The organism is Amycolatopsis silviterrae (assembly GCF_042684085.1).
GTDB lineage: Bacteria > Actinomycetota > Actinomycetes > Mycobacteriales > Pseudonocardiaceae > Amycolatopsis > Amycolatopsis silviterrae.
Map to the genome: position 1 here is coordinate 417568 of NZ_JBHUKS010000026.1, position 55492 is coordinate 473059.

At 70.2% G+C, this 55492-nt stretch carries 57 protein-coding genes and 1 pseudogene (2 of these 58 running past the window's edge); 29 read left to right on the forward strand and 29 right to left on the reverse strand.

What is annotated here, in order from left to right:
- On the reverse strand, positions 1-375 hold the 5' end (the start) of the coding sequence (locus ACFSVL_RS33335; protein ID WP_449224395.1) for a TetR/AcrR family transcriptional regulator. Its footprint begins 384 nt before the window's first position; only the first 375 of its 759 coding nucleotides appear in the window; the start codon lies at positions 373-375; its stop codon lies beyond the left edge, outside the window.
- Between the two features lie 86 nt (positions 376-461).
- Between ACFSVL_RS33335 and ACFSVL_RS33340 the strand changes: the two genes are divergently transcribed.
- Positions 462-2963 (forward strand): DEAD/DEAH box helicase, encoded by a 2502-nt coding sequence (locus ACFSVL_RS33340; protein ID WP_378309910.1) that lies wholly within the window; start codon positions 462-464, stop codon positions 2961-2963.
- The gene (locus ACFSVL_RS33345) at positions 2960-3607 is read left to right on the forward strand and encodes an SWIM zinc finger family protein (protein WP_378309912.1); all 648 of its coding nucleotides are present in this window, start codon (positions 2960-2962) and stop codon (positions 3605-3607) included. Before ACFSVL_RS33340 ends, ACFSVL_RS33345 begins: the two co-directional genes overlap by 4 nt.
- A 112-nt stretch (positions 3608-3719) precedes the next feature.
- Here the strand turns inward: ACFSVL_RS33345 and ACFSVL_RS33350 are convergent, their stop codons facing one another.
- A complete protein-coding gene (locus tag ACFSVL_RS33350) occupies positions 3720-4376 on the reverse strand; it encodes a TetR/AcrR family transcriptional regulator (protein ID WP_378309915.1) in 657 nt (218 codons plus the stop codon).
- 108 nt (positions 4377-4484) lie between these two features.
- Between ACFSVL_RS33350 and ACFSVL_RS33355 the strand changes: the two genes are divergently transcribed.
- From ACFSVL_RS33355 to ACFSVL_RS33370, 4 genes are all read left to right on the forward strand, one after another.
- Entirely contained in the window at positions 4485-5999 is a 1515-nt protein-coding gene (locus tag ACFSVL_RS33355) for a CocE/NonD family hydrolase (protein ID WP_378309917.1), read from the forward strand.
- Between the two features lie 11 nt (positions 6000-6010).
- Entirely contained in the window at positions 6011-6793 is a 783-nt protein-coding gene (locus ACFSVL_RS33360) for a cyclase family protein (RefSeq protein ID WP_378309919.1), read from the forward strand.
- Positions 6790-7719, forward strand: a complete 930-nt coding sequence (locus tag ACFSVL_RS33365; RefSeq protein ID WP_378309921.1) for a fumarylacetoacetate hydrolase family protein — start codon at positions 6790-6792, stop codon at positions 7717-7719. The genes ACFSVL_RS33360 and ACFSVL_RS33365 overlap by 4 nt, the downstream gene beginning before the upstream one ends.
- A 179-nt stretch (positions 7720-7898) precedes the next feature.
- On the forward strand, positions 7899-8672 hold the full coding sequence (locus ACFSVL_RS33370; protein WP_378309923.1) for a PE-PPE domain-containing protein: 774 nt from the start codon (positions 7899-7901) through the stop codon (positions 8670-8672).
- Between the two features lie 212 nt (positions 8673-8884).
- Here ACFSVL_RS33370 and rox read toward each other — a convergent pair whose 3' ends face one another.
- The 4 genes from rox to ACFSVL_RS33390 form a co-directional block, all read right to left on the reverse strand.
- Positions 8885-10312, reverse strand: coding sequence for a rifampin monooxygenase (gene rox / locus ACFSVL_RS33375; RefSeq protein ID WP_378309925.1), 1428 nt, complete (start codon positions 10310-10312; stop codon positions 8885-8887).
- A 165-nt stretch (positions 10313-10477) separates the two neighbouring features.
- A complete protein-coding gene (locus ACFSVL_RS33380; protein WP_378309927.1) occupies positions 10478-11122 on the reverse strand; it encodes a class I SAM-dependent DNA methyltransferase in 645 nt (214 codons plus the stop codon).
- 52 nt (positions 11123-11174) lie between these two features.
- Positions 11175-12791 (reverse strand): acyl-CoA dehydrogenase family protein, encoded by a 1617-nt coding sequence (locus ACFSVL_RS33385; protein ID WP_378309929.1) that lies wholly within the window; start codon positions 12789-12791, stop codon positions 11175-11177.
- Positions 12775-13380, reverse strand: coding sequence for a TetR/AcrR family transcriptional regulator (locus tag ACFSVL_RS33390; protein ID WP_378309931.1), 606 nt, complete (start codon positions 13378-13380; stop codon positions 12775-12777). Before ACFSVL_RS33390 ends, ACFSVL_RS33385 begins: the two co-directional genes overlap by 17 nt.
- Positions 13381-13833: 453 nt before the next feature.
- On the opposite strand from ACFSVL_RS33390, the gene ACFSVL_RS33395 reads away from it, so the two are divergent.
- The 8 genes from ACFSVL_RS33395 (at position 13834) to ACFSVL_RS33430 (ending at position 19882) form a co-directional block, all read left to right on the forward strand.
- Complete coding sequence (locus ACFSVL_RS33395) at positions 13834-14202, forward strand: ArsR/SmtB family transcription factor (protein ID WP_378310110.1); 369 nt, start codon at positions 13834-13836, stop codon at positions 14200-14202.
- Between the two features lies 1 nt (position 14203).
- Positions 14204-14854, forward strand: a complete 651-nt coding sequence (locus tag ACFSVL_RS33400) for an SRPBCC family protein (RefSeq protein ID WP_378309933.1) — start codon at positions 14204-14206, stop codon at positions 14852-14854.
- The gene (locus ACFSVL_RS33405) at positions 14851-15342 is read left to right on the forward strand and encodes an SRPBCC family protein (protein ID WP_378309935.1); all 492 of its coding nucleotides are present in this window, start codon (positions 14851-14853) and stop codon (positions 15340-15342) included. Before ACFSVL_RS33400 ends, ACFSVL_RS33405 begins: the two co-directional genes overlap by 4 nt.
- A gap of 266 nt (positions 15343-15608) precedes the next feature.
- The gene (locus ACFSVL_RS33410; RefSeq protein WP_378309937.1) at positions 15609-16475 is read left to right on the forward strand and encodes an LLM class flavin-dependent oxidoreductase; all 867 of its coding nucleotides are present in this window, start codon (positions 15609-15611) and stop codon (positions 16473-16475) included.
- A 329-nt stretch (positions 16476-16804) separates the two neighbouring features.
- The gene (locus ACFSVL_RS33415) at positions 16805-17515 is read left to right on the forward strand and encodes an SDR family NAD(P)-dependent oxidoreductase (protein WP_378309939.1); all 711 of its coding nucleotides are present in this window, start codon (positions 16805-16807) and stop codon (positions 17513-17515) included.
- Between the two features lie 12 nt (positions 17516-17527).
- A complete protein-coding gene (locus ACFSVL_RS33420) occupies positions 17528-17830 on the forward strand; it encodes a hypothetical protein (protein WP_378309941.1) in 303 nt (100 codons plus the stop codon).
- A 572-nt stretch (positions 17831-18402) separates the two neighbouring features.
- Positions 18403-19413, forward strand: coding sequence for a tyrosine-type recombinase/integrase (locus ACFSVL_RS33425; RefSeq protein WP_378309943.1), 1011 nt, complete (start codon positions 18403-18405; stop codon positions 19411-19413).
- A gap of 4 nt (positions 19414-19417) precedes the next feature.
- On the forward strand, positions 19418-19882 hold the full coding sequence (locus ACFSVL_RS33430; RefSeq protein ID WP_378309945.1) for an SRPBCC family protein: 465 nt from the start codon (positions 19418-19420) through the stop codon (positions 19880-19882).
- A gap of 474 nt (positions 19883-20356) precedes the next feature.
- Here ACFSVL_RS33430 and ACFSVL_RS33435 read toward each other — a convergent pair whose 3' ends face one another.
- Entirely contained in the window at positions 20357-20737 is a 381-nt protein-coding gene (locus ACFSVL_RS33435) for a hypothetical protein (protein WP_378309947.1), read from the reverse strand.
- 66 nt (positions 20738-20803) lie between these two features.
- Between ACFSVL_RS33435 and ACFSVL_RS33440 the strand changes: the two genes are divergently transcribed.
- The gene (locus tag ACFSVL_RS33440; protein ID WP_378309949.1) at positions 20804-21589 is read left to right on the forward strand and encodes a glycerophosphodiester phosphodiesterase; all 786 of its coding nucleotides are present in this window, start codon (positions 20804-20806) and stop codon (positions 21587-21589) included.
- A gap of 330 nt (positions 21590-21919) precedes the next feature.
- On the opposite strand, the gene ACFSVL_RS33445 is transcribed toward ACFSVL_RS33440, so the two are convergent.
- On the reverse strand, positions 21920-22624 hold the full coding sequence (locus ACFSVL_RS33445) for a transglycosylase family protein (protein ID WP_378309951.1): 705 nt from the start codon (positions 22622-22624) through the stop codon (positions 21920-21922).
- Positions 22625-22874: 250 nt separating this feature from the next.
- Between ACFSVL_RS33445 and ACFSVL_RS33450 the strand changes: the two genes are divergently transcribed.
- From ACFSVL_RS33450 to ACFSVL_RS33460, 3 genes are all read left to right on the forward strand, one after another.
- Positions 22875-24275, forward strand: a complete 1401-nt coding sequence (locus ACFSVL_RS33450) for an MFS transporter (protein ID WP_378309953.1) — start codon at positions 22875-22877, stop codon at positions 24273-24275.
- A 22-nt stretch (positions 24276-24297) separates the two neighbouring features.
- A complete protein-coding gene (locus ACFSVL_RS33455) occupies positions 24298-25059 on the forward strand; it encodes a thymidine kinase (RefSeq protein WP_378309954.1) in 762 nt (253 codons plus the stop codon).
- 226 nt (positions 25060-25285) lie between these two features.
- Positions 25286-25633 carry an RNA polymerase-binding protein RbpA gene (locus ACFSVL_RS33460; RefSeq protein ID WP_009078445.1) on the forward strand — a complete coding sequence of 116 codons (348 nt, stop codon included), beginning with the start codon at positions 25286-25288 and terminating at the stop codon, positions 25631-25633.
- A gap of 85 nt (positions 25634-25718) precedes the next feature.
- Here the strand turns inward: ACFSVL_RS33460 and ACFSVL_RS33465 are convergent, their stop codons facing one another.
- From ACFSVL_RS33465 to ACFSVL_RS33475, 3 genes are read right to left on the reverse strand one after another with little or no spacing between them, the layout of a single operon-like run.
- Entirely contained in the window at positions 25719-26285 is a 567-nt protein-coding gene (locus tag ACFSVL_RS33465; RefSeq protein WP_378309957.1) for a TIGR03086 family metal-binding protein, read from the reverse strand.
- A 29-nt stretch (positions 26286-26314) separates the two neighbouring features.
- Positions 26315-27196: an NAD(P)-dependent oxidoreductase gene (locus ACFSVL_RS33470; RefSeq protein WP_378309959.1), complete on the reverse strand. Its 882-nt coding sequence runs from the start codon at positions 27194-27196 to the stop codon at positions 26315-26317.
- 22 nt (positions 27197-27218) lie between these two features.
- The gene (locus tag ACFSVL_RS33475; RefSeq protein WP_378309961.1) at positions 27219-27779 is read right to left on the reverse strand and encodes an NADPH-dependent FMN reductase; all 561 of its coding nucleotides are present in this window, start codon (positions 27777-27779) and stop codon (positions 27219-27221) included.
- An 88-nt stretch (positions 27780-27867) separates the two neighbouring features.
- Between ACFSVL_RS33475 and ACFSVL_RS33480 the strand changes: the two genes are divergently transcribed.
- Entirely contained in the window at positions 27868-28320 is a 453-nt protein-coding gene (locus tag ACFSVL_RS33480; protein ID WP_378309962.1) for a MarR family winged helix-turn-helix transcriptional regulator, read from the forward strand.
- Here the strand turns inward: ACFSVL_RS33480 and ACFSVL_RS33485 are convergent.
- A complete protein-coding gene (locus tag ACFSVL_RS33485) occupies positions 28235-29434 on the reverse strand; it encodes an MFS transporter (protein WP_378309964.1) in 1200 nt (399 codons plus the stop codon). The genes ACFSVL_RS33480 and ACFSVL_RS33485 overlap by 86 nt on opposite strands.
- A 49-nt stretch (positions 29435-29483) precedes the next feature.
- Between ACFSVL_RS33485 and ACFSVL_RS33490 the strand changes: the two genes are divergently transcribed.
- From ACFSVL_RS33490 to ACFSVL_RS33500, 3 genes are all read left to right on the forward strand, one after another.
- Entirely contained in the window at positions 29484-29963 is a 480-nt protein-coding gene (locus ACFSVL_RS33490; protein WP_378309965.1) for a winged helix-turn-helix transcriptional regulator, read from the forward strand.
- Between the two features lie 79 nt (positions 29964-30042).
- Complete coding sequence (locus tag ACFSVL_RS33495; RefSeq protein ID WP_378309967.1) at positions 30043-30387, forward strand: ArsR/SmtB family transcription factor; 345 nt, start codon at positions 30043-30045, stop codon at positions 30385-30387.
- Positions 30384-31466, forward strand: coding sequence for an SRPBCC domain-containing protein (locus ACFSVL_RS33500; protein WP_378309969.1), 1083 nt, complete (start codon positions 30384-30386; stop codon positions 31464-31466). Before ACFSVL_RS33495 ends, ACFSVL_RS33500 begins: the two co-directional genes overlap by 4 nt.
- Before the next feature lie 4 nt (positions 31467-31470).
- Here ACFSVL_RS33500 and ACFSVL_RS33505 read toward each other — a convergent pair whose 3' ends face one another.
- The 3 genes from ACFSVL_RS33505 to ACFSVL_RS33515 are packed head-to-tail and all read right to left on the reverse strand — an operon-like array spanning position 31471 to position 35502.
- On the reverse strand, positions 31471-32238 hold the full coding sequence (locus ACFSVL_RS33505) for a polyprenol monophosphomannose synthase (RefSeq protein ID WP_378309971.1): 768 nt from the start codon (positions 32236-32238) through the stop codon (positions 31471-31473).
- A 23-nt stretch (positions 32239-32261) separates the two neighbouring features.
- Positions 32262-33890, reverse strand: a complete 1629-nt coding sequence (gene lnt, locus ACFSVL_RS33510) for an apolipoprotein N-acyltransferase (protein WP_378309973.1) — start codon at positions 33888-33890, stop codon at positions 32262-32264.
- Positions 33891-33900: 10 nt separating this feature from the next.
- Complete coding sequence (locus tag ACFSVL_RS33515) at positions 33901-35502, reverse strand: amidohydrolase (RefSeq protein ID WP_378309975.1); 1602 nt, start codon at positions 35500-35502, stop codon at positions 33901-33903.
- A 121-nt stretch (positions 35503-35623) separates the two neighbouring features.
- Between ACFSVL_RS33515 and ACFSVL_RS33520 the strand changes: the two genes are divergently transcribed.
- The 3 genes from ACFSVL_RS33520 (at position 35624) to ACFSVL_RS33530 (ending at position 38349) form a co-directional block, all read left to right on the forward strand.
- Complete coding sequence (locus ACFSVL_RS33520; RefSeq protein WP_378309977.1) at positions 35624-37024, forward strand: KamA family radical SAM protein; 1401 nt, start codon at positions 35624-35626, stop codon at positions 37022-37024.
- Positions 37025-37366: 342 nt separating this feature from the next.
- Complete coding sequence (locus ACFSVL_RS33525) at positions 37367-37588, forward strand: hypothetical protein (RefSeq protein WP_378309979.1); 222 nt, start codon at positions 37367-37369, stop codon at positions 37586-37588.
- Between the two features lie 338 nt (positions 37589-37926).
- A complete protein-coding gene (locus ACFSVL_RS33530) occupies positions 37927-38349 on the forward strand; it encodes a hypothetical protein (RefSeq protein WP_378309981.1) in 423 nt (140 codons plus the stop codon).
- 316 nt (positions 38350-38665) lie between these two features.
- Here ACFSVL_RS33530 and ACFSVL_RS33535 read toward each other — a convergent pair whose 3' ends face one another.
- The 3 genes from ACFSVL_RS33535 to ACFSVL_RS33545 all read right to left on the reverse strand — a co-directional run bounded on the left by ACFSVL_RS33535 (position 38666) and on the right by ACFSVL_RS33545 (position 41354).
- Entirely contained in the window at positions 38666-39607 is a 942-nt protein-coding gene (locus ACFSVL_RS33535) for an RICIN domain-containing protein (RefSeq protein WP_378309983.1), read from the reverse strand.
- 1159 nt (positions 39608-40766) lie between these two features.
- Positions 40767-41120 (reverse strand): hypothetical protein, encoded by a 354-nt coding sequence (locus ACFSVL_RS33540; protein ID WP_378309984.1) that lies wholly within the window; start codon positions 41118-41120, stop codon positions 40767-40769.
- A gap of 36 nt (positions 41121-41156) precedes the next feature.
- Entirely contained in the window at positions 41157-41354 is a 198-nt protein-coding gene (locus tag ACFSVL_RS33545) for a hypothetical protein (protein ID WP_378309985.1), read from the reverse strand.
- A 110-nt stretch (positions 41355-41464) separates the two neighbouring features.
- Between ACFSVL_RS33545 and mhpA the strand changes: the two genes are divergently transcribed.
- Positions 41465-43084: a bifunctional 3-(3-hydroxy-phenyl)propionate/3-hydroxycinnamic acid hydroxylase MhpA gene (mhpA, locus tag ACFSVL_RS33550; protein WP_378310112.1), complete on the forward strand. Its 1620-nt coding sequence runs from the start codon at positions 41465-41467 to the stop codon at positions 43082-43084.
- A 106-nt stretch (positions 43085-43190) separates the two neighbouring features.
- Here the strand turns inward: mhpA and ACFSVL_RS33555 are convergent.
- A pseudogene (locus tag ACFSVL_RS33555) lies at positions 43191-43390 on the reverse strand (ferredoxin).
- A gap of 520 nt (positions 43391-43910) precedes the next feature.
- Between ACFSVL_RS33555 and ACFSVL_RS33560 the strand changes: the two are divergent.
- Complete coding sequence (locus ACFSVL_RS33560) at positions 43911-44285, forward strand: hypothetical protein (protein ID WP_378309986.1); 375 nt, start codon at positions 43911-43913, stop codon at positions 44283-44285.
- Positions 44286-44474: 189 nt separating this feature from the next.
- Positions 44475-44771, forward strand: coding sequence for a DUF1905 domain-containing protein (locus ACFSVL_RS33565; RefSeq protein WP_378309987.1), 297 nt, complete (start codon positions 44475-44477; stop codon positions 44769-44771).
- 191 nt (positions 44772-44962) lie between these two features.
- On the opposite strand, the gene ACFSVL_RS33570 is transcribed toward ACFSVL_RS33565, so the two are convergent.
- The 10 genes from ACFSVL_RS33570 to ACFSVL_RS33615 all read right to left on the reverse strand — a co-directional run bounded on the left by ACFSVL_RS33570 (position 44963) and on the right by ACFSVL_RS33615 (position 54639).
- Entirely contained in the window at positions 44963-45505 is a 543-nt protein-coding gene (locus ACFSVL_RS33570) for an EF-hand domain-containing protein (RefSeq protein WP_378309988.1), read from the reverse strand.
- Between the two features lie 52 nt (positions 45506-45557).
- Positions 45558-46115: an EF-hand domain-containing protein gene (locus tag ACFSVL_RS33575; protein WP_378309990.1), complete on the reverse strand. Its 558-nt coding sequence runs from the start codon at positions 46113-46115 to the stop codon at positions 45558-45560.
- A 106-nt stretch (positions 46116-46221) separates the two neighbouring features.
- Positions 46222-46935, reverse strand: a complete 714-nt coding sequence (locus ACFSVL_RS33580) for a FadR/GntR family transcriptional regulator (protein WP_378309992.1) — start codon at positions 46933-46935, stop codon at positions 46222-46224.
- Positions 46936-46958: 23 nt separating this feature from the next.
- Positions 46959-47651, reverse strand: a complete 693-nt coding sequence (locus ACFSVL_RS33585) for a type 1 glutamine amidotransferase (protein WP_378309994.1) — start codon at positions 47649-47651, stop codon at positions 46959-46961.
- Positions 47644-48690 (reverse strand): carbon-nitrogen hydrolase family protein, encoded by a 1047-nt coding sequence (locus tag ACFSVL_RS33590; protein ID WP_378309996.1) that lies wholly within the window; start codon positions 48688-48690, stop codon positions 47644-47646. The genes ACFSVL_RS33585 and ACFSVL_RS33590 overlap by 8 nt, the downstream gene beginning before the upstream one ends.
- Positions 48668-50101, reverse strand: coding sequence for a glutamine synthetase family protein (locus tag ACFSVL_RS33595; RefSeq protein WP_378309998.1), 1434 nt, complete (start codon positions 50099-50101; stop codon positions 48668-48670). The genes ACFSVL_RS33590 and ACFSVL_RS33595 overlap by 23 nt, the downstream gene beginning before the upstream one ends.
- Positions 50102-50157: 56 nt before the next feature.
- Positions 50158-50625: a DUF1097 domain-containing protein gene (locus ACFSVL_RS33600; RefSeq protein WP_378310000.1), complete on the reverse strand. Its 468-nt coding sequence runs from the start codon at positions 50623-50625 to the stop codon at positions 50158-50160.
- Positions 50626-50950: 325 nt separating this feature from the next.
- Positions 50951-52252: an MFS transporter gene (locus ACFSVL_RS33605; RefSeq protein WP_378310002.1), complete on the reverse strand. Its 1302-nt coding sequence runs from the start codon at positions 52250-52252 to the stop codon at positions 50951-50953.
- Between the two features lie 54 nt (positions 52253-52306).
- The gene (locus ACFSVL_RS33610) at positions 52307-53860 is read right to left on the reverse strand and encodes an acyl-CoA synthetase (RefSeq protein WP_378310004.1); all 1554 of its coding nucleotides are present in this window, start codon (positions 53858-53860) and stop codon (positions 52307-52309) included.
- A gap of 11 nt (positions 53861-53871) precedes the next feature.
- Positions 53872-54639, reverse strand: coding sequence for an enoyl-CoA hydratase/isomerase family protein (locus ACFSVL_RS33615; RefSeq protein WP_378310005.1), 768 nt, complete (start codon positions 54637-54639; stop codon positions 53872-53874).
- Between ACFSVL_RS33615 and ACFSVL_RS33620 the strand changes: the two genes are divergently transcribed.
- Positions 54638-55492, forward strand: partial view of a LysR family transcriptional regulator gene (locus ACFSVL_RS33620; RefSeq protein WP_378310007.1) — the 5' portion only. Its footprint extends 165 nt past the window's final position; only the first 855 of its 1020 coding nucleotides appear in the window; the start codon lies at positions 54638-54640; the stop codon falls past the right edge of the window. The genes ACFSVL_RS33615 and ACFSVL_RS33620 overlap by 2 nt on opposite strands.

Sequence of the window (55492 nt, forward strand, 5' to 3'; positions counted from 1 at the left end):
GATCTCCAGCAGCCACGGATGCCGGTGGTAGAGCCGCCACAGGTCTTCGGCGACCGCGGCGAGCCCGGCCCGCCAGCCTTCCGGCAGCTCGCCGGGGAGTTCGCCGTGCGCGTGGTCGAGCATCAGCTCCAGCAGCTCCTCGCGGCCGGGCACGTAGGTGTAGAGCGACATCGTCGCGACGCCCAGCTCGTCGGCGATCCGGCGCATGGTGACCGCGTCGAGCCCGTCCGCGTCCGCGATCCGGATCCCGGCCCGCACGACGTGCTCGACCGACAGCTTCGGCTTCGGGCCGCGGCGCGGGGGGCCGGGCACGCCCCACAGCAGTTCGATGGTGCGCCGCGGATCGCCGGGTTCGCCGGTGTCCAAGGTGTCCAATTTCTCTCCTCGTACAAAGTACAGAGTTTTCCGGTAGACTATCCCGGAGAGTCCAGCCAGGGGAGGGCGGAACGCTGAATTCAGTCGTGGTGGAACCGGGCCGGGTCGTGTTCTGGAGACCGGACGGCGCGGAGCCGGACGGTCCCGGGGCGCCCGGCACGGTCGAGGTCGTGCTGCCGGACGGGGTGCGCACAGTGCCCGCGCTGCGGGTGCCGGCCGCGGAGGCGGTGCCGGTGCTGCGGTCGCTGACCGAACCGTCAGCCGATCCGTCGGCGCGGTTCTGGGCGCTGGCGGCCGAGGCCGCGCACCGGCTCGCCGACGCGGGATGGACCGGGCCGCTCGACCCGGACGAGGAGGCGTGGCTGCGCCGGCTCGCCGACGCGATGCCGCCCCGCGCCCACGCGACGCCGATCCCGGGCGACCCGGCGCGGTTGCCGGAGCCGTATCCGCTGCTGCTGCGGTTCCTCGGCGACGTCGCGGGAGTGGAGCCCGCGCTGCGGGTGTCGCTGCGGATCGAGTCCGACGACCTGGCGGGCGGCCGGTTCCGCGCGGTCGTCCAGGTGCACGGCGGGACCGAGCCGCTGGTCGACGCCGAGGAGCTGTGGCGCACCGGCGCGCAGGAAGCGCGGCACGAGGTCCTGCTGGCGTTGCGGCGCGGGGCGGAGGTGTGGCCCGCGCTGGCTCCGCTGCTGTCGGCGGCGGTTCCGTCGTCGGTCGCGCTGGGGGACCGGGAGATCGCCGAACTGCTCGCCGGCGCGCTGGACGCGGCGGAGCTGTCGGTGCATTGGCCCGCCGAACTGTCCGGGCTGGCCGCGCGAGCCGTGGTCCGGCCCGGGGACGCCCCGTCCGACGCGCGGTCGTTCTTCGGCGGCGACCGGGTGCTGCAGTTCGACTGGCAGCTCGCGCTCGGCGGCGCCGAACTGACGGTCGCGGAACTCGACGCGCTCGCCGAGGCCCAGCGTCCGGTCGTGCGCCTGCGGGACCGGTGGGTGCTGCTCGACCGCAAGACCGCGGACCGGGCAAGGGACCGCACGCTCAAACCGCTCACCGCGATCGAGGCGCTCGGCGTCGCGCTCACCGGCCGCACCGAGGTCGACGGCGACGAGGTGGAGGTCCGCACCGACGGCTGGCTCGAAGACCTCCGCGCGCGGCTGTCCGCCGATCCCGAACCGGTGCCGCAGCCGGCCGGGCTGGCCGCGACCCTGCGCGACTATCAGCTGCGCGGACTGCAGTGGCTCGACACCGTCACCGGGCTGGGTCTCGGCGGCTGTCTCGCCGACGACATGGGGCTCGGCAAGACCGTCACGCTCATCGCGCTGCACCTGCACCGCGGCGCCGGCCCGACGCTGGTCGTGTGCCCGGCTTCGCTGCTGGGCACGTGGGAAACGGAGATCCGCCGGTTCGCGCCCGGCGTTCCGGTGCGGAGGTTCCACGGCACCGCGCGGTCGCTGGACGATCTCGGCGGCGGTTTCGTCCTCACCACCTACGGCACCCTGCGGACCGACCCCGCGCCGCTGGCCGACGTGAGCTGGGACCTGCTGGTCGCGGACGAGGCGCAGCACGTGAAGAACCACCGCTCCGACACGGCGAAAGCGTTGCGGCTGCTGCCTTCCGCCGCGAAGGTGGCGCTCACCGGCACGCCGGTGGAGAACACGCTCACCGAACTGTGGGCGATCCTCGACTGGACCACGCCCGGCCTGCTCGGCCCGCTCGCCGATTTCCGCACCCGCTGGGGCAAGCCGGTCGAATCCGGGGCGGATCCGGCGGCCGCGGAGCAGCTGTCCCGGCTGCTGCGGCCGTTCCTGTTGCGCCGCCGCAAATCCGACCCGGGCATCGCGCCCGAGCTGCCCGCCAAGACCGAGACCGACCGGCCGGTGTCGCTCACCGCCGAGCAGGCGGCGCTGTACGAGGCGACCGTGCGCGAGCTGATGGCCGACATCTCGGCGAGCGACGGCATGGCCCGCCGTGGCCGCGTGGTCAAGCTCCTCACCGCGCTGAAGCAAATCTGCAACCACCCCGCGCACTACCTCGGCGAGCCCGCCGACAGCCCGCTCGCCGGCCGGTCCGGGAAGCTCGAACTGCTCGACGAGTTGCTCGGCACGATCCTCGCCGAGGACGGCGCGGTGCTCGTGTTCACCCAGTACGTGGCGATGGCGCGGCTGCTCGAACGGCACCTCGCCGCGCGCGGCATCCCGGCGCAGCTGCTGCACGGCGGCACCCCGGTCGCCCGGCGCGAGGAGCTGGTCCGCGGCTTCCAGAACGGTGACGTGCCAGTGTTCCTGCTGTCTCTCAAGGCCGCGGGCACCGGGCTCACCCTCACCCGCGCCGACCACGTCGTGCACTACGACCGGTGGTGGAACCCGGCGGTCGAGGACCAGGCCACCGACCGGGCCTACCGGATCGGGCAGACGCGGCCGGTGCAGGTGCACCGGCTGGTCGCGGAAGGCACGGTGGAGGACCGGATCGCGGTGATGCTGCGCGAAAAACGGGCGCTGGCCGACGCGGTGCTCGCCTCGGGCGAGGCCGCGCTCACCGAACTCACCGACGCCGAGCTGGCCGAACTCGTCACCCTCCGGAGGCAGCGATGACCGACCGGGTCCGCGGATTCCCCGCGTTCCCCGCCCGCACCGGCCGCGGCCCGTTCGCCCGCACCTGGTGGGGCCGCGCCTGGCTGCAGGCGATGGAGGACACCGCGCTCGACCTGCGGCAGCTGAAGAAGGGCCGGAGCTACGCCGCGGCGGGACTGGTCGGGCCGATCACGGTCAGCCCCGGCCGGATCACCGCGACCACCGAGGACGCCGACGACGGCCCGTACCGCACCGGCGTGCACCTGGCCGAACTGTCCACATCGGACTGGGAGCTGCTGCTCGACCGCGCCGCCGACCACTCCGGGCACCTCGCCGCGCTGCTCGACCGGCATCTGCCGCCGGAGCTGGCCGAGGTCGTCCCGCTGCTGCCCGGCATCGGCGACCTCGACCCGGACTGCGACTGCCCCGGCTGGGAACTCCCGTGCCGGCACGCCGCCGCGCTGTCGTTCCAGGTCGCGTGGCTGCTCGACGCCGACCCGTTCCTGCTGCTGCTCGCCCGGGGCCGGACCGAGCAGGAAATCCTCGACGAACTCGGCCGCCGCACGGCCACCCGGGTCACCACGGGAGTGCTGGCCGCGGACGCGTACGCGAGGGAGGTGCCGCCGCTGCCGGATCTCGCGGAGTTCACGCCGCGCGTCCGCTGACCAACGCTCGCGCATGATCGGAGTCGCCGCAGTACTCGGAAAGGCCGTGCTGCATGGCTTTGCTGGCCAGCCGTGCGAGGTGACGGTGCACTGTCGGTCGTCGCGGTCTTGTTCAGCCGTGGCGACCGGCGGTGCCCGGCTCTTCGACGTTGCCGACCGCCCTTCTCCCCGGCCGCGCCTGCTCCAGGACGCCGAGCCCGTGGAGAAGGGTGTCGACGATACGGGCGGGCAGGTCCGGTTCGAGCGGCTCGCGGGTGAGCACGATCCGGAAATGCAGCGGCGCGACGAGCATCTCCAGCACGAAGCGGGGATCGGTGGCTTCGGGCAACTCTCCGCGCTCGACCGCCCGCGCGGCGATCTGGCCGGACTGGGCGTAGCGGGCGTTCCAGTACTGGTCGCGCAGTTGCCGGGTGGTCGGGTCGTCGCCTGCCGAGGCCAGTGTTCGCTCGAGGGCGTTGCCGGCGGGGGAGGTCAGGTACTTCGCGAGCGAGGTGGCGTAGGCGAGCAGATCGTCCCGCAAAGTCCCGTTGTCGGGCACCGGGAGCTGTTCGGCGGCGTCGGCGAGCAGGGCGTCGATGATGAGGTTTTCGCGGGTGCCCCAGCGGCGGAAGACCGTCGTCTCGTTCACCTGCGCGCGCTGCGCCACCTCGGACACCTTCAGGCCCGTCAGGCCTTCCTCCCGCAAGAGCTGGTTCGTGGCATCGAGGACCGCGGCGCGCACCCGGGCCGCGCGTCCGCCAGGCCGTCGCCGGACCTCCGCATCGCTCACGGGGCACCACTCTAATACAAGTCTGCTTGCTTTAGCGCGCGCCAGGAGCCATACTCCAGACGCAAGTCGACTTGCTTTAACAGTGACCCCCGCCCCAGGAGTACTGAGATGCGCATCGAACGGGACATCGAGGTCCCCACCCGCACCGGCTCGCCGATCCTGGCCGACGTGTTCCTGCCTGAAGACACCGGCGGCGCGTTTCCCGTGCTGGCGTCGATCAGCCCGTACGGCAAGGGCGTGCACTGGCCGGACCGCTACCCGCTCTACGAGCTGGTGCCGCACCACGAGCACATGGTCTGGGAGACCCCGGATCCGGAGTGGTGGACGGCGCGGGGCTATGCGGTGCTGCGCGCCGACACCCGGGGCACCGGCAAGTCGCCCGGCCGGATGGACCTGATGAGCCCGGGCGATTCCGAGGATTTCTACGACGTCGTCGAGTGGGCGGCCGAGCAGCCGTGGTCCACCGGCAAGGTGGCGTCCAGCGGCATTTCGTGGCTCGCGATGATGGGCTGGCGGGTGGCCGAGCTTCAGCCGCCGCACCTCGCCGCGATCGTGGCCTGGGAAGGCGCGACCGACTTCTACCGCGACTTCGTCTACCAGGGCGGCCTGTACGCCCACGGGTTCGTCGAGTTCTGGTGGGACCGCCAGATCACGCCCCAGCGCAACAGCGACGACGGCGACGACTGGCGCGAGGTGCTCCCGCGGCATCCTGTGCTCGACGACTACCACCGGGCGCACATGGTCGATCTCGACCGGGTCACCGTCCCGGTGCTGTCGGCCGGCAACTGGGGCGCCCTCCACGTCCACCTGCGCGGCAACCTCGAAGGCTGGGCCCGCGCGGCGTCGCCGGACAAGTGGCTCGTGGTGCACACCGGCACCCACATCGATCCCTACTACGCCGACTGGGCACTGGATCTGCAGCTGCGCTTCCTCGACCGTTTCCTCAAAGACCAGCCCGACCGGATGGACGGCGTGGCCCCGGTGCGGCTGGCGATCCGGCACGGGCGCGAGGTCGAATGGCGTGACACCACGGACTTCCCGCTCCCGCAGACGCAGTGGCGCGAGCTTCACCTCGGCGACGGCGTCCTCGACTGGAACCCGCCCGCGGACGCCGCGACGGTGCCCTATCCCGCCAGCTTCGACACCGCCCCGGTGTCCGAGCCGCTGGAGCTGACCGGTCCGGTCGCGCTGTGCCTGTGGCTCAGCGCCGAGCAGGACGACCTCGACGTTTTCGCGCGGGTGCAGCACATCGGCGCCGACGGCGAGCCGATCCCGGCGGTCGGCCCCCAGGGCGGCCCGGTCCCGATGACCATGGGCTGGCTCCGGGCTTCGCACCGCGAGACCGATCCCGAGCGGTCGCTGCCGCACCGGCCGTGGCACTCCCACGCCCGCGAGATCCCGCTCGTGCACGGCGAGCCGACCCTGCTCGAGGTCGAGATCTGGCCCACCAGCATCACCCTCGCCCCGGGCGAACGGCTGCGCCTGGAACTGGTCGCCGGGGACAGCGACCTCGGCTTCATGACCCACGACCACCCCGGTCTCCGCCGCCCGGCGACGACCGCCGTCGTCCATCTCGGCGGCGATCACGCCTCCCACCTGCTCGTCCCCGTCATCCCGCGATAAGAGGAAAACCCATGCGACAGCTCGTGGACATCTCGGTCCCGCTGCGGGCCGGGATCGCCTCCGACCCGCCCGGCCACCGGCCCTCGATCACCTACGTCGACCATCAGCAGTCGGTCCCGGATCTGCTCCGCTTCTTCCCGGGCGCGACGGCCGCGGACCTGCCCGACGGCGAAGGCTGGGCGATCGAGCGGATCGAGGCCACCACCCACACCGGCACGCACCTCGACGCCCCGTACCACTACGCGTCCACTATGGACGGAGGCCGCCGGGCCATCACGATCGACGAGGTACCCCTGGACTGGTGCTTCCAGCAGGGAGTCAAGCTGGACTTCCGCCACCTGCCCGACGGCCACGTCGTCACGCCAGCCGAGATCGACGCCGAACTCGACCGGATCGGCCACCGGCTGCGCCCGCTCGACATCGTGGTGGTCAACACCCGCGCCGGCACCCGCTACGGCGAGGACGACTACGTCAGCTCCGGCTGCGGGGTCGGCCGCGCCGCCACCCTGCACCTGCTCGAGCAAGGGGTGCGGGTGACCGGGACCGACGCCTGGAGCTGGGACGCCCCGTTCCTCTACACCGCCGAGCGCTACGCCCGCGACCGCGACGCCTCCGTCATCTGGGAGGGCCACCGGGCCGGCCGCGAGATCGGCTACTGCCACCTGGAGAAGCTGCACAACCTGGAGAACCTCCCGGCCACCGGGTTCCAGATCGCCTGCTTCCCGGTCAAGATCCACGCGGCCTCGGCCGGATGGACCCGCGCGGTGGCGATCTTCGACGAGGAGACGGCATGAGAATCGGCTCCCTGCCCGTCGACGGGGTGCCGCGCTACGGCCTCGTCGACGGCGATCGCATCGACCTGCTCCCCGAGACCGCGGACGTCTTCGAGGTGCTCGCCGCCGGAGATGCCACAGCGGCGAGCCAGCAGTCGGACTGGGACGAAACCGCGCCGGTCGCCGTCCCGGTGCCGGTCGCCAGCATCCGCGACTTCATCACCTTCGAACAGCACACCGCCGGCTCGCTCCGCGCGATCACCGGAAACAGCGAGGTCCCGGACGCCTGGTACGAGGCACCCGCCTTCTATTTCACCAACCCGCACGCGGCGATCGGCTCCGGCGCCCCGGTCCCGATGCCGCCCGGGTGCGAGGTGCTGGACTTCGAACTCGAGGTCGCGGCCGTGATCGGCACCGCGGGCTTCAACCTGTCCGCGGCCGAGGCCGTCGACCACATCGCCGGGTTCACCATCCTCAACGACTGGTCGGCCCGGGACCTGCAGAGCCGCGAAATGCGCGTCGGGCTCGGACCGGCGAAGGGCAAGGACACCGCCACCACGCTCGGCCCGGTGCTGGTCACCCCGGACGAACTGGCCGGCTTCGAGAGCGGCGGCCGGTACGACCTCGCCATGGAGGTCTTCGTCAACGACACCCGCGTCGGCGGCGACACGCTCGCGAACATGGCCTGGACCTTCGCCGAGCTGATCGCCTACGCGAGCCGCGGCACCTGGGTCCGGCCCGGCGACGTGCTCGGCTCCGGAACCTGCGGCAGCGGCTGCCTCGCCGAACTATGGGGCTGGCGCGGCGACCGGCAGCCGCCGCCGCTGCGCATCGGCGACACCGTCCGCATGACCGTGCAAGGGATCGGCACCGTGCACAACACCGTGGTCGCCGGTCCGCCCCTGCACGACGTTCCCCCTGCCCGCCGGGGGAGACGTCTGGCTTGACCGGCAAGGTCACCTGATCCGGTGGACTCGGATCGGGCGCCGGTGCCGCCTGACCAGCGGCATCGGCGAACGCCACGGTCCGGCGGCGATCATGCTTTCAGCAGGATTTCATCGATTCTCCGTAGCTTTCCGAACGCGTTCAGTAACGTGCTGACCATTCGACGCGGAGGGGACCCATTGTGAAGAAAGCCAGGAGGCTCGCGCTGATCGGCGCGGTCGTCGCCACGCTCGGCGCCGGATTCGTCAGCGCGGCACCGGCGTTCGCCGACGACGCGCACTACTACATCCTGATCGGCGGCACCTGCGACGGGAAAGCGTCGGTCTACCGCCCGGAGTGGCTGCAGGGCGGCATCGCGCGGGTCGTGGACTATCCCGCCGGAGCGGCCGGCGCGCCCAACTGCGACCAGACCCCGATGGACCAGAGCGTCGCGATCGGACACGACCGGGGCCGCCAGGTCGTCCAGGACGCCTTCCGCGAGAACCCCAACGCCGAGTTCACCGTCGTCGGCTACTCCCAGGGCGCGATCGTGGCGAACATGGTGCTGAACGACATCGCCGACGACCAGCTCGGCGTCGACAAGGCGAAGTTCAGCGCGAAACTCTTCGCCGACCCGATGCAGCCGCCCGGCCCGGCCGGAACCGGGATCAGCGCGACGCTCCCGCCGGGCACCGGCCTGCCGTCGCCGTTCGGCGGCTACGTGTCGTTCGGCGCGGGACGGCCGGACTTCGCCGGGGTGCGCTCCATCCGCTACTGCATCCAGACCGACGGCATCTGCGACTTCGACCCGATCCAGGCGGCCGGCGGCTACTTCGCCCAGCACTGGTGCTACCAGTGGCCGCGCCCGACCGACCAGCGGTCGATCATGGGGGACACCATCGCCGACGGCGTGTACACCAACACGTCCGTGCGGCTGGGCAAACAGGACTGCTGGGGCGGCCCCGTGCACCCCTGACCGCCAACGCCTTTCTTCAAGTCCGTGAGGGGCACCCTGGGGGAATCTGATTCCCCCAGGGTGCCCCTCACGGACGACACGCACTGGGCGGACACGCCTCAGCCACGCCCATAACGCCGCCTCAAGTCCCTGGCATTGCCCCTGACCGCGGTTGGGCGGGTTTCCCGGCACCCCCAGCGAAGCCGGGAAACCCGCCCAACCCGGCTACGTCCTCATCGCGCGGCGCCGAACCAGTGCAACAACTGCCCGTCCAGCTCCCGCTGATCCTCCCCGGCCCAGACCACGTGCCCGTCCGGCCGCAGCAGCACCGCCGGGACATCGAGGTCCTCGCTCACGTCCACGACGCGGTCGACCCGGTCCGCCCAGCCTTCCGCGGACAGCCGCCCGTTCTGGTCCAGCAGCAGCCCGCGGCCCTGGTGCATCAGCTCGTACAGCCGCCCGCTCTTGAGCGCCAGGTCCCGCATCCGGCGGCCGAGCAGCGGATGCCCGTCGCCGAAGTCGTAGCGGACGTCCAGCGCCAGCACCTTCTCCAGCAGCAGCTTGTTGACCTCCTCGAACGCCATCAGCTCGGTCATCAGCCGCCGCATCGCGCGCCCGTCCGGATCGGGCGACATCACCACGGCCTGCGCGCGCACGTTGTCCAGCACGGCGTCCGCGACCGGATGCCGCTCAGTCTCGTAGGTGTCCAGCAGCCCTTCCGGGGCCCAGCCGTTGACCTCGGCGGCGAGCTTCCAGCCGAGGTTGAACGCGTCCTGGATCCCGAGGTTGAGCCCCTGCCCGCCCAGCGGCGGATGGACGTGCGCCGCGTCGCCGGCCAGCAGCACCCGGCCGACCCGGTAGTGCTCGGCCTGCCGCGTCGCGTCCCCGAACCGCGAGAGCCACACAGGGGAGTGGACGCCGAAGTCCGTCCCGGCGTACTCGCGCAGCTGGTGCTTGACCTCGTCCAGCGTCGGCGTCCGCGCCGCCCGGTCCTCGACGACCCCGGCGGCAGGCACAACGACGCGGAACTTCCCGTTGCCGACCGGACCGACCCCGAACCACAGCTGCGTCTTGCGGATTTCCATCACCAGCGCGGCCACTTCGGCGGGATCCGCCGTCGCTTCCATCTCGCCCAGCAGCACCTCGCGCCGCGCGGGCTCGCCCGGGAACGCCACGCCCAGCGCCTTGCGCACCGTGCTCCGCCCGCCGTCGCAGCCGACCAGATAGCGCGCCCGCAGCTCGCTCCCGTCGGCGAGCGACACCGTCACCCCGTCGTCGTCCTGGCTCAGCCCGACGACCTCGCACCCGCGCCGGATCTCCGCGCCCGCTTTCACCGCATGCTCGGCCAGCAGCCGGTCGGTGCTCGGCTGCGGAAGCCCCAGCACGTACGGATGCGACGTGTCCAGCCGCTCCGGCGCGGGCCGCGCGATCCCCGCGAAGAAACCCCCGACCGGATGCGTCGACCCCTCGGCGAGGAACGGCTCCAGCATCCCCCGCTGGTCCAGCACCTCCATGCTGCGCGAGTGCATCCCCAGCGCGCGCACGAACTTCGGCGGTTCCGCCTCCTTCTCCAGCACGACCACGCGCACCCCGTGCAGCCGCAGCTCCGCCGCCAGCATCATGCCCGCCGGCCCGGCCCCCACCACGATCACGTCCGCCATGTACTTCTCGTCCCCGGTCCCGGAGCCCGCCCCGCCCGCGGCCTTTCCGCAGGCAGCGGCTCCGGCGGACGATTGTGGAGCACCACCCGGGCCTTGCCGCAAGCCCCGGGGTCCGCTATATGTTGAAGGGGGCAGGGAAAAGTCCCCGCCCCCTTCGGGCCTTCCTCAGCCTTCCTTGCGGGCCATCAAGTACGCCTGATCCGTCGAATCGAACGGCGGTTCCGGAGCCCGCACCAGCCGCGCCTCCACGACGAAACCGGCGTCGGTCAGCAACTGCGCCACGAAGTCCGGGTCCAGCCGGTACGCGTCGGCCCCGATGTCGTGGCCGTAGGCATTCTCGATGCGCTTGCGCTGGTTCTCGCCCACCTGGAACGCGGTCAGCAGCCAGCCGTCCGGACGCACCACGCGGGCGAGTTCCTTGGCCAGCACCGGAAGCTGCTCCGGCGGCGTGTGGATCAGCGAATACCAGGCGAGCGCACCGGCGAGCGAGGCGTCAGCCAAGTCGAGCGCGGCCAGCGTCCCGACCTCGAAGCGCAGGTGCGGGTGCGTCCGGCGGGCGATCTCGACCATCGCGGGGGACAGGTCGACGCCGAACACGTCCAGCCCCAGCGACGCCACGTACCCGGTCAGCCGCCCCGGCCCGCAGCCGAGGTCGCCCACCGGCCCCTCTCCGGTCCGCTCGGCGAAGGCGCCCAGCACCGCCCGGTCCCACGTGCTCGCTTTGAGCGCGTCCTTCAACAGCTCGGCGTAATTCTCGGCAACGGTGTCGTACGCGGTCCGCGTCTCCGTCACGTAAACAGGTTCGGTCACGGGCAGGGACAGTAGCCCGCTCCGCCGCGCCCTGTCCGGGGAAACACGCGGACTAGACGCGAGCGCGGGCGATGATCGCGGAAGTGTCGGTTCCAGCGGGCAAAGTGCCGAAAGCCAGGCCCCAGTCGCCGCCGAACCGCGTGCCGCAGAACGCGTCCGCCACCGCGCGCGGCGCGTGCCGCACGAGCAGCGAACCCTGCAGCACCAACGCCATCGACTCGACCACCCGGCGCGCCCTGAACTCCAGATCGTCCACATCGGACAGATCCTTCTTGAGCCGGTCGACCGCGTCGTCCAGCCGCGCGTCCCCGCCCGCCGCCTGTTCCACCTCGGCGAAAAACGCCGCCACCGACTCCGGCTGCCGTCCCATCGCGCGCAACGCGTCGAGCGCCGCGACGTTGCCCGAACCCTCCCAGATCGACATCAGCGGCGCTTCCCGGTACAGCCGCGGCATGCCCGACTCCTCGACATACCCGTTGCCGCCGAAGCATTCCAGCGCCTCGGCCGCGTGCATCGGAGCGCGCTTGCACACCCAGTACTTCGTCACGGCGAGCCCGAGCCGACGGAACGCCTGCTCCTGCTCGTCGTCGCGCCGGTCGCCCGCCGCGGCGAGCCGCATCGACGCCGCCACCGCCGCTTCCGCCTCGATCACCAGGTCTGCCAGCACATTCGCCATCAGCGGCTGATCCACGAGCGCCTTGCCGAACGCGTACCGGTGCGTCGCGTGATGCACCGCCCGGACCGCGCCCAGCCGCATGCCCGACGAACTCCCGAGCGCGCAGTCGAGCCGGGTGTTGTTGACCATCTCGATGATCGTGCGGACCCCGCGGCCTTCCTCGCCGACGAGCCAGCCCACCGCGTCGTCGTACTCGATCTCCGACGACGCGTTCGACCGGTTGCCGAGCTTGTCCTTCAAGCGCTGCAACCGGATCGGGTTCCGGCTGCCGTCCGGGAGCACGCGGGGGAGCAGGAAGCACGACAGCCCGCCGGGAGCCTGCGCGAGCGTGAGGAACAGGTCCGACATCGGCGCGCTGGTGAACCACTTGTGCCCGACCAGCCGGTACGTCCCGTCGCCCGCGGGCCGCGCCGCGGTGGTGTTGGCACGGACGTCCGACCCGCCCTGCTTCTCGGTCATCGACATGCCCGCGATCAAGCCGCGCTTCGTGCCCGGCTCGCGCAACCCGAAGTCGTACTCGGTCGACGCCAGCAGCGGCTCGTACTTCCCGGTCAGCTCCGGATTCGCGCGCAACGCCGGAACCGCCGCGTAGGTCATGGAAATCGGGCAGGTGTGCCCCGCCTCGGACTGGCTCCAGACGTAGAACTTCGCCGCCCGCGCCGCGTGCGCGCCCGGCCGCTCGTCCCGCCACGGCGCGGCCTGCAACCCGTGCGACACCGCGACATCCATCAGATCGTGCCAATGCGGATGGAACTCGACCTCGTCGATCCGGTGCCCGTAGCGGTCGTGCGTGCGCAGCACCGGCTCGTTCTCGTTGACCAGCCGGCTCCACTCCTGCACCCGCTCGCTCCCGGCCAGCCGACCCAGCTCGTGCAGCTCGTCGACGACCCACGACGCATCCGTCCGCCCGACCGCCTCCGCCAAAGCCGGATCGGCGGCGACATCGTGCTCCAGCGGCGGAACCTGATTGACGACCTCATGCGTTGCGGGCATCCGAACCTCCCAGTGACCGCACGACGAACGTGCTCAACTCGCTGACCTCCGCCGACCCGCCGCTGGTCAGCGGGCCGATCAACACCTCCGCGGCTGCCCCGACGAGCGCCGCGGCACTCACCCCCGCGTCCTGCGCGGGCAACCGGCCCGTCCGCACCCCTTCGGCGACATGCTCGGCCACGACGTCCCGGAACACCCGCCGGAACTCCAGCCGCTCCGCGTCGATCACCGCGTCCACCGGCTCGGCCAGCAGTGCATACGCCAGCCGAGGCGCCTTCAACGCCCGCACCGCGAACGTCTCGAACACCGCCACCACCCGCGCCACCGGATCAGCCGGCCCGGCCGCCGCCGACCGCACCGCCTCGACCTCGCGCGACACGACCTGCCGGAACACCCGCACGACCAGATCGGCCTTGGTGGGGAAGTGCCGGTACACCGTGCCCACCGCGACGCCCGCCCGCTCGGCGACCGCGGCTACCGAACAGCCGGAGTACCCGTGCTCGGCCAGCTGACGCACGGTGGCGTCGAGGATCGTGTCCCGGAGCGCGTCGAGCCGCTCCTGGACTTTCGGCGTTCTGCGGTAAGCCACGGCAAGAAGTGAACCACTGATTCACAACTTGCGTCAACGGATGGCGGCGTCCCGGCAGAATCGGCTGCCCTCGATCCGCCCCAGCTACAACACCAGGGGGCCGATCGTTGCCGGGCACCCGCAAGGGCACCTCGACATCCTCCGCTCCTCAACGAGGCATGGCGACTCTACGAGCCGCGCCGCACAGCGCCGTAAGTGCTCAGTGAGTCGGCCCGAAGTTCAACCTGAATCCGTACGGCGACTGCTTGTCGGGCCCGATCTTGAACAGAACTCGAGGTCGACCGCTGCTCGCTCTTGCTAGGCAACGGACCGCACAGCGAGATGGCTGGGTGACAAGGCGGTCTAGGTCAACACCAGCATCGGTGAGACGTATCGGATGTCGATGGGCGTCGATACCGCAGGCTAGAGTGCCAGCACTGGCTTATATAAGGCATACCTGGCATGATCCTGGCCGTGCACGCGTTCGACATCCTCGGTGACCCGGTGCGCCGGCGCATTCTCGAGCTGCTCGCCGACGGTGAGCAGACCTCGGGCGCGATCACGGAGGTGGTTCGGGCCGAGTTCGCACTGTCCCAGCCAGCTGTCTCTCAGCATCTGCGCGTTCTGCGTGAGAGCGGATTAGCGTCAGTCCGGGCTGAGGGGGCTCGCCGGTTCTACGCCGTCGACCCCTCGCCGCTCAGCGAGGTTGACGTGTGGCTGGACAGGTTTCGCGGGTTCTGGGACCAGCGGCTCGATGCCCTGGGAACCGAGCTGGCCCGCGGCAGACGCACATCCCGAACCTCAGGTGCTGGCAAGGCCGATCCGCCAGACAAAGGAACATGACATGAAGGACGTACTGAACGAACTGGCCGCTGCGCGCCGGACGATGGGCAAAGCGACTCTGCTCGCCGGCGACGCCTACACGATGGAGCTACGGCGTCGCTACGACGCACCGGTCGACGACGTGTGGGACGCCATCACCGACCCCGAGCGACTGGGCCGCTGGTTGAAGTCGGTCACCGGGGACCTGCGGCTCGGCGGGTCGTTCGAGCTGGACGGCGGTGAGCACGGCGAGATCCTCCGGTGCGAACCGCCGCGGCTGCTTCGGGTGTCCTGGCTCTTCGGACCGGACGCCGACGAGTGGCCGGGCACGAGCGAAGTGGAGGTGCGTCTGTCCCCGGGCCCTGCCGGGGACACCGAGTTCGAACTGGTCCACGCAGCGGCCGTCGGGGAGCCCATGTTCCCGACCTACGGCCCAGGTGCCGGCGGTGTGGGCTGGGACCTGCATCTCCTCGCCCTGACCCGGTTCCTGGCCGACGGCGAGACCCTCGACCACGAGGAGTTCCAGACCTCGTCCACGGGGCGCGAGTTCGTGCGGCGCAGCGCCGCGGCATGGGGCGAAGCTCACCTGGCCGCCGGCGGCGACCCGGATCACGTGGCGGCCGCGGTCGAGGCCACCACCGCGTTCTACGCACCCGAAGGGAACGCGCGATGAAGTACACCATCTCGATCGAAATCGCCCTGCCCCGCCAGAAGGTGGTCCACCTGGTCGCCGACCCGGCGCACATGCAGAAGTGGCTGCGCGGCCTGGTACTGCACGAGCCGATAAACGGAGCGCATGGCGAGGTCGGCACCACCTCGCGAGTCGTGTTTCAAATGGGGAAGCAGAGGATGGAGGCCACCGAGACCATCACGCGCCGGGAACCCGCAGACCTGCGCGCGATTCCCAGGGCGGTCGTCGTGCACTACGACCGCGAGATCGTCGGTGCCGGAATGTGGCAGGCGCAGCGCGACCGGATCATCGACGCCGGTCCGGACACGACGCTGTGGGAGAGCGAGAGCGAGTTCCGGTTCGACGGGTTGCCGATGCGACTGGTTGGGCGTCTGATGCCAGGCACCTTCCGCAAGCAGTCGCGGCAGCATATGCAGGACTTCAAGGCGTTCGCCGAACAGGGGACGGACGTCCGACAAGGAACGAACTGATCTGTCGCGGTCAGCGACGGCAATCCCTGCGATGACCCGATTCTCGGAGCGCCCCGTCACGGGATCTTGGGGCGTGACCATCATGAAGCACTGGCGTTCTCACGGCCCGGTTCTCAGCGAACGCTCCCATCCGGAGACTTCCCGGCACCACTCGACCCGCGAACGATCACTAAGAGACTGTCCATCGACCCAACCTGTTCGCAGCCCACCCCGCACGTCCTTAAATCGCTTGCCGCACCACGCCTTCCGCCGGGACCATGCCCGTCATGCGCTTCTCGATCAACATCCCGAACTTCGGCGACTTCGCCGACGCCAGGACCGTGGCGAGAGTGGCAGCAGCGGCCGAACAAGACGGCTGGGACGCGCTGTTCATCTGGGACCACGTCGTCCACGACAAAGACATCCGCCGAGACCAGCCGTTCGGCGACCCCTGGATGCTGCTGACCGCGGCCGCACTCGCGACCTCCCAGCTCAAACTCGGCACGTTGGTCACCGCGGTGCCCCGCCGCCGCCCCGAACACCTCGCCCGCCAGGTCGCCACCCTCGACGCCCTCAGCAACGGACGAGTCATCTTCGGCGCCGGCCTAGGCGGCCCGATCCAGGACGAATTCGGCAGCTTCGGCGAACCCACCGACCCCGTCGTCCTCGCCGAACACCTCGACGAAAGCCTCAACCTGCTCGACCGATACTGGTCCGGAAACCCCGTCAACCACGACGGCAAGCACTACCAAGTCCGCGACGTCACCCTCCGGCCCGCCACCGTCCAGCAACCACGCCCGCCCGTCTGGCTCGCCGCCGTCTGGCCCAACCGCAGGCCAGTCCGCCGCGCCGCCCGCTGGGACGGCCTGGCCCCACTGTTCAAAAACGCCACCCACGGCGTCGTCCCGCCCGTGGAAGACGTCCGCGACGTCGTGTCCTACGCCCGAAAACACGGCGCGGGGGAGAAGTTCGAATTCGTCGTCGGCGGCCGCACCCCCGGCGACCCGGCCCGCGCCCACGACCTCATCGCCCCACTAGCCGAAGCCGGCGCGACCTGGTGGGACGAACGACAGCTCATCACCACCGACGACATCGACCGCCTCGAACCCACCCTGCGCCGCATCAGCCAAGGCCCGCCAAGGGGAGTGGGCTAAACCGCTCCGCCAACGGCCGCACCGACTCCGCGGACACGTCGCCGCGCAGCCCCTACACCGGAAGGAACCAAACCGTCGTCCTGGTAGCCCCGTCCGACGGCACCGCAGCCAGTTCGTCAGCCGGGACACCGCGATGGGTGTGCACCAACCACTCGCTCGATGCTGCGACCACCGACATCCCGTACCGCGGATGCCCGTTGGGGAGGGGAGTGGCGGGCGGAAAATCGAAGTACCGCAAGTCCTTCGTCGCCACCACCGGCTTCCGCGACCGCCCGGCCCGCCCACCGAAATTTGACCTGGTCCACGCTCCAGCACCTAGCGTCGCGGCCATGACCACAACACTCATCACCGGTGCCACCAAAGGACTCGGCTACGAAACCGCCCGCCGCCTGATCGCCGCCGGGCACACTGTCTACATCGGCGCCCGCGACGCCACCCGAGGCCAACGAGCCGCGGCGGAACTCGGCGCACGAACCGTCCAGCTCGACGTCACGGACGAGGCATCAGTGCGCGCCGCAGCGAAAACCATCGAGGCCGACGGGGGACTGGACGTCCTCGTCAACAACGCAGGCATCGCCGTCGAACTGCAGAGCAACGGGGAATCGACCGGCGCGGCCGACACCACTGCGGACCTGATGCGGGAAACGTTCGAGACCAACGTCTTCGGCGTCGTGCGAGTGCTGCATGCATTCCTGCCGCTCCTGGAACGTTCGTCCGCGCCGGTGGTCGTGAACGTCAGCAGCGCACTGGGATCGCTGGGCAGGATGACGGACCCGGCAACGCATCAGCACGCGTACCCCGGCGTGGCGTACCCAGCGTCGAAGGCCGCGGTGAACATGGTGACGGTGCAGTACGCGAAGGCGTTCCCGGCCATCCGGATCAACGCGGTCGAGCCCGGGTACACCCGAACGGACATCAACGGACAACGCGGCGGCCAGCCGGTCGAACAGGGCGCGGAGATCATCGTCCGGATGGCGCAGATCGAAACGGACGGACCAACCGGCACCTACTCGGACATCGACGGCCCGCTGGCGTGGTGAGATCCATCGGTGATGGAGGATTACGACAGCCTCGCGGATCGGGCCCGCCAGGCGTGGACATCAACGACCGAGGCATTGCCTCCCGGAAAGTCGATCACCGGCACGGTGATCGGGCGGCAGCCGTTCGGAGTATTCGTGCGGATCGATGGCGCGCCCGACGCGCTCGGACTCGTCGAGGTGACGACCTTGCCGGGCGATGCGTGGCTGCCAACGGTCGGAGACCTGGTCGCCGCTGAGGTCATCGGGCATGCCAGCCACAACCATCAGATCAGGCTCCGGATGTCTCAGGAGAGAGGCCGTCAGCCGGTTACTTGACATAATGTACATTATCGGCGTTTTGGCGACCTGCTGATCAGCGGGCTGAGGAGGGGTTTTCCAGGGGTTTCGACGGTGTCGTGACTGTCTCTGCTCACGGTCAGCACAGACGCACGGGCAGCCCTCGGACTCATTTGACGCCAGACCGCGCGTCCGTACGTCGATGGACTGGAGCCAAGCTCCCGGCCGGATCCCGAGGCGCCGGCCCGGGATCCCCGACGGGAACCCTCGGTCCAGTCGTGCTTAATTCGTCACCGTGACGAATCAAGCACGACTGGCTGGACGTTGAGGTTGGAGCACAACAACTTTCTCTCGCGCGCTGAAGCCAGCCCGGGCAGCCCGAAGATCCACTCGACCAGATGAACGTGCCGCAGATCCGACCTGGTCTGCCGCGACGAAGCGGGTCGGAGTACTGATTTCCATTCCTCGCAGGGCGGTTTGAGGCTCGGGCGGAATGACCGGAAAGTGCTGTCCCCCAAGGGGATTCAGCCCCTTCCGCGGCCATGTTTCATGCATAATCGCTATTATGCATCATATATCAGACAACAGGTAGCGTCGAAATTGTCGGTGCTGTGCGGTACAAGATCACTATGCTCGTTTCCGAGGCACAGCAAGCGTTCTTCGCGGCACGGCGGCCGCGCAAGGACTCGCCGCACACCACTGCCGCTTATCGGCGCGATCTCGCCGGGATCACCGCTCTCCTGCTGGCGGAGCTGGGCCGGGACGAGGTGGACGTCGAAGAGCTGACTGCGCCGGTGCTGCGGGCCGCGTTCGGTGCGTTTGCCGACAGCCACGCGAAAAGCTCCGTGCTGCGGGCATGGTCGACGTGGAACCAGTTCCTCACCTTCTGCGTGTCCGACGGACTGCTGGCGGGCAATCCGATGGGAGCCGTGGCCCGGCCCAAGACTCCCCCGTTGACACCGAAACCCTTGCGGGGCGAGGAAACTCCCGAGCAGCTGCTGACCGCGGCGGCCGGCGGTGCCCGGCGTGCGCGGGATCCGTGGCCGGAGCGGGATGTGCTGGTGCTGGCGCTCGGGCTGGTCGCGGGCCTGCGCGCGGCGGAAATGCGGGCGCTCACGCCGCGTTCGGTGGTGGGACGAGACGGTGAGCTGCGGTTGCACGTCCACGGCAAGGGCAGCCGGGACCGGTCGATCCCGGTGCAGCCGGCGATGGCGAAGCTGATCGAGGACTACACGGCGTCGTGCCGCAGGCGGTTTCCCCGGCAGCGCTTCCCGCCGGGCGAACCGCTGCTGCGGGACCGGGCGGGCAATCCGATCGGGCGCGGTGCGCTGGAGTACCTGGTGAAGTCGTGTTACCGGTGGGCGGGCCTGCACGACCGGGTGCCGACCGGGGCGAATCTCCATGCGTTGCGGCATACCTTCGCCACGCGGCTGGCCGAGGATGGTGCCACGGCGTCGGAGATCATGTCGCTGCTCGGCCACGCGAGCCTGGCGACGAGCCAGAACTACATCGAGGCGACCGGCAGGGAGCAGCGGGCCGCCGCGGCGAGCAACCGGACCTACCGGGCGCTCAATGGGTTGGCTCGAACGGATACTGCGCGGGAGGCCGATGTGATTGCATGAAAGCGTGACTGACGAACCCTCGCGCGTCCTGCGCGCCAGCCGTGAGATCGAGGCCCCGGCGGAGCGGATTTTCGAGCTGATCGCCGACCCGGCGCAGCAGCCGAGCTGGGACGGCAACGACAATCTCGCCGAGGCCGAATCGGGCCAGCGGGTCCACGCGGTCGGCGACGTCTTCGTGACGACCCTCCTGAACGGCAAGATCCGGGAGAACCGGATCGTGGAGTTCGAGGAAGGCCGCCGGGTCGCGTGGCTTCCGGCGGAGGTGGGCAAGGACGCGCCGGGGCATTTGTGGCGCTGGGAGTTGAAGCCGCTCGGGGCGGAGCGCACGGAGGTGACGCACACCTACGACTGGTCCGCCCTGGACCTCGGCGACACGAGGCGAGTCACCCGCGCGCGCTCCACGACGACGGACGGTTTGCGGGCGTCGCTGGACAATCTGGCGAAGGCGGCGGAGCTTCCGCAGCCGTAAGTCCGGCTCCCGGCGAGCAAGCAGGGTGCGGTTTCCGGCGAGCGCCGGGATGAGGCGAGCGACCGCTCGGCGCGGCTGCGGTAGCCGAGGACGGCCGAGATGCAGGGGCGGCCCACGGATACAGGGGCGCCCACGGCACGCGGTCTTGCGCGCGGAGCGTGGTCTCCCCTGACGTGCGGTCTCCCTGACACGCGGCCGCCAGGGCATGCGGACTTGTACGCGGAGCGTGCTCTCCCTTGGGCGTGCACGCTTGCCGTGCCCCGGGGCTGATGGCGTGCGTCGGGGATCAACGGTCGTTGGCGGCCTCTCCCCTGCACCCAGCAGCGCTGGAAAAGGCCAGTGCGTCGCGAGCCGCGGGCGGGTCCCAGCCATGCGCGGGGTGTCCTTGCACTCGATCCGGCAGAGAGCGCAGGGATCCCCTGACCTGCCCGAACGACCTCGGCTACGACCGCGCGGCAGCGCCTCCCAGAAGCGTCAGCGAAGCTGCTCAAGATCCTTCGCCGAAGCCGCGATCTCCTCGGCGAGCTGCCGCAGTTCGCCCGCGGATGCGCCGTCCTGGGCGGCGGTCACGATGTCTTCCGCGGCGCAGCGGAGCTGAAAGAGCCGGTCCTGCAGGGCGGCGATCTCGGTGTCCGACAGGACGACGGCGTCCTCGGGCAGGCCGCTGCGCTGCAGGGCGGTGCGGCGTTCGTAGGCGCGCTGGCGGCAGGATTGCCCGCAGTAGCGCCGGCGGCGTCCGACGTTGCCTGCTTCGGGCAGGCGGCGGCCGCACCAGCCGCAGTGTTTCGGGGCGTTCGTGCGTCGCGGCACGACGCGTTCGTCGCCGGTCAGAGCGTGTTCGGCCAGTTCCCTCACCCGCCGGACTCTAGCTGTCCATCACGTTCTCACGACGGGGCCACACCGATGGCGCAGACTGGAGTCATGCGTCCACCGTTTCCGTACCTCGCCGACTCGCTCCCCCGCGCCTTCGCCCACCGCGGCTGGCACCTCGGCGATCTGGAAGGGCTGGAGAATTCGCTGCCGGCGTTCCAGCGCGCGGCCGCCGAGGGGTACCGCTATCTCGAAACCGACGTGCACGCCACGTCGGACGGGGTGGTCGTGGTGCATCACGACGCGACGCTCGACCGGACCACGGACGGGCGCGGGGCGATCGCGACCCAGACGTGGGAGCAGCTGAAGAACGTCAAAATCGACGGGCGGGCGCCGCTGTCCCGGCTGGAGGACCTGCTTGAAGAACTGCCGGACGCGTTTTTCAACATCGACGTGAAGGCCGACAGCGCGGTGGTCCCGTTCGTGCGGGCGCTGCGGCGGACCGGTGCGGTGGAGCGGGTCGCGGCGGCGTCCTTTTCGGACTCGCGGCTCGCCCGGCTGCGGAAGCTGGCGGGGCCGAAGCTGCTGACCGCGATGGGGCCGCGGTCGGCGTTCCTGCTGTGGGCGAACGGCTGGGCTCCGCTGCTGCCGGTGAGCCGGTTCGCGTCGGGCTGGCTCGCGCAGGTGCCGGTGCGGCAGGGGCCGCTGACGGTGGTGGACCGTTCGTTCGTGAAGTCGGCGGTGCGGCGCGGGTTCGAGGTGCACACGTGGACGATCGACGACGCCGATCAGATGCGGACGCTGCTGGACCTCGGGGTGCACGGGATCGTCACGGATCGGCCGGATCTGCTGCGTGAGGTGCTGCGGGAGCGGGGTGCGTGGGCGGCAGCGGACTGAACCTGGCCGCTGTTCGAGGCTGGACGGCGTAGCGGACGTTGCAGGCCGTGCGGCAGGTGATGCCCGCGCGGTTGCCGCATCGGGTGGACGCGTTCTGCTTCACCGCCGTCGAACGCCCACCGGGCCGCGGTCCGCTGAGCGCGGGCTGTCCGGGGAATGGCCGTGCCGCGGCGAGCTGCCTGACCGACGGCGTGATCGAAGCGCTCGGGCCGGATCGGTGCCGGGTGAGTCTCGGGGCTTGGCTGTGGCGTGGTCTGGCTGCCTCGTTCGGCCGGGTCGACGCTGATATCGAAGTCGTCGGCCCGGCCGAACTGGAGGAGGCGGTGCGGGTCAGCGCGGGGCCTTGCCTACCCACGCGGCCTTCCACGTCTTCGGACCCAGCCGGCCCGAATCGTTGATGCCGTTGGCGCGCTGCAGGTCGAGGACCGCGGTGCGGGTCTTGTCGTAGTAGCAGCCGGTGCCGCTGAAGCCGTAGCCGAAGGCGTTCATCCGCAGCTGGAAGGTGCGCAGCGCGGGCGCGCAGTCGCCGTAGGCGTAGACGAGGCCAGGCCACGCGGGCGTCGCGCCGGGCGGTCCGGGCGGCGGGGCGGGCTTCGGTTTCGGGGCGGGCGGGGCCGGAAGTCCGCCGCCGCCGATGTAGGCGGCCTCTTCCCAGGAGGGGACGCGCTTGCTGCGGGCGTCGCGGTCGTTGGCCAGGCCGAGCATGCCGCCGCATTCCCAGGGCTGCCAGCCGCGCATCCGGTACAGGTACAGCGCGCGGTAGTCCTGTTCGCGGGGGCTGGCCTGGTCGGGGCGGCCCTGGCCGCCGACGCTGCGCCAGGTGGGGAGGTCGAACTGGTAGGCGCCGTAGTAGCCGTTGCCGGTGTTGATCGTGTAGCGGCCGCTCGACTCGCACATGCGGAGCTTGGCCCAGGTGCCCGAGCCGGGGTCCGCGGAGGCGGCGCCGGTGACGACGAGTTCCATGCCGAGTACGGCGACCACGAGCAGCAAGGCTCTGGCGGCGGCCCGTCTGGCAGTGCGAACGCGAGTGGTCATGCCACGCACACTAAGCACGTGACTCATGGACCACAAGAGTCACACCACGCTCAGCAGTCTCACATGACACGCCCGGAGATCCCGGCAGCGACACGCCCGGCGCGGCGTGTCGCGGTTTCCGTCGCGCGGCGTGGCGGAAACCGGAAGCGACGAACCGGACACGGTTTGCCCCCTTCGGCGGTACCGGGCGGTCCGGCGCCAGTAATGTCCGGCGCGACCTGGAGATTCGCGACCGAACGAGGAGCCGTGGATGACGCTGGCCGAGACCCGGGACAGCAAGCGGGAACGGTGGGGCTGGTACTTCTACGACTGGGCCAACTCGCCGTTCTATTCGTCGGTCACGACGGTGTTCGGCGCGCTGTATATGAGCACTGTCGCGGCCGCGGACGCGAAGCAGAACATCACCCTTAACGGGGACAGGGCTTGTCTCAATGCGTCCGGAGTGGACGACAAGCTCAACCACTGCGACGTGGCGCTGTTCGGTCTCCACTTCCCCGCCGGTTCGCTGTGGGGCTACCTGCTGTCGGTGGCGACCGTCGTGCAGGTTCTGGTGCTGCCGATCGCCGGTGCGGTGGCCGACCGCAGCCGCAACAAGCGCAAGATCCTCGGCGGGTTCGCCGCACTGGGCGCGGCGGCGTCGGCGCTGATGTTCTTCATGGCCGGTTCGGACTGGCAGCTGGGCGCGGCGCTGTTCATCCTCGCGAACATCGGGTACGGCGGTTCACTGGTCGTCTACTACTCGTTCCTGGTGGACATCGCGACGCCGGACGAGCGCGACGACGTCTCGGCGAAGGGCTGGGCGTTCGGCTATCTCGGCGGCGGGCTCGCGCTCGCGCTGCAGCTCGCCTTCTATCTCAGCCGCGAATCCCTCGGCGTCGACACCGGTCTCGCGGTGCGGATCTGCTTCCTGACCTCCGGCATCTGGTGGGCACTCTTCACCATTCCGACCCTGCGCCGGCTCCCCCGCGTCCACGTGCCGACCGCGACCGCGCGCGGCGTCTCGGTGCTGCGGTCAGGGTTCCGCGAACTGCGCCAGACGCTCGGCGAGGCGAAGGCGTATCCGCTGACGCTCGCCTTCCTCGGCAGCTACCTGCTCTTCGCGGACGGGATCAACACCGTCGTCACGGTCTCGGCGCAGTACGGGAAGGACGAGCTTCGCTTCACTGACGAAGTGTTGATCATCACGGTGCTGGTGATCCAGTTCCTCGCTTACGCGGGCGGCGTCCTGCACGGCCTGCTCGCGCGGCGGCTCGGCGCGAAGCGGACGATCCTGGTCAGTCTCGTGCTGTGGGTGGTCGTGCTCGGCGGGGCGTACTTCGTGCAGCCGCAGCAGCCGTTGCAGTTCTTCGCGGTGGCGGTCGGCATCGGGCTGGTGCTGGGCGGGACGAACGCGCTGGCCAGGTCGTTGTTCAGCCAGATGATCCCGGCAGGCAAGGACGCGCAGTACTACTCGCTCTACGTCGTGGGCGAGAAGGGCACGTCGTGGCTCGGGCCGCTGGTGTTCGCCGGCGTCGGGCAGGCGACCGGGTCGTTCCGGCTGGCGATCGTCGCGCTCGTGGCGTTCTTCGTGCTCGGGTTCGTGTTCGTCGCGCTGGTGCCGGTGCGGCGCGCGATCGCCGCCGCCGGGAACCGTCCGCCGGAGGTGCTGTGAGGCCCAGATAGGGTCGGGCGTCGTGACCGCTGCAGACGACGTTGTTCTCGACGACCCCACCGACGCGCTTTCCGCGGCCCCGCCGGCCGGGGCCCGGCGCAACGGTCCCGCCCGGGGACGGCTCAAGTTCTGCTACGGCCCGATGGACTGCGGGAAGTCGACGCTCGCGCTGCAGATCGACCACAACCACGCGCGCCAGGGCCGCCGCGGCCTGGTGCTGGTCCGGCACGACCGGTCCGGCGCGCCGCAGATCACCAGCCGGATCGGCCTCGCCCGGCGGGCGACCGAGGTCGCGACCGGCACCGACATCCGGGACCTGGTGCGCGAGCAGTGGGCGCGCGGGCAGCACGTGGACTACGTGATCGTGGACGAGGCCCAGTTCCTCTCCCCCGCGCAGGTCGACCAGCTCGCCGAACTCGCCGACGAGGCCGGCGTCGACGTGTACTGCTTCGGCATCGCGACCGACTTCCGCAGCACGCTGTTCCCCGGGGCCGCCCGGCTGTTCGAACTCGCCGACGAGCTCCAGCCGGTCCAGGTCGAGGTGCTGTGCTGGTGCGGGCTGCCCGGCCGGTTCAACGCGCGGGTCCGCGACGACGTGATTCTCCGTGACGGAGACACCGTTGTGGTGGCAGATACCGAACACTCCGTAGTTGAACCTTCAGCTTCAGCACGGTCTGATGCCGAAATGGTCACGGTCCGTTATCAGGTACTGTGCCGTCGGCACTTCCGCTCGGGGGATCTCGGACCGGCTGCCGCCCAGCACGGTCAGTTACGGTTGTCCTAGAGCTAACCTAACTAGCCCGACTGGGGGATATCCGCACTAAGAAGGCGGTATCCGCGTCACGTCAGAGGGCGAAACGACTCCCTCTGGAGGAAGCTGAAGACCACGGGTGACGCAGCTCATCGTGAGCAGCGACATGGCGTGCCGGGAATCCCTCGGACGCCTTGTTCGTTGCATAGGGTGAGCATCACCCTGGCTCCACCCGGAGCTGACTGAAAGGAATCCCACTATGGCCGACCGTGTTCTCCGTGGAAGCCGGCTGGGAGCGGTCAGCTACGAGACCGACCGCAATCACGACCTCGCTCCTCGCCGTACCGTGCGCTATTCCTGCCCCAAGAACCACGAGTTCGAGGTGCCGTTCTCCGACGACGCCGAGATCCCGACGGTGTGGGAGTGCCGCCTGCACGGCAGCGAGTCCGAGATCGTCGACGGCGGGCAGCCCGAGCAAAAAAAGGTCAAGCCCCCCAGGACCCACTGGGACATGCTGCTGGAGCGCCGCTCCATCCCCGAGCTCGAGGACCTGCTGAACGAACGTCTCGCCGAGCTCAAGGGACGCCGGACCAGCCGGTCCGCTTGAGCCTCGGCCAGTAGCTGGCTCCCACCCGAACAGGAACGGCCCCCGCGACCTCCCCCCGCGGGGGCCGTTCCGCGTCCGCGCCCGGTCAGCGCGGCTCGCGGCCGCAGAGGGCGACCAGCCGGTCCGGTGCTGAGGCAGTACCGGGAACCTGGACCGGCGGCGCGAGGATGTCCGGGGTCTGCGACGCCTCGATGATGGGACCCGCGACGCGGAGGAGTTCCTCGGCGAGATCGTCCTCGATCGGCTGCGGCGCCCCGATCCCCATCGCGAGATCCCAGGCGTGCACCGCGAGGTCGGTGGTCATCTGCCAGCCGTAGAGAGACGCGTCAGCATCGCCGAAGGACAGGTGCACTGTCCGACTGGTCGCTCCGTCCGCGAGCCACGCCGCGCGCGCGGCCCGCGACGACTCTTCCCAGGCGCGCACCGGATCGTCGCCCAGCACGTCGCCGTCGTAGCGGTCGCCGACCTCCGCGAGCGTCGCGCCGCCGAGCAGGTGCGGTGCCCACAGTTGTTCGGCGACGAGGTGGTTGACCAGGTCCCGGACTGTCCACTCGGTGCACGGCGTGGGGCTGTCCCACTGTTCCGGTCTGACGAGGTGCACAGTCCGGTCGAAATCGGTCATTGCCTGGCGGTGCCGGTCGAGCAGGCTCATGGCTTCGATCCTGCCCGAACCCGCGGGGGTCAGGCGGTCGTTCCTCCGGACCGCTGGCGGGTGACCTCGGCGATGGCGGCCCAGTCGAGGTCCGCGCCGATCTGCTCGACCGCGGTGGCGAACACGTCGTGCAGGACCGGCCCGGTAGGCAGGTCGACGCCGAGAGTGCCCGCCGTGCGCCGCGCGAGGTCCAAGTCCTTCAAGCCGAGCGTCGTGGTGAATCCCGGCGGGGTGTACGAGCCGGTGGCGATGGACTCGCCGTAGCCGCGGTACACCGGGCCGGGGAACACCGAATCGGTGATCATCTCGACGAACCGCCCGGCGTCCAGGCCGCCGTGCTGCAGCAGGGTGATCGACTCGGACAGTGCCTGCAGCGCGTGGATGATCAGGTAGTTGACCGAGATTTTCGCGGTCGGGGCGGCGTCCGCGGCGTCGCCGAAATCCCAGACCCGCCGCCCGATCGCGGAGAGCATCGGCTCCGCCTCGGCACGGACGGCCGCGTCGCCGGAGACCATCACGGCCAGGTTCCCGGCCGTCACGGCTTCCGGGCGGCCGATCACCGGGGCGCTGAGATAACGCCCGCCGAGCGCGGCGAATTCACGAGCCGCCTCCGGGCTGATGGTCGCGTGGTTGACGTGGAGGAAGCCTTCCGGCGCGGAGCGGATCCGCTCGGCGGTGAACACCTGGCGCACCGCGTCTTCGTGGCTGAGCATGGAAAAGACGGTTCCGGTGGCGATCGCGTCCTCGGGCGTGCCGCCCACGGTCGCGCCTCGGGCGGCCAGGTCGTCCGCCTTGCCCGCGCTGCGGCTCCACACCGTGACGTCGTAGCCCGCGTCGAGCAGGCGGCCGGCCATGGCGGTGCCCATCCGCCCGAGCCCGATGAAGCCCACCCGGCGTGAGGTTGCTGGCATGTCTGGTTCTCCGTTTCTCTTCTCAGCCGAGTGCTTCGGCCATCTCTTCGTCGATCCTGCGCAGGAGCGCGCGGTTCGGGTGCAACGTGCGGTCGAGGTCGCGCAGCTGCCAGTTTTCGTCCACGTCCTGGTCGGTGATGACGGCTTCGACGCGGGTGTCGAGGACGCGCATGTGCAGTCCGTGCAGGACGCCGATGAACTGTTCGGCGGCCTTGGCTCCGCCGCGGGTGCCGTAGGTGAGCAGGCTCGCGGGGCGATCGCACCATTCCCGGTAGAGGTAGTCCAGCGCGTTCTTGAGCACCCCCGGGTAGCCCCAGTTGTACTGCGGGAACACGAAGACGAAGCCGTCGTAGCTCTGCACGAGCTTGCTCCACGCCCGGGTGTGCTCGTGCTCGTACTGCTGCAGCGCGGCCTTGACGGGTTCGTCGAGGAACGGCAGCGCGAGGTCGGCGAGATCGACCAGGTCGTAGGCGAGGTCGCTGCCCTCCCCCAGTGCGTCGCGCGCCCAGGCGGCGATCCCGCCGCAGATGCGGGTCGGGCGGGTGCTGCCGATGACGACGGCGACGCGTTTCCGGTCCGTCATGCGCGCCTCCAGGTTCGCTTCAAGTACTGTTCGTGTCACGAACTAAAATAGTTGGTGCCGCGAACTCGGTCAAGCTAACCTGGCCGCTGTGACCGATTCCTCCTCCGAAAACGCGCCGGACCTCGTCGACGGGCTCATGCAGCTGTCGTTCATCGTGCAGGCGATCCTGGGCCGCCTCGCCGGAGAACACGGGCTGTCGGTCACCCAGCTGCGGATGCTCGCCGTGCTCGACGACCGCGAGATCGGCATGCGGCAGCTGGCCGGGATCCTGGAGCTGGAGAAGTCCAGCGTCACCGGGCTCGTCGACCGCGCCGAGCGGCGCGGGCTGGTGCGGCGGAACGCGGTCCCCGGCAACCGGCGCGCCGTGCACGTCACCGACACCGAGGACGGCCGCGCGGTCGTGCGGCTGGTGCGCGAGGCGATCCGGACCGAGATCGGCCAGCTGGCCGGCACCCTCAGCGACAGCCGGCAGGATTCCTTTCGCCGCTCGATGGACGCGCTGATCCGGCACTACGTCGCCGAGCACGACATTCCGCTGTGAACCACACCGCGAACGCGCACCCGGCGAACGCCGCGCCCAGGACGCTGGAGCCGGTCCATCCGGCCGCCGCGAACGCCGTTGTCGTCACAGCCGCACCGAGGGCGGAGCCGAGCGAGTAGAAGATCATGTAGCCGCCGATGACGCTGCTGGTGCGATCCGGATGCGCGGCCGTGAGCAGGTGCTGGTTGCTGACGTGCACTGCCTGCACGGCGAAGTCCAGCACCAGCACGCCCAGGGCCAGCAGCCACAACGACGGTTGCCCGACCGCCAGCCACGACACCGCCAGCAGCACCAGCGCCCCGCCGGTGACGAGACTCGCGTGCCCCCGGTCGGCCCAGCGTCCGGCTCGGGCCGCCCCCAGTGCGCCGGCCAGGCCGACCAGCCCGAACAGGCCGATCTGCGCTGTGCTCAGGTGCCACGGAGCGGCGGCCAGCGGCAGCGACAGACCGCTCCACAGCGCGCCGAACGACGCGAACAGGAAGAACGCGATCAGCCCGCGCGAGAGCAACAGCGGCTCGCGGAACAGGCCGCCGAGCGAGGTCAGCACTTGCCCGTACGTGGTGCGGCCGGTGCGCGGGTCGGGCGGCATCGTCTTCAGGACGAGACCGGCGAGCGCCACCAGCAGCACCGCGAGTGCCAGGTAAACGCTGCGCCAGCCCCACAGTTCGGCCAGCGCACCCGCCGCGACGCGTGCGCCGAGGATGCCGATGACGACGCCGGACGTCACCGCGCCGAGGGTGCGGCCGCGTTCCTCCGGAGTGGACAGAGCGGCGGCGTAGGCGACCGTCGTTTGCACGACCACTGCGAACAGGCCTGCGAGCACGAGCCCGGCCAGCAGCAGCCAGGTTTCGGTGGCGGCCGCGGCCAGCGCCGCACCGATGGCGGTCAGGAGCAGGTGCGCGGCGATGAGCTTCCGCCGGTCGACGAGGTCGCCCAGCGGGACCAGCACGGCGAGCCCGGCCAGGTAGCCGAGCTGTCCGGCGGCCACGATCCAGCCCAGTCCTGCGTCCGGCACCCGCAGGTCCTCGCCGATCTGCGCGAGAACGGGCTGAGCAGCGTAAATGCTCGCGACGGCGACCGCGCACACCGCGGCGAACACTGTCCGGCGACCCATGGATCCCCCAATCAGTAGCGAATTGCAACTGATCGCACCGTACGGCAGAATGGTTTCAAAGAGCAACTCATCAAGGAGGCACGCGACCGTGGGCGAAACCCCGGCCTGGACCGACCCGTCGTGTCCGGTGGCCCGCACCCTTGACCTCGTCGGCGACCGGTGGAGCCTGCTGATCGTCCGCGACGCGATGGACGGCGCGCGGGCGTTCACCGACTTCCAGCAGCGCACCGGCATCGCCCGCAACATCCTCACCGACCGGCTGCGCCGCCTCGTCGAGCGTGGCGTCCTCGACCGGCAGACCGCCGAATCGGGCAAGCGGCAGGTCTACTCGCTCACGTCCGCCGGGCGCGACCTGTTCACCGTCGTCGTCGCCCTCCGGCAGTGGGGCGAACGGCACGCCTTCTCCCCTGGCGAGGACCACTCCGTGCTGGTGGACGAGGCCGGGCAGGCGATCCCGCCGCTCCGGCCGGTCGCGGTGAGCGGGGCGGTGGCCGACGTCGGCACGACCTCGGTGCGCAAGGTCCGCTGAAATCCGCTCACCCCTTGCCCCTGGGACACGACGGGCTTATTGTCAACGAACTGCTTGATAAAGAGATCGGTTGATAAAGATGTCCGTTGACAACCTCGACGACCGGCTGGACCGGGCGTTCACCGCGCTGGGCGACCCGATCCGGCGCGCGCTGATCGCCCGGCTGTCGCGCGGCGAAGCGACCGTGAACGACCTGGCCGAACCGTTCCCGGTCACGAAGCAAGCGGTGTCGCGGCACGTCCAGGTGCTGGAGGCGGCCGGGCTCATCACCCGGAGCCGGGACGGCCAGCGCCGCCCGTGCCACCTCAACGCGGCCGCGCTCGAAGAGCTGACGAGCTGGATCGACGCCTACCGGCTGAACCGCGAACGCGAGTACCGCCGCCTCGACGCCGTCCTCGAAGAGACCAAGGAGCAGGACCGATGACCCCCACCACGATCACCGCCCAGCCCGGCAGCCCGTTCATCGAGATCGTCCGCGATTTCGACGCGACCCGGGCGCAGCTGTTCCGCGCCTACACCGATCCCGACCTGATCGTCCGCTGGCTCGGCCCGCGCGACGTCGAGATGCGCATCGTCGAATTCGACCCGCACCCCGGCGGGACGTATCGCTATGTGCACCTAGACCCCGACGGCGCCGAGCACGTGTTCCACGGCGTCTTCCACGCGGTCGACAGCGGCCAGCGGATCGTCCAGACCTTCGAGTACGAGGGCGCGCCGGGGAACGTCAGCCTGGAAACCCTGGCCTTCGAGGACCTCGACGGCCGGACCCGGCTGCGGACCCGGTCGGTCTTCCCGAGCGTCGAGGCGCGCGACGCCATGATCGCGAGCGGAATGGAGCACGGCATCCGCGATTCGATGGACCGGCTCGACGAGCTGGCCGGCGGAGCGGACCGGCCGGAGGCGAGCCGGGTCATCGTGGACATCTCGATGTCGCTGGACGGATACGTCACCGGACCGGGAGCCGGTCCCGAACACGGGCTGGGGACCGGCGGCGAACCGCTGCACTCCTGGGTGGCCGGCCAGCGCACGCCCCGCGACGCGGAGATCCTGCACCGCTCGTTCACCGAAACCGGCGCGGTGGTCATGGGCCGCAATACCTTCGACGTCGTCGACGGTCCGCAGGGCTGGGACGACGAAATCGGCTACGGCTACGACGAAGACCAGACCGTCGCCCCGCCGGTGTTCGTCGTCACCCACGCCCGGCCCGACGCGGTACGCCTCGGCGAGCGGTTCCGGTTCGTCCACGACGTCGAAACCGCTGTCGAGCGGGCGCGCGCGGCCTCGGGCGGCAAGGACGTCGTCGTGATGGGCGGCGGGTCGATCGCGTCGCAGGTCCTGTACGCCGGACTGGCGGACGTGCTGCGGATCCACCTCGCGCCGATCGTCCTCGGCGGCGGAACTCCCTTGTTCCCGCGGGGAAATCCCGCGCCGATCCGCCTGGAGCCGCTCGGTTCGGTGCCGGCGCCGGGCGCCGAACACCTCACCTACCGCGTGCTGAAGTAGCCGGTCAGCCCCGGCCCAGCAGCTTCTTCACCTGGGCGAGCCTGCGCTGCACGCCCCACTCCGCGACCCGGAAGAACGCCTCGGACATGATGCCGCCGCTCATCTTCGACACGCCGATCTCCCGGTCGGTGAAGGTGATCGGCACCTCGACGATGTCGAACCCGGCGTCCGCGGTGCGGCGCGTCAGGTCGATCTGGAAGCAGTAGCCGTGCGAGGCGACCTCGTTCAGCGCCAGCTTCTCCAGCACCGGGCGGCGGTACGCGCGGAACCCGGCGGTCATGTCCGCCACCTTGATCCCCAGCGCGATCCGCGAGTACAGGTTCGCCCCGCGCGAGAGCAGCGTCCGGCGCAGCGGCCAGTTCACCGTGCTGCCGCCCGGCACGTACCGCGACCCGATGGACAGGTCCGCGTCGCCGACCGCGTCCAGCAGCCGCGGCAGGTCCTCCGGCGCGTGCGAGCCGTCGGCGTCCATCTCCACGAACGTCGCGTAGCCGCGTTCCATCCCCCAATGGAACCCGGCGATGTAGGCCTTGCCGAGGCCCTCCTTCGCGGTGCGGTGCAGCACGTGCACCCGCTTGTCCGCGGCCGCGCGCTCGTCGGCCAGCTCGCCGGTGCCGTCCGGGCTGCCGTCGTCGACGACGAGCACGTCGACGTCCGGGAGTGCCTTGTGGAGCCGGTCCAGCACCGGGCCGAGGTTGTCCCGCTCGTTGTAGGTCGGGACCACCACCAGCACCGGCTCGATCGTTTCGGCCCCCCGCGGCGCCTGCGCCATCCGTCTCCTCCGCATCCGGCGGGTCAGCCCGCCGCTTCCCCTGCTGTGGTCCCCTTCGGCCCGGCCGTCGCTGCCGTGCCGCGCCGGGTGCGAAAACGGAGCACGAACCCACTGGCGACACCCGCGATCGCCAACGCCAGCAGTCCGTACTCCGTCCACGCACCGATTCGATCCGACAGCGTAGTCTGCGTGCGCAGCGGCACGCGCCCGACCAGGGCATCCGCCGTGAAAAGCCCGGTGGAGCTGGTGATCGTCCCGTCCGGGGCGACGAACGCGCTCACCCCGGACACCGCCGACACCACCACCGCGCGGCCGTGCTCGACCGCCCGCAGCCGCGCCATCGACAGCTGCTGGTAGCTCATCTCCCCCGGCCCGTACCACGCGTTGTTGGTCGGCACGACGAGCAGTTCGCCGCCCGCGTTCGTCGCGTCGCGGGCTGGGCCGTCGAAGGCCGACTCGTAGCAGATGAACACGCCGATCTTGGTGCCGGCGACCGAGAGGGCGGCGTTCGAGCCGTCGCCGGGACGCATGTCGCGGGTGTCGTCGATGAACGGCGTCACCAGCCGCGCGACGGCGCGGGCGGGCACGTATTCGCCGAACGGCACCAGATCCTGCTTCGCGTAGCGCTGTCCCGGGCCGGTCCGCGGATCCCAGACGACGGCGGAGTTCTCCGCGGCCCCGTCCGGCGTCCGCACCAGCGCGCCGATGATCGCCGGGACCCCGTAGGCCGCGACCATCTGGTCGACGCCCGGGTCGTCGCCGTCCAGCGGGGTCGAGGTCTCCGGCCACAGCAGCAGATCCGGCTTCGGCAGCTGTCCTGATTGGACTTTCTGCAGCAGGCGGGCGCTCTCGGCGAGGGCGTTGGCGCGCAGCACCCCGCGTTGTCCCTGCAGGGCCAGCCCGATGTCCGGCGCGTTGCCCTGCACCGAGCCGACGGTGAGCGAACCGTCCTGCGCCTCGGTGCCGATCGTCGGCCACACCGCGAGCCCGGCCGCGGCCGGAAGGACGGCGAACACCGCGGGCCACACCAGCGCGCGGTCCCAGGCCTTGCGCGTGCGCCAGAGCCGCGCGACGAGCCCCGCCAGGCCGAAACCGGTGAGCACGACGGCGAAACCGACCAGTGGCGCGCCGCCGACCGACGCCAGCGACAGGAACGCGCCCTCGGGCTGACTGAACGCGACCCGGCCCCACGGGAACCCGCCGAGCGGGAACCACGTGCGCGGCGTTTCCATCGCGATGAACACCAGCGCGCCCCAGAGCGGCGCCAGCGGCAGCCGCGCCACGACCCGGATCAGCCACCCGGCGAGTCCGAAATAGAGCGACAGCGCGAACGACAGCGCCAGCCACGGCAGCGGCCCGAAATCGCGGCCGAGGAAGTCCTGCAGCCACACCAGCAGCGGCACGAAGAACGCCATGCCGAACACGAAGCCGTACCCGAACGCGCCGCGGAACGACCGTCCACGAAGGACCAGCGCGAACGCGGCGAACGCGAGCGGAGCCAGCCACCACAGCGGGCGCGGCGCGAAGCTGAGGTAGTAGCCGTAGCCCGTCGCCGCCGTCACCGCGACGCGCGCGAGCCAGGGCTTCCACGCGCGCTTTCGCTTGGTCTTGTGCGGAACGCCCGAATCGGCGTCCGCCACGCTCACTGCCACACCCGGAACTCTAAGCGGCCGGTGTGAACTCGTCGTAGATGACCGTGCCGCCGCGGACCGTGCGCAGGCAGCGCGGCAGCGGCGTGCCCGGCTCCAGTCTCGGCAGCGGCGGCACGCCCGAGCGCGGATCGGTGGACCAGCGCTGCACGCGGCTGTCGGCCGTGGCGACGACGAGGTCGGACGCGTCCCAGATCGCGTAGTGCGCGGGCGCGCCGGGGACGAGGCTGCCGGTCATGCCGTCGTTGACGCCGGCCGCGCGGTGTCCGGCGCGGGTGTGCGCGGTGAACGCGGCGCGGGCGGAGAGCCGCGCTTCGGGAGTGTGGTGGTGCACGGCCGCGCGGACGGCTGCCCACGGGTCGACTGCGGTCACCGGTGCGTCGCTGCCGAACGCGAGAAGAACGCCTTCGGCGGCGAGCTGCGCGAAGGGGTTCAAGGCTGCCGCGCGGGCGCCGAGACGTTCCGCGTACATCCCGGAGTCGCCGCCCCAGGCTTCGTCGAACAGCGGCTGCACGGACGCGGCGACGCCCCAACCGGCGAGGGCGCGCGCCTGGTCTTGAGTGACCATCTCCAGGTGCTCCAGCCGGTGGTGGCGCGCGGCGAGGGCGCGCTGGCCGACCTGCTTCTCCGCGAGCCGGAACCCTTCGACCACTTCGCCGACCGCAGCGTCGCCGATGACGTGGAAACCCGCCTGCAGACCCGCCTCGGTGCAGGCGACGAGATGGTCGGCGATCACGGCGGCGTCGGCGTAGAGCGAGCCGGAGGTGCCGGGGTCGTCGGAGTACGGGGCGGTGAGCGCAGCCGTGCGGGAGCCGATGGCGCCGTCCACGAAGAGGTCCCCGGCGACGCCGTGCGCACCGAGGCGGCGGGCGGTCTCGATGCCGTTCAGCTCTCCCCAGTAGCCGACGACTTCGGGCAGCGTCGGATCGGCGAGCGCCAGCAGATCGGCGAAGTCTTCCTCGCCGGAGATGTCCGGGCCCGCGCATTCGTGCACCGACACGATCCCGCGCGCGGCGGCCGTCGCGAGGAACGCGCGCTGGGCTGCTTGGCGCTGCGGCCGGGTGACCGCGTCGCGGACGGCTCCTCGGACGCGATGGTGGGCGTCGCGGGTGAGCGGGCCGTCGTCCGACCATCCGGCGGCGGATTCGACGCCCGGCGCGACCTTCGCCAGGGCGCTCGACACCAGGGCGGAGTGGACGTCGACGCGACTCAGGTAGACCGGGGTGTCTCCGGCGGCTTCGTCCAGCTCGGCCCGGCTCGGCAGCCGCTGGTCGGTCCAGGACGACTCGTCCCAGCCGTGCGCGAGCAGCACCTGGCCGGGAACGACGGCCCCGCGCACCGCGGCGAGCAGCTCGGCGGAGCCGCGGACGGCCGTCAGATCGAGACCGGTCAGGTGCAGGCCGGTGGAGGTGGCGTGCACGTGCGCGTCCACGAACGCCGGCGCGACGAACGCCCCGCCGAGGTCGACCACCTCGGCGTCCGGGTGCAGCGCGCGGGCCGGCGCGTCCTGGCCGACCCACACCACGGTGCCGCCGGAAACCGCCATCGCCGTCGCGTCGGGCGAGGACGGGGTGTAGATCCGGCCGCCGAGCAGGAGCGTCGTGCTGTCGTTCACTCCCCGAGTCTCCCGCCTGGCCCTCCGAGCAGGACGGACCGGGTCAGCGTGCAGAAATATTTACGGTCGACTAACGTTATGACAGGATATTTTCACGCGTTCCCGACGACTAGGAGTACAGATGACTGCGATCCAGGAACCTGTGCCGACTGCCGCCGCCTTCGACCAGCCGTACGAGTACGTCCGCGCCGAGTTGGCTGAACCCGACTGGCGGCGGTTCCCCGGCTGGCACGACGTGACCGAAGCAGAGTGGCGGGACGCCCAGTGGCAGCGCGTGCACTGCGTGCGCAACGTCAAGCAGCTGCGGGCCCTGATGGGCGACCTGCTGGAGGACCGGTTCTACGAGGACCTGCTCGCCGACCAGCGCGAGATGGCCACGATGTCGATGCTGCTGCCGCCGCAGATGATCAACACGATGGCCCCGCACGCGGGCACCGACCCGGCGAAGGTCACCGAGGCGTTCTACGCCGACCCGATCCGCCGGTACATGCTCCCGGTGCGCAGCGACCGGCACGAGGTGTGGCCCAGCCATCCGCACGCCGAACGCGATTCGCTGCACGAGGCCGAGATGTGGGTGGTCGAGGGGCTCACCCACCGCTACCCGACGAAGGTGCTGGCCGAGATGATCTCGACCTGCCCCCAGTACTGCGGGCACTGCACCCGGATGGACCTCGTCGGCAACTCGACCGAACAGGTGGAGAAGCACAAGCTCGCGCTCAAGCCGGTCGACCGCCAGGACGCGATGATCGACTACCTCAAGCGCACCCCCGGCGTCCGCGACGTAGTGGTCTCCGGCGGCGACGTGGCGAACGTGCCGTGGCCGCAGCTGGAGTCGTTCCTGATGCGGCTGATGGACATCGAGACGGTGCGAGACATCCGCCTCGCCACGAAGGCCCTCGCGGCGCTGCCGCAGCACTGGCTCCAGCCGAAGGTGACCGAGGGCCTGCAGCGGGTCGCCCTGACGGCCCAGGCGCGCGGGGTGAACCTGGCGATTCACACGCACGTGAACCACGCGCAGTCGGTGACGCCCCTGGTGGCGGAAGCGGCGCGGACGGCGTTGCAGGTGGGCGTGCGGGACGTGCGGAACCAGGGCGTGCTGATGCGCGGGGTCAACGCCACGCCGGCGGCTTTGCTGGATCTGTGTTTCGCTTTGCAGGGTGAGGCTAATATCCTGCCGTATTACTTCTATATGTGCGACATGATCCCGAATGCGGAGCATTGGCGGGTTTCCGTGCATGAGGCGCAGGAATTGCAGCACTCGATCATGGGGTACTTGCCGGGGTATGCGACGCCGCGGATTGTGTGCGATGTGCCGTATGTCGGGAAGCGGTGGGTGCACCAGTTGGCGGAGTATGACCGGGAGCGCGGGATCTCCTACTGGACCAAGAACTACCTGACCAGTGTCGATGCTGCCGCGACCGACGACCGCGCCGAGGCGCTGCAGCAGCGTTATCCCTACTATGACCCGATCCAGACGTTGCCCGAATCCGGGCGGAAGTGGTGGGCCGACCAGCCCCGCTGACCCCTCGGTCGATGCTCCGGTGCTGGGCCGTACGGTTCCGCGCCGGAGCATTTCGCACTTTTCTGAGCGCACTCCGGGTTCCCGCAGTTCAGACCCCGGTCGGCCCTGGTTGGCCCCGATCGAAACTGAACCCCCGCATGTCCTGGACATGTCCCAGACCATCCACAGTGGACGGACGGCGAGACCCGCTTGCCATTCCTCAAGCGCAATTCACGCGCACTTCCGTGTTTTTGCATTGCTGTCCTCGAGTGCGGATTTAGCAAGCGGGAACCCTGCCGCCGGTTCTGGCATCCTGTCGGGCGTGTCGGCCCCAGCGCGCCCGGACGCCGACCTGCGCCCCCCATGACCCCGGAGCGGACCCTCGCCTGCTACCGGCAGCGGCTCGCGCACCGCCAGCACTGGTGCCGCACCCGCCGCTACCAGCCCGGCACCGACGTCCAGGACCAGACCGCCCGCTGGACCACCGACCCCGGCGCGGGCAGCCCAGGCGCGGCGGCGAAGAGCGGCTGCCCCCGATACCGGCCCGAGACCATCCGCCAGGCCGTCAAGGCCCTCGTCTGCTAGGCCGAACGCGCCACCGGACAACCGCCCGACGACCGCACCGCCAAAGAAACCCTCCGCCGCTTAACCGACACCGACCACTCATCGGCCTGGCGCGTCACCGGACGCCAATCACCCCGGCCACGCCGCACCCCCGTCCCAGCCCCACCCGCGCGACCACGGCACTGCCCGGGATCGCCGCCGCCACGCTCGCGCTGACCGGATGCCAGTCCCGGCCGGCAGAGCGCCGCACTCGGCCCCGATCACCGGGGCGGAGCACGCCGCCCGCTGCGAACACGTCGATCCCGAGACGTCGATGACGGGGGTGGTTTTTCGGTTGACTCGGCATAAAGACTGTTGGGATGGATCATCGACAGGACGCGACAGGGTCAGCGTCGAACCGGGTGCGCTCGGTACTGGGGGCGGTCGTGCTGGCAGGCCTGACCATCGCCACGTGGTGGTCGTGGCTGGGATCGGACACCACCTATCAGGTCGATCCGGTCACGGGGCAGCGCACCGGACCGTACGAAGCGTGGCAAGTCGCAGGCTGCGTGCTGTGTTTGGTTGTGCTCGCCGTAGTCGCGACGATGATCGGATTGCATCAGTGGGTGGTGGTGCCGGTCATGTCCGTGGCATTCACAGTGGCGTGGTCCGGGGCAGCGATTGCCGCGGACCGCTCTGGCCTGTGGGGCGTGGGGGCGGTGATGGTTGCCGTCGGGATGGTGGTCGGTTCGTATGTGGTCGTGTCCGCCGCCCGCACCGTCCTGGCACGCCGGCAGCGCTGAATGCGGTCCGTGCCGGGGACACGCTCGCCGCGCCCAGGCTGGACACGCCCGGTCCGATCGGCGCCCGCGAGATCGGCAAGGGCCTGACCGCGAAGGAGTCGCGCTGCGGCACCGGCGCCGCGCGACGAGCACGCCTCACGAGGCGTACCTGGCCTTCCGGTCGGGGGCGCAACGTCCGCCAGACGCGGTGTCCGACTCGCCGTTGGTTCGACGTAGCCGTCGCCACCGGGCGACTTGCAGATGCCGCGATGATCAGGTGTCGACACCCGACCGTTCGCCGGGAGACGACCCGCTTCGCCCTCGGTCGGTGGACTAGCTAGCCGTCGATGTTGAGTTCGATGAGAAATTCCTGATCGGGTTCGGCGGCGCAGCGCTCGCGGAGGGCTTCGGTATCGACCGCGGTGAGGTTGTCGCGCAGGCCCAGGCACAAGTCGGTCTCGGGAGTGCGCAGCCGGTAGAGCTGATCGCCGACGCGCTCGATGCGGAACAGCTGGTCCGGGTTGGTGTTGTCGCATTTTTCCTGTGGTTCGAGCATGTTCTCGACAGGTTTGATGTGCAGGACGGTGAGGCAGCCCATGACCTGGTAGACAGGGTGTTCCCACTTGATGGTGGCCAGCTCGGTGCCGACGGGTTGCAGGACCATCCGTGGTAGCCCTCGCTGCGTGCAGGGGCGCAGGACCGCGATGGCGGAGCCGTAATGCCCGGTGTGCTCGCGGCCTTCGGTCACGCACAGGTCCGGCGCACCCGCCGCGTGTATCCGCGCCCACCCGCCCGCCGCGAGCAGCGGCAGCACCTCGAGGCGGGAGGAGGCGCCGTCGCTCTTGTCGTCTGTTCCGGTGCCCCACCACCACGCCGCCGCCGCGACCAGGGCCACCGCCACGACCACCGCGGCCATCGTCAGCATCCGCCCGCGCCGCCGCGGCGTGACGGACCTCGTCTCGGGCTCGGCCGTCCGGGTCTGTGGCGTCTGGTCGAGGCGGGGTCCCGCGTCCAGGCGTTCGCGGGCGCTCAACCACTCCGCCAGATACTGCCCGTCGCCGCACGCGCGCACGAACACCGCCAGCAGTTCCGGCCGGGGAAGCGCGTCACGGCGCAGCATATCGGCGGTGGTGCTGCGGGGCAGGACAGCACCCTGTTCCGCGGCCTGTTCCTCCAATTGGCGCAGAGTGCGGCCCGAATTCTGTTTGAGTTCGCGCAGCAGGGCGGCGAACTCCGCCGCATCCCGCGCTGATTCCGGGCGGACACGCTCACGAGTCACCAGACCATCATGTACGCCTTTGCGGTACGTGACATCGGCTGTCCGGAGTCTGTCCGGGCCACCGGACAGACTCCGGACAGCCTCCGTAGCACGCCGGACAGTCCCGGACAGTCCGGAAATGGTCGATGCCGTTGCCGGACACCAGTGCGGCACCGCAGAGTCATCTGGTGCGGCCCGAGCGGAGGCGGGAACCGTGCACAGTTAGGTGAAATCGTGATTATTGCCTGTCGTGTCAGGCTTTCGGCATGAACATTCCGCCGCACTTTCGATGCACTGAAACAGCTAACAACATGTGGGGAATAAATGATACGGAAATCATTGGCCGCATTCACCGCGGGCATCCTCGGCACCGGACTTTTCCTCGCCGCGCCCGCGGACGCGGCCGGCGAACCCCCGAACTGGACGCCATCGAACATCGGGTCCATGGCCTGCGGCGCGACGCCGACCACCAACGGCCCAGGGGGCACGAGCGTAAAGAAGCAGATCTGGCTCAGAAACGGACCCGGCGCAGGTTGTAGCCCGACAAGCGACACACTCCTGAAAGGCACTCGCCTCGGAGGCTGGTGCTTCGCCTACAACTCGGTCGGGAACAAGTGGTATTACGTCAGCGTCGGAGGCGAGGATCCGCACGGATGGATTTACGAAAGTAACGTGACGGATGACAAAAGCACGATTAACAAGCAGTGCGACAGGAGTTAACAAGGGCTGCCAGTGAGATTGACCTAAGCGATTCCCTGGCACATACGCCCTGGTCAAGGGGTTCTGCTGCTGGTAAACCCCTTGACCAGGGACTTCTGAAGCCACGGCCGGCGTCGATAGCATTCCGCACTTTTCTCGGCGCAGCCCGGATCTCCGCTGGCCAGGCTCCGCAGCCACTGGCGGGCCCTGGCCGAAAACCTCGGATGGCCCAGAAACGTCCGATGGCCGCAAGAGGCTTTCCGATTTGCCGAAAATTGTGCGCTATTGCGAATTGTCGCGTTTCCGATCCATTCCTGGAGGCAACCGGAGCTAGCGCCAGACACCGTGGCCGGAATCCTCAACGCTGTCCAGGGCCGCGCGAACCAGATATCCGGCCCCGTTCACCGCAGAGCGGTTTCGGCACGGGGCAAGCGGGCCCGGCTGCGCGGCACGTTGCGGCGCCCAGCCAGCGCCCGGCGGGTCACTCCTCGACAGGCCGCGGCTGGCCATCCGGGGCCCGCATCTCGCGCAACACGTCGTCCGCGGCGGCGATCTCCCGGTAGTACTGCCGGTGCACCTTGTACCCGCGGCCGAGATAGATCTTGTGATACAGCCCGGTCGGCCTGCCGAAACGGGTTTCGCGGGGAAACCGCCGGGTCCCGTCTCGGCCGATTGCCAGGATCGCGCGGTCGGTGGCCACGACCGTGCACTCCGGCACGGTGAAGATCAACCATCCGGTCAGCGCGATGAATCCCGTCTGGACCTTCTCCCCGGGTTCCAAATGCGGCGCGGCTCGTTTGGCGATCAGCTCGACCCGTCGTTCCTGATAGCCCATGGTTGCCCTTCCGAAGCGAGACGTGCGGTGCCGACCCTAGGGCCGGCACCGGGGACTGGTCCCCGGCTCGGCGAGTGCCCGGCGTTCAGGACTCCGCCAGGCCCAGCAGGCGCTGCCGGCGGGTTCGCCGAGCAGCAGGGAGAACAGCGCGGTGGCGCGAGCGGCGTCGGCGTCCGGCTCCCCGGCCATGCCCACCGGACATAGCCGGGGGCGAATCCGGTATTGGACCGGCATGATTGCCTGCTCCTACCGTCGGCATCATGCACGCGAAATCAGCCTGCCGCACCCCGCCCCGTGCGAGATATCTCGCCGATTTCGCGGATGCCGAAGAGGAAGTCGCCGAGATGGGCGTCCACGACGTGATCGTCATCGGGGCCGGGCCCGTCGGGCTGCTGACCGCCCGCCTGCTCGGGCTCGCCGGCCACGACGTGCACGTGGTGGAGCGGTGGCCGGAGCCCTATCCCCTGCCCCGGGCGGTCCACTTCGACCACGAGATCGGCCGGCTGCTCCAGTCGGCGGGCCTGGCCGACCGGGTGCGTGCGATCAGCTCGCGGGTTCCCGACCACTACGAATGGCGCAACCGCGACGGCGAAACGCTGGTGGAGATCGACTGGTCGCTGGAGGGTTCGTGCGGCTGGCCGGTGGCGAGCTTCTTCTCCCAGCCCGATCTCGAAGCCGTGCTGGCCGCATCGCTCGGCGAACTGCCCACAGTGCGGCTGTCCCGCGGCCTGGAGGTCACCGGGATCCGCGAGGGCGAGCAGGACGTCGAGCTGACCGTCTCCGGCCGTGCCGGGGAACGGCACGAGCTGCGCGCCCGCTACGTCGTGGGATGCGACGGCGCCAACAGCTTCGTGCGGCAGCACCTGAATTCCGCGCTGACCGACCTCGGCTTCCACTTCGACTGGCTGATCGTCGACGTCGTCCCGCACGACGGGTGGGACAGCTCGCCGATGAACTGGCAGCTGTGCGATCCGGCGCGCCCGACCACTGTCGTCTCCGGCGGTCCCGGCCGTCGCCGATGGGAGTTCATGCTGCTGCCCGGCGAGGACCGCGATCGGTTCAACACCGAGGAAGCCGCCTGGCGGCTGCTCGCGCCGTGGGGGCGCACGCGGGAGAACACCACGCTCGAACGACACGCGGTCTACACCTTCCAGGCACGCTGGGCGGACGAGTGGACGCGAGGCAGGCTCGCACTCGCCGGGGACGCGGCGCATCTGATGCCCCCGTTCGCAGGCCAGGGCATGTGCTCCGGCCTGCGCGACGCCGCGAATCTCGCCTGGAAGCTGGACGGCGTGCTGCGCGGGGCGTGCGGGCCCGCTGTGCTCGGCACCTACACCACCGAACGCCGCGAACACCTTCAGCACGCCATCTCGATGTCGGTGGCACTGGGGCGCACCATCTGCGTACTCGACGAGGACGAGGCGCGCGCCCGCGACGAGCGGATGCTCGCGGCCGGCGGCGACCCGCGGAAAGCCTTGCCGCCGATGCCTCCCGAACGTCTCGGGGAAGGCGTCTGGGAAGCGACGCTGACTCCGCCGTCGATACAGGCGACGCTCACCCCGCAGTTCCGGGTGCGTGACGGCGAAGTCACCGGTCTGCTCGACGACCTCGTGCCCGACGGCGGTCCCGGCTTCCTGCTCCTCGGCTACGGCGTCGACCCCGCGGCGAACCTGACCGCCGAGCAGACCGCCGTGTGCGATCTCCTCGGCGTGCGATCGGTGCTGCTGGCGGCCGAGGACCAGGTGCACCCCGTCCCCTCGGCGCGGACCTGCCTGCTCACCGCGGCCGACGGGCGAGCAGGCGACTGGTTCGCCGAGGCCGGCGTCGCCGTGGTGCTGGTCCGGCCCGATTTCTACGTCTACGGCGCGGTCGCCGACCCCGGCCGGACCGGAGACCTGATCGACCAGCTGCGGTCCGATTTAGCGGTGGAGAGCGTTCCCGCGCGGCAGAGCATCGTGGGCTGACCACGGACACGCCGGAGACCCACGCTCCGGCGCAGAACGGACAGCAGGCTGCCGTCGGGTTCGGCGCGCGGAGTTCCGTCTGGTCCACGATGGACGAACCCGCGGCTTAACCGGTTTCGCGCACCGAGATCGCGACGCCCGGGCAGACGCTGGCCGCCTCTCGGACGACCGCGTGCAGCTCCCGCCGGGCTGTTCGTCGAGCAGCAGCACGATCCCGTCGTTCTCGCGCTGGTCGAACACATCCGGCGCGAGCAGCGCGCACGTGGCAGACCCACAGCACCTGTCCGCGTCCACGGAGATCTTCAGCGGCGCTTCTTCCTTTCCTTCGGCGAAGCCGTTACCGGTGCCTGCCACGGCCCGACCAGCGCATCGATCAGGCCGGTGGCGGCTTCGTTCCAGCTGGAACATCGTCGCCGAGGTCGCAGTCGCACGGGATGTCCGTCTGTGTCACCGACAGGGAACCTCGTCGCTGAACACTGCGCCGAACGCGGCGGTACTGCTCGGTTTGCGCGGTTCCGGAAGCTTTCCACCTCAAGTTTTCCTGTGCGGTCAGCGGGAAGGGCTGCAACGCGGACGAGCGGTGGGTGCACCAGTTGGCCGAGGACGAAGAATTACCGGACCGGGATCGAGCATGAGGATCCGGAGGCGTTGCAGCGGAAGTACCCGTATTACGACTCGATCCAGACGTTTCCGGAGAGCGGGCAGAAGTAGTGGGCTGAGCGGAAGAACGACTGACCTGATCGCATGCCCGCGGCTGGGCGAGGGATCGGCACTGGTGGCTGGCCAGCGGAGATACCGCTCGCCAGGCACCACTCAAAGTGCCGCGATGTCGCCCGTCCGCGATCCTGATCGGCAAATGATTCAGAAGCGGCTGATGGGCTCCATGGTGGACACTCCCCCAATACCCCCCGGCGACAGGCTGGAGGCACGAATGAGCACAGTGATGGACAGCCTCCCCGAACAGTTTCGGCCGATCGTGACCAGTCTGCTGGAGAAACACGATCCCGAACTATTGGCGGCATTTCAGGCGCAGGAGAAACCGACGCTCGACCAGCAAGAGGCGATGATCGACGTCTTGGGAGACGCCTTCACCGAGCACTTCGGCCCGGGACACGAACCGACAGAACAAGGCAAACTCATCGACGACGCCCTCGGCGCCTTCCTCACCCGCTGGCCGTCCGAAGACCTCGCCGAAAGCTGACCCGCGACCAGCCAAGACACCGCGTCGGGGTCCGCGGACGTTTTCGACAGACGTCGACCGGCAGCTCGCGGATGGTGACTCCGTCGCTGGTCCCGTCGAGCGGTCCTCCCGCACCTGCTCGGGCGCGGCATGCGCCCAGTGCGCGAGATCGCGCCGGAAACTGTCGGTGCCGCGTGCGAAGGTGGTGACGTGGAAGTGCACTTCGACGCTGAACTGTGGATCTGGGAAGCGCGGCGGACCGACGCCTGGACCTTCGTCAGCCTGCCCGGCGACATCTCGGACGAAATCCGCGAGCTGGGCGGACCGCGCCGCGGCTTCGGATCGATGCGCGTGCTGGTCCGAGTCGGCGCCACCACGTGGCGGACCTCGATCTTCCCGGACAGCACGCGCGGCTACGTCCTGCCGGTCAAACGCGCGGTGCGCAAGGCCGAGAAGCTTGATCCCGGCGACGTCGCGCAGGTGACCGTCACGATCCTCGACCTCTGACCCCGGTGAATCCGGCACCCTCTCCTCACCGAGGACCTCGTCAAGCATCGACAGCAGAAAGTCGTTCACGCGCTTCCCCTCGCCGGCCCGACATCGTCGCGCAGATCCCTGAGCGCCGGAACGAGATCGTGAAGCGGGTGTCTGACCAGCCGGGCCACCTCTGGTCGGACACCCGCTGACGCGTCACGGCGTCAATGCGGTCCGAACAGGCCACTGCCGTTGCTGCCGTCGTCGTCGCTGAGGTAGAAATCCCGGCCTGCGGCGGTCAGTTCCCCCACCGTCAATGCGCCGTCGGCATCGCTGTCGAGCCGGGCGAAGACCGCCTCCGCGTCCTGCGCGCCGACACCGTAGACGCTCATCACCCGGATGAACTCGGCGCGGTTCACGCTGCCGTCGCCGTCGGTGTCCGCTAGTTCGCACACGGCCCGGAAATGCGGTTCGGCCACCCGGTCGAAGCCGGCCGCGTCGATGGTCTTGGCGCTGATGGCCTGGACGAACTCGCCCTTGGTCACCCTGCCGTCGCCGTCGCGGTCCATGTGGCCGATGAACTCGTCCCAGTACCGCAGATAGGTGTCCAGTACAGCGTTGGCCTTGGCCGGACCCGCGGAGCCGGCGAATTCCTCGATCAGCCTGCGTGAGAGAAGCGCGTAATCCTCGCGTTCGAGATAGCCGTTGCCGTTGGCGTCCATCAGCTCAAAGCGCCGGATTAGTTTGCGAGCGTGTGCTCCGGCCACGATCATCGCCCTCCCGCAATGAACGGAATACCTTTTTCGCAGACCAAGCGGTTCAGGAAGGGCGGCCCATCCACCAATTTCCCGGCGCGTCCGGATCCGAACTGGACCAGAACTCGATGATCGCCTCGACGAATTCCCCGGCGGTCAGGCTGCCGTCGCCGTCGCGGTCCAGGTGTGCGAATGCCTCGTTCGCCTCCGCCTCGGCGATGTCCGGGAAATGGCTCCGCAGGAACACCAGGTACTCCGCGGGGCTGACCCGTCCGTCGCCGTCGGTGTCGGCAATGGACAGGAAGGTCTCGGCCAGCGCGCCGACGGTGGCCCTGGCCGCGGCGGGATCGTCGGCGAGCGTTCGGCTCGACTCCACGAACCGTTCCCGCGAGATGGCCGACTCGCCGGCGGGAATGTGCGGCAGATGCACTTCGCGCCAGATGTTCAGATAGGCGTCGATGATCTTCCGCTCCGCGGCAGTCCCCGGTTCGTATCCGAGCGACAATGCCGCCCGCTGACCCATGGCCACGTGATCGTTTTCGGTAAGGCGACCATCTCCGTCCGCGTCCAAACCGTCGAAACCGCGGCCGATCTTGGTCGTCAAAAAGTCGGAAACTGACACGGAAACCCTCCCCGCACGCTTTTCACCAGCAGGCCCGGGAAAACGATAGTCCGAATCTGCTGCAGCGCCTTTCACCCAAAGGGGGCGGGTTTGCGTACGGCCGGAGTCAGCGCGGCCGCTCGCTGGTCAGCGAATCGGTGGTGCCGACCAGGTGCCGCAGCATCTCGTCTGCGGCCTTCGCCGGTTCGCGGTCCTTGATCGCGTCGAGGATCGTCTGGTGGTCGGCGAGCGACACCGCGGGCTGCCCGGCGCGGGTCAGCGACGTCTCCGAGGTCCGGTCCAGCGCGGTGCGCATGCTGTCGAGCAGCCGGATGAGGATGGGGTTGTGCGAGGCGGCGGCGACGCCGGTGTGGAACCGGCGGTCGCCCATGAGACCAGGTTCGCCCGCCTCGACCTCGCGCGTCATGTCTTCGACCGCCGCCGTCAGTTCGGCGAGGTCGGCGTCGGTGGCGCGCAGCGCGGCGAGGCGGGCGCACTGGGTTTCCAGCGCCTGCCGGGTTTCCCAGATCGCGGGGTGGTCGAGGTGGGTTTCGATCAGCTCCGCGGCCAGCGTCGGGATCAGCTCCTCCGGCCGCTGGAGCAGGTAGATTCCCTCGCCGTGGCGGACCTCGACCATCCCGCGGGCCCGCAGCGCCGTGATCGCCTCGCGGATGGAGGACCGGCCGACCGACAGCTGCTGCGCCAGCTCCCGCTCGCTCATCAGCCGGTCTCCCGGCTGCAGGTGGTTGACGTCGATGAACTCGCGCAGCCGGTCGCTGACCTGCTCGTACAGCGGCTTGCGGTCGACCGGCCGGATCGGCGCGATCCGCTGCTCTGCCATCTGGGCCACCCCCGGGTAAACCATCACTGTCCTGATGGTCTGACCATACCGAAGAACGCGTCGTACAGACGGGCGGCGGCCTCCCCGGCCCGCGCGTCGCCCGCTTCGGTGGCCACCAGGAGCTCCTCGGGCTCGCCGCCCGCCTCGCGCAGCTGCCGCCGCCGTCGGTCGTTCGCCATCCACGCCCGGATCTGGTCCGCAGTGATCTCGGGATGGAACTGCACGCCGAGATGCGGGCCATGGACGAACGCCTGGACGCAGCGGTCCGCGCTGAGCACGGCAGCTTCCGGCGGTGCCGCGATTTCGTCGCCGTGCCATTCGAACCAGCGGCCCTCGATCACTTCCGTCAGCGCGCTGCTTTCGCTCGTCTTGACGTCCGCCCAGCCGCGTTCGGGATCCTCCGCGACGTGGACCTCGCCGCCCAGAACGTCGGCCAGCAGCTGGGCGCCGAAGCAGATCCCGAAGACCGGGGTGCCCAGTGCGAGCTGCTCGCGGACGAACGCCCGCTCGGCCGGGATCCACGGCACCGCCGGGTCGTAGACGGACTCGCGGCTGCCGAGCACCACGAGCGCGCGGTACGGGCGCGGCGCGGGCAGGCCGTCCGCGACGTCGACGAGCCGCCAGGGAATCCGGCGCGCGTCGAGCCAGGCCGCGAGGTTGCCGGGGCCCGCGTCCGCCTGGTGCCGCAGGACGAGCACGGTTTCCTGGTCAGTCATGGGTGAACTCCTCGGGCGAGTCGGTGAAGACGCCGGCGCGGCGGCGACGGCGGTCGATGGTCACCGCGAAAACGTCCGGGCGGCTGTAGTGCCCGGTCGGGTCGAAGTTGAGCCGTTCGCGGGCGACGCGCCGCAGATCGAGATCGGCGACGATCAGCCCTTCGGCGCCGCGGACCGGGGGCACCAGCCAGGTCCCGTCGGGCGCGGCGACGCCGGATCCGCCGTCGAACGGCATTTCGTCCGAGCCCGCCCGGAGTTCGGCCGCCAGCGGGAAGTCGTCGGCGACGTCGCCGGGCCGCAGGATGCCCGACACCGCCATCGTGAACACCCGGCCTTCCTGCGCGGTGAACCGCGTGATGTCGGCGACGATCCCGCTCGCGCCGGGCCACGAACTCAGGTGCACCTGCTCGCCGTCGAGGTAGAGCGCATGCCGCGCCTGCGGCATCCAGTTCTCCCAGCAGTTCAACGCGCCGACCCGCGCCGGGCCCGCCGCGTGCGTCCGGAGCCCGGCGCCGTCGCCGTGGGCCCAGACGAGCCGCTCGTCGTAGGTGGGCACGAGTTTCCGGTGGTGTCCCACCAGTCCGTCGCCGGGGTCGAAGGTGAGCGTCGTGCAGAACGTCGACCCGCTGGCCGCGCGCCCGCCGCGTTCGGTGACGCCGACGAACAGGGTGAGCGCGAGGTCCGCCGACAGCTGCTCCAGTTCGCGCTGCTCGGGGCCGCCTACCTCGACGGCGCTGTCGAGATAGGCGGCGTAGCAGGCTTTCTGGTCCGCGTCGTCGAACCGCGCACCGTGCGTGCGGGTGAGCCAGAACGGATAGCCGGACAGATACGTCTCGGGGAACGCGAGGACCTGCGCGCCCTGCGAGGCGGCGAGTTCGGCGGCTTCGACCAGCCGCTTCATCCGAGCGCCGAGATCGAGCCACGGTCCGCCGAGCTGCGCGCCCGCCACGGTCAGAGTCGTGCGGGGATCGGGGTCTTCGGCGCGGGCAGCCGCCAGCACCGTCAGCGGGCCTGGGTCAGTAGATTTCGAAGTACTCACGCTGCTCCCAGTCGGTGACCGCCGCGTTGAACCGGGTGACCTCGTGCTGTTTGACCAGCGCGAAGTAGTCGACGAACGGATCGCCGAATTCCTTGCGCAGCAACGCGCTTTCACGGAACGCCTCGACAGCGCGTTCGAGGCTCGCCGGCAGGCGCGGCGCTTCGGCGAGGTACGGCTCGTCGGCCGACGGCCCGGGGTCGAGCTTGTTCGCCATGCCGTCGCGGCCGCTGATGATCTGGGACGCCAGGTAGAGGTAGGGATTCGCGGCGGGCTCGCCGACGCGGTTCTCCAGATGCGTGTTCGCGTCGCCGCGTCCGCCGGCGACCCGGACGAGCGCGCCGCGGTTCTCCTCGGCCCAGGTCACCCTGTCCGGGGCGAAGGAATCGGGGCGGTAGCGCTTGTACCCGTTGATCGTCGGCGTCGTGAGGACCGAGCAGGCACGGGCGTGTTCGAGCAGACCGGCCATGAACCGGGTGCCGATCTCCGACAGCGCATCGGTTTCATCGCCGGCGAAGGCGTTCGCACCGTCCGGAGTGGTCAGTGACTGGTGCAGGTGCCAGCCGCTGGAGAACGCGTTGGGCAGCGCGGGACGGGACATGAACGTCGCGTGGTAGCCGTGCCTTCGGCTCAGCTGTTTGATCAGGCTGCGCAGCAGGACCACGGTGTCGGCGGCCCGCAGCCCCGGCATCGGGTCGAAGGTGACCTCGCACTGGCCGGGTCCCCATTCGTCCTCCACCGTGGCGAGCGGCATGCCGAGCGCGACGATGTTGTCCCGCAGCACGTCCAGGATCGCGCCGATCTCGTCGCCGCGGTTTTCGGTCAGGTACTGGAACCCGTGCGAGACGGCGCTGACCTTCGGCGGCGTCGGCGGATGGCCGCAGTCCGCGAAGGACAGGCAGGGGTCCTCGAGCCGGGTCAGGTAGAACTCCAGCTCCACCCCAGCGACGTAGGAGAAGCCGTCGCCGTCGAGCTTGCCGAGCTGGTCGCGCAGGATGCCGCGGGTGTCGAACGGGACGATCTCGCCGGAGCGGTAGTGCAGATCGGCCAGGATCCAGCCGGTGCCCTTCAGCCAGGGCAGCACCTTGAACGTCGTCGGGTCCGGCACCAGGACGCCGTCCGGGAGCCCGGTCATCCTCGGGTCGCCCAGCGCGTTGGCCCCGAACGGCGGGACGACCGGGTTGTTCGTGGTGTCGAAAATCAGCGTCGCGGTCTGGAAGTCCTTGCCGTCGCGCAGTACCGACCGGAAATGGTTCGCCTCCAGCGTCTTGCCGCGCAGGACGCCGTGCTGGTCGGCCCAGCTGATCCGGATCTGGCGCAGCCCCTGCTCGGCGACCTGCGCGGCGACGCGCTCGGCCGCGTCGTGCTGCTGGGCCGTCCACAGCGCGTGGCGGTCGATGAAGGATGGGCTCATGGGTACTCCTCGGAGCATCGGTCTGGTGGTCTGACCACTGACGGGAAAAAGCGGCTTCAGGAGGTGGCGGTTTCGGTGCCCGTGGCGCGGACGAGTGCGTCGGCCGACCATTCGGACACCAGGCCGAGGACGACGCCGATGACCAGCACCGCCACGGTGGCCGGTACGTCGACGCCGGTGCCGAACAGCGTTGCGGCGCCGAGGAAGGCGCCGGGGATGAAGGACAGCGCACGCCAGAGAGCCTGCGCGCACATCGCGAACGCCGCCACGCCGACGGCGACCGCGAGCGCACCGGACCAGCCGGTCAGCGCGCCGGCCGCCAGTGCGGCCAGCCAGCCCCAGAGCACTCCGGACAAGGCCGCGGGCAGCGTTTTCGCCAGGCCGGCGGACTTGCCGCCCGCCGCGAAGAACGCCGCCCAGGACACGACGGCGCCCCACGCGGGGAGGCCGAACCGCTGACTGGCCCAGATCCACAGGCCGGCGAGAACGCCGACGGTGATGCCGACGGCGATCGTGGAACGCACGTCATCAACTCCTCTGCTCGTCGCGCACCGCGTTGTGCGCGCAGGAAAGGGGGTGGTGCAGATCAGGTTTACCGGTGACCTGGTGGTCTGACCAGTGTGGGTGACCTGCGGCAACGTGTCAACCCGGAATCGAATCAGCTGATGATGACCCGCGGGGACCGGCCGAGGGACGCACGGCGCCGGGCAGCCCGATCACGAACGCGGCTACGCCGCACCTCGGCGGAGCGAGCCGCTCCCCCGCTCTCTGGGCCGAGGGGCCTCCACCCGGTCTCGCCCCGCCACGGGCGAAGCGGGGCGAGACCTCAAAACAGCACCGCCGCGGATTTCACCGCCTCGCCAGGTCCAGGTTCTTCGTTTCCCGGAAGGCAAACCCGACGACCAGGGACGACACCACCGCGATCGCCATCAGATAGGCCCCCGGCGCCAAGGAGCTGCCGGTGAGCGTGACGAGACCGGTGGCCACGAACGGCGCGGTCCCTCCGAAGAGGACATACGCCGCGGTGTAGCCGATCGCCGAGCCGCTGGCGCGGACCGGGCCCGGGAACATCTCCACCATCGCCGGCACGTTCGACGTGCCGATGACCGCGACCAGCACGGCGAGCACCGCGGTGCCGACGAGCGCCCCGGCGAATCCGGCGTGCATGAGCGCGAACGCGGGCAACGTGCACACGACGAACCCGACGCACGACACCAGCAGCATCCGCTTGCGCCCGTACCGGTCGCTCGCCGACGCCATGAACGGGCAGGCCGCGCTGTAGCACAGCATCGACACCACGCTCGCGATCAGCGACTGGGTACGCGAATAGCCCAGCTCGTCGGCCATGTACGTGATCATGTAGCTGCTCATGAGGTAATACGCGATCGCGTTGGTGATGCTGTAGCCGAAGAGCGTGAAAATCTGCCGTTTGTGCGAGCGAAGCGCGTCGCGCAGCGGCTTGCGCTGCACGGAGTCCTCGTTTTGCAGCTGCCGGAACACCGGGCTGTCCTCCACCCGGCGGCGCAGGTAGAGCCCAATCAGCCCGAGTGGACCGGCCAGGAGGAACGGCACCCGCCAGCCCCAGGTGTGCAGCGCGCCCGAGGACAAGGCGGAGGTCAGGAGCACCCCGACCGCCGATCCGGCCACGCTGGCCAAGCCGACGGTGGCGGGCACCGCGCTGGCGAAACGGGCGCGCCGCCCGTCCGGCGCGTGCTCCATGATGAACGCCGAGGCTCCGGTGTACTCGCCGCCGGTGGAAAAACCCTGCAGCGTCCGCAGGACGAAGAGCAGAATCGGCGCGGCCACCCCGATCGCGGTGTACGTCGGCAGCACGCCCATCAGGAACGTGGCCCCGCTCATCAGCAGCACGCTCAGCGCGAGCGTCCGGTTGCGGCCGATCCGGTCCCCGAAGTGCCCGAAGAACGCCGCGCCCAGCGGCCGCGCGACGAACCCGCCCGCGAAGATCGCCCACGTGGCCAGCAGCGCCGCGGACGGATCGTTCTTGGGAAAGAACTCGGCGGCGATGGTGGAGGACATCGTCGCGTAGGCGGCGGAGTCGAACCATTCGGTGAAGTTGCCGATGCCCGAGGCGAGCGCGATCTTCCGCCTGCCGCGGGAAACGCGCGCGGGGTGTTCCGTCCGGACGGTCATTGGCCGGCTCCTTGTCAGTGCTTGTCAGTGCACGTCAGTGCTTGTCCGTGCTTGTTAACGGCTGCCGGGAGCGCGATCGCGGTCCCGGAGATCGGCCCGCCGGATCTTGCCGGTGGCGGAGCGGGGCAGCACGTTCACGAATTCGATGTGCCGCGGGTAGGCGAAGCGCGAATAGGTCTCCTTGGCGAACGTGCGCAACTCCTCGGCGAGCGCGTCGCCGCCGTCGTAGCCGGGCGCGGGTTGCACCCACGCTTTGACCGCCTGGCCGCGCACCGGATCCGGCACGCCGACCACCCCGGCGTCGGCCACCGCCGGATGGGCCCGCAGGGCGTGTTCCACCTCGAACGGGCTGACCCGGTACCCGGACGTCTTGATCACGTCGTCGGTGCGGCCGAGGAACCAGAAGTAGCCGTCCTCGTCGGCGAAAGCCTGATCGCTGGTGTGGTACCAGCCGCCGCCGAACACCGCCGCGGAGTCCTCCGGCCGGTTCCAGTAGCCCAGCGGGTACTGCGGGTTCGACCGGGCGCGCAGGCAGATCTCCCCCGGTTCGCCCTGGGGCACCGGCTGTTCGTGCGCGTCCAGCAACGCGACGTCCCAGCCCGGCAGCGGACGGCCCATCGAGCCGGGTTTCACCGGCACCCCGGGGAAATTCCCGACCAGCGGGTAGGACTCGGTGGAGCCGTAGTAGTCGAGCAACGGCACGCCGAACTGCTCGGCGAACCAGTCGATGAGGTCGGCGGACAACGGTTCGTTCGAGGAGCACACCACCCGCAGCTTGTGCGGGAAGCGCAGGCCCGCGTCCGGCACGTCGGCGGCCAGCTTGCGCAGGAAAGTCGGGTTCACCAGCGCGGTCGTGACCCCGTTGCGGGACAGGGAATCCAGCAGCCCTTCGGGGTCGAACCCGCCCGCCGGCCGGTAGACCAGCTGCGTCGCGCCGGCGCGCAGCGGGCCCATCAGCTTCGCCATCGACCACGCCCAGTCCCCCGCGCCGTAGAAGACGTCGCCGGGACGGAGGTCGTGGCAGTAGCGGAACTCGTTGTGCCCCAGCAGCGTCCGGTGCGCGTGCACGATGCCCTTGGCCTTGCCGGTGGTGCCCGACGTGTAGAAGATCAGCGCCGGATCGTCCGCGGCGGTGTCCACCGTCTCGAAGCGCGGCGGTCGTTCGGCGATCGCCGGGTCGTCGACGTCGACGAGGTGCCCGGCGAAGCCGCTGACCCGGCCCCGTGCCTCGGATTCGGTCACCAGCACGGTGGCGCCGGAGTCGGCCAGCCGGTAGCGGATCGGCTCGTCCGCCCACAGCAGGGACATGGTCACCAGGATCGCGCCGGTGCGCAGCACGCCGAGGTACGCGGCCGGGGTGTCGGGCCGCTGCGGAAGGAGCACCGCCACCCGGTCGCCCGGCCGCACGCCCAGATCCCGCAGATGCGCGGCTACCTGGCGGGAGCGGTCCTGCACCTCGCCCCACGCGATCTCGCGGTGCGTGCCGAGATGGTCCTCGAAGATCAGCGCGGTGGCGGCGCGGTCGTGGCGGTCGGCCACGTCCGCGGCCATGTTGTAGCGCTCCGGAACCTCCCAGTCGTGTCCGGCGCGCAGTTCGTCGTAACCCACCCGATGCCCCTTCAGTTCTGCTTGCCGGCCAGGAAGCGGGCCATCTCCCGCTGCGGCTCCCCGGTGGCGTAAGCGGCGGCGTGGATCTTTTTGGCCGCGGTCACCGCCTGCGCCAGCGCCTCGTCGTCCAGTTCGCGGAGCCGCGCCTTGGTGAGCGCGACGGCCCCCGGCGGCAGCTCGGCGATAGCGCGCGCCTGGGCGACAGCGGCGTCGAGCACCTCGTTCTCGGGAACCAGCCGGGTGAGCAGGCCGAGCCGATGCGCCTCGACGCCGTCGACGAGCTGAGCGGTGAGGGCGAACTCGGCGGTCTTGGCCCGGCCGAGGATGTCCCACATCGCCCAGATCCCGGTGATGCTCGGGATCCCGGAAGCCACTTCGGGCTGGCCCATGGTGACCCCGGCGTGCCCGATCCGCAGGTCGGCCACGAGCGCGTACTGGAACCCGGAACCGGCTACGACGCCGTTGACCGCGGCGACGGTCGGCTTCCGCATCTCGCGGACCGCGCGGTAGAGGCGGTCGAAGTCGTCGATCCAGGCCTCCGCGGCGGCGTGGTCGTCCGGGCGGATCGCGGCTGTTTCCGCCAGGTCCTGCCCGGCGCAGAACGCCCGCCCGGCCCCGGTCAGCACCACGCCGCGGCAGGCCGGATCCTCGTCGAGTTCGCGCAGGTGCCCGATCAGCCGTTCCCGCATCGCGTGGGTCCACGCGTTGAGCTTCTCCGGCCGGTTCAACGTCAGCACGGCGATCTCGTCCCGGCGGTCGAGCAGCACTGTTTCGGTCATGGAGGTCGTTCCTTCGTTCGTCGTTCGCGTCGCGGACAAGAAAAACAGCGCGAGTCCGCCGCTGGCCAACACCAAGTGCGACCTCCCGCGATATCGAGTTGGTATGGTCCGGCCGATGGAGCTGCGGCATCTGCGGTACTTCGTCGTCCTGAGCGAGGAGCTGCACTTCGGCCGGGCGGCGAAACGGCTGCACATGGCGCAGCCGCCGCTGTCGCAGCGGATCCGGGACCTGGAGCGCGAACTCGGCGTCGACCTGTTCCACCGCGGCCGGGGCGGCGTGCGGCTCACCGAGGCGGGCGCGCTGCTGCTCGAACACACGCGTCCGGTCCTCGAAGGCGTGGACAGCGCGCGGGAAGCGATGCGCCGGATCCTGCCCGGCACGTCGGGCACGCTGCGCGCGGGGATTCCGCCGGACACGACTCCCGAGGTGCTGCGCACGATCGCCGCCGAGTTCGCCGCGACGGTGCCGGACGTGCTGCTGGAGCTGCACGAGGTCAGCACGGACGAACAGATCGCCCGCCTGCGGGAAGGCAAGCTCGACGTCGGAATCGTGCGCCACCCGTCCGACACCGTCGGCCTGGAGTCGGGGCCGGTGCTGTCCCGGCCGCTCGGGGTCGTGCTGCCCGCGACGCACCGGCTCGCGGACTCGGGCGTCGTGCGGCTGCGCGACCTCAACGGCTCCCCGCTGATCGTCTTCCAACGCGAGATGGCGCCGCGGCTGTACGACCACATCCTCGCGATCTGCCGCGACAACGGCTTCCTGCCGGGAGCGATCCGGCACGCCCGCAACCCGAACTTCACCCACGGGCTCGTGCTGGCCGGAATGGGCGTGCACTTCAACGAGGAACACCCG

What these genes read in the sequence shown, in the direction of transcription:
- ACFSVL_RS33400 (WP_378309933.1), top strand. Translation starts at nt 14,204, where the DNA reads ATGAAGGACGTACTGAACGAACTGGCCGCTGCGCGCCGGACGATGGGC.
- ACFSVL_RS33415 (WP_378309939.1), top strand. Translation starts at nt 16,805, where the DNA reads ATGACCACAACACTCATCACCGGTGCCACCAAAGGACTCGGCTACGAA.
- ACFSVL_RS33360 (WP_378309919.1), top strand. Translation starts at nt 6,011, where the DNA reads ATGCGACAGCTCGTGGACATCTCGGTCCCGCTGCGGGCCGGGATCGCC.
- ACFSVL_RS33475 (WP_378309961.1), bottom strand. Translation starts at nt 27,779, where the DNA reads ATGACGGACCGGAAACGCGTCGCCGTCGTCATCGGCAGCACCCGCCCG.
- rox (WP_378309925.1), bottom strand. Translation starts at nt 10,312, where the DNA reads ATGGCGGACGTGATCGTGGTGGGGGCCGGGCCGGCGGGCATGATGCTG.
- ACFSVL_RS33355 (WP_378309917.1), top strand. Translation starts at nt 4,485, where the DNA reads ATGCGCATCGAACGGGACATCGAGGTCCCCACCCGCACCGGCTCGCCG.
- ACFSVL_RS33465 (WP_378309957.1), bottom strand. Translation starts at nt 26,285, where the DNA reads ATGAGCCTGCTCGACCGGCACCGCCAGGCAATGACCGATTTCGACCGG.
- ACFSVL_RS33495 (WP_378309967.1), top strand. Translation starts at nt 30,043, where the DNA reads ATGTCCGTTGACAACCTCGACGACCGGCTGGACCGGGCGTTCACCGCG.
- ACFSVL_RS33530 (WP_378309981.1), top strand. Translation starts at nt 37,927, where the DNA reads ATGGATCATCGACAGGACGCGACAGGGTCAGCGTCGAACCGGGTGCGC.
- ACFSVL_RS33605 (WP_378310002.1), bottom strand. Translation starts at nt 52,252, where the DNA reads ATGACCGTCCGGACGGAACACCCCGCGCGCGTTTCCCGCGGCAGGCGG.
- ACFSVL_RS33580 (WP_378309992.1), bottom strand. Translation starts at nt 46,935, where the DNA reads ATGGCAGAGCAGCGGATCGCGCCGATCCGGCCGGTCGACCGCAAGCCG.
- ACFSVL_RS33440 (WP_378309949.1), top strand. Translation starts at nt 20,804, where the DNA reads ATGCGTCCACCGTTTCCGTACCTCGCCGACTCGCTCCCCCGCGCCTTC.
- ACFSVL_RS33520 (WP_378309977.1), top strand. Translation starts at nt 35,624, where the DNA reads ATGACTGCGATCCAGGAACCTGTGCCGACTGCCGCCGCCTTCGACCAG.
- ACFSVL_RS33545 (WP_378309985.1), bottom strand. Translation starts at nt 41,354, where the DNA reads ATGCCGGTCCAATACCGGATTCGCCCCCGGCTATGTCCGGTGGGCATG.
- ACFSVL_RS33485 (WP_378309964.1), bottom strand. Translation starts at nt 29,434, where the DNA reads ATGGGTCGCCGGACAGTGTTCGCCGCGGTGTGCGCGGTCGCCGTCGCG.
- ACFSVL_RS33410 (WP_378309937.1), top strand. Translation starts at nt 15,609, where the DNA reads ATGCGCTTCTCGATCAACATCCCGAACTTCGGCGACTTCGCCGACGCC.
- ACFSVL_RS33445 (WP_378309951.1), bottom strand. Translation starts at nt 22,624, where the DNA reads ATGACCACTCGCGTTCGCACTGCCAGACGGGCCGCCGCCAGAGCCTTG.
- ACFSVL_RS33525 (WP_378309979.1), top strand. Translation starts at nt 37,367, where the DNA reads ATGACCCCGGAGCGGACCCTCGCCTGCTACCGGCAGCGGCTCGCGCAC.
- ACFSVL_RS33595 (WP_378309998.1), bottom strand. Translation starts at nt 50,101, where the DNA reads ATGAGCCCATCCTTCATCGACCGCCACGCGCTGTGGACGGCCCAGCAG.
- ACFSVL_RS33345 (WP_378309912.1), top strand. Translation starts at nt 2,960, where the DNA reads ATGACCGACCGGGTCCGCGGATTCCCCGCGTTCCCCGCCCGCACCGGC.
- ACFSVL_RS33540 (WP_378309984.1), bottom strand. Translation starts at nt 41,120, where the DNA reads ATGGGCTATCAGGAACGACGGGTCGAGCTGATCGCCAAACGAGCCGCG.
- ACFSVL_RS33500 (WP_378309969.1), top strand. Translation starts at nt 30,384, where the DNA reads ATGACCCCCACCACGATCACCGCCCAGCCCGGCAGCCCGTTCATCGAG.
- ACFSVL_RS33405 (WP_378309935.1), top strand. Translation starts at nt 14,851, where the DNA reads ATGAAGTACACCATCTCGATCGAAATCGCCCTGCCCCGCCAGAAGGTG.
- ACFSVL_RS33615 (WP_378310005.1), bottom strand. Translation starts at nt 54,639, where the DNA reads ATGACCGAAACAGTGCTGCTCGACCGCCGGGACGAGATCGCCGTGCTG.
- ACFSVL_RS33585 (WP_378309994.1), bottom strand. Translation starts at nt 47,651, where the DNA reads ATGACTGACCAGGAAACCGTGCTCGTCCTGCGGCACCAGGCGGACGCG.
- ACFSVL_RS33505 (WP_378309971.1), bottom strand. Translation starts at nt 32,238, where the DNA reads ATGGCGCAGGCGCCGCGGGGGGCCGAAACGATCGAGCCGGTGCTGGTG.
- ACFSVL_RS33560 (WP_378309986.1), top strand. Translation starts at nt 43,911, where the DNA reads ATGTCGCCCGTCCGCGATCCTGATCGGCAAATGATTCAGAAGCGGCTG.
- ACFSVL_RS33490 (WP_378309965.1), top strand. Translation starts at nt 29,484, where the DNA reads ATGGTTTCAAAGAGCAACTCATCAAGGAGGCACGCGACCGTGGGCGAA.
- ACFSVL_RS33450 (WP_378309953.1), top strand. Translation starts at nt 22,875, where the DNA reads ATGACGCTGGCCGAGACCCGGGACAGCAAGCGGGAACGGTGGGGCTGG.
- ACFSVL_RS33470 (WP_378309959.1), bottom strand. Translation starts at nt 27,196, where the DNA reads ATGCCAGCAACCTCACGCCGGGTGGGCTTCATCGGGCTCGGGCGGATG.
- ACFSVL_RS33420 (WP_378309941.1), top strand. Translation starts at nt 17,528, where the DNA reads ATGGAGGATTACGACAGCCTCGCGGATCGGGCCCGCCAGGCGTGGACA.
- ACFSVL_RS33460 (WP_009078445.1), top strand. Translation starts at nt 25,286, where the DNA reads ATGGCCGACCGTGTTCTCCGTGGAAGCCGGCTGGGAGCGGTCAGCTAC.
- ACFSVL_RS33365 (WP_378309921.1), top strand. Translation starts at nt 6,790, where the DNA reads ATGAGAATCGGCTCCCTGCCCGTCGACGGGGTGCCGCGCTACGGCCTC.
- mhpA (WP_378310112.1), top strand. Translation starts at nt 41,465, where the DNA reads ATGGGCGTCCACGACGTGATCGTCATCGGGGCCGGGCCCGTCGGGCTG.
- ACFSVL_RS33385 (WP_378309929.1), bottom strand. Translation starts at nt 12,791, where the DNA reads ATGCCCGCAACGCATGAGGTCGTCAATCAGGTTCCGCCGCTGGAGCAC.